Source organism: Bradyrhizobium sp. SUTN9-2, assembly GCF_003122645.1.
In the GTDB taxonomy this organism is placed as follows: Bacteria; Pseudomonadota; Alphaproteobacteria; order Rhizobiales; family Xanthobacteraceae; genus Bradyrhizobium; species Bradyrhizobium yuanmingense.
Genome location: NZ_LAXE01000001.1, coordinates 4,345,856 through 4,400,555 on the forward strand (window position 1 = coordinate 4,345,856; position 54,700 = coordinate 4,400,555).

The 54,700-nt window shown below is 64.8% G+C and carries 59 protein-coding genes; 35 read left to right on the forward strand and 24 right to left on the reverse strand.

Going from position 1 to position 54,700, the window contains the following annotated elements:
- The 9 genes from XF30_RS20215 to surE all read left to right on the forward strand — a co-directional run.
- Positions 1-546 (forward strand): glycoside hydrolase family 3 N-terminal domain-containing protein (locus XF30_RS20215; RefSeq protein ID WP_146207802.1); only part of this gene is annotated, 546 nt, incomplete at its 5' end.
- Positions 543-1,382 carry a segregation and condensation protein A gene (locus XF30_RS20220; RefSeq protein ID WP_036012765.1) on the forward strand — a complete coding sequence of 280 codons (840 nt, stop codon included), beginning with the start codon at positions 543-545 and terminating at the stop codon, positions 1,380-1,382. The genes XF30_RS20215 and XF30_RS20220, both read left to right, overlap by 4 nt.
- Before the next feature lie 21 nt (positions 1,383-1,403).
- A complete protein-coding gene (gene scpB, locus XF30_RS20225; RefSeq protein WP_036012763.1) occupies positions 1,404-2,159 on the forward strand; it encodes an SMC-Scp complex subunit ScpB in 756 nt (251 codons plus the stop codon).
- 165 nt (positions 2,160-2,324) lie between these two features.
- A complete protein-coding gene (locus tag XF30_RS20230; protein ID WP_036012762.1) occupies positions 2,325-2,558 on the forward strand; it encodes a twin-arginine translocase TatA/TatE family subunit in 234 nt (77 codons plus the stop codon).
- A gap of 90 nt (positions 2,559-2,648) precedes the next feature.
- Entirely contained in the window at positions 2,649-3,143 is a 495-nt protein-coding gene (gene tatB / locus XF30_RS20235; RefSeq protein WP_109143662.1) for a Sec-independent protein translocase protein TatB, read from the forward strand.
- Positions 3,140-3,952 carry a twin-arginine translocase subunit TatC gene (gene tatC, locus XF30_RS20240; RefSeq protein ID WP_036044242.1) on the forward strand — a complete coding sequence of 271 codons (813 nt, stop codon included), beginning with the start codon at positions 3,140-3,142 and terminating at the stop codon, positions 3,950-3,952. Before tatB ends, tatC begins: the two co-directional genes overlap by 4 nt.
- A gap of 218 nt (positions 3,953-4,170) precedes the next feature.
- Positions 4,171-5,502: a serine--tRNA ligase gene (serS, locus tag XF30_RS20245; RefSeq protein WP_036028231.1), complete on the forward strand. Its 1,332-nt coding sequence runs from the start codon at positions 4,171-4,173 to the stop codon at positions 5,500-5,502.
- Between the two features lie 119 nt (positions 5,503-5,621).
- A complete protein-coding gene (locus tag XF30_RS20250) occupies positions 5,622-5,984 on the forward strand; it encodes a hypothetical protein (protein ID WP_109143663.1) in 363 nt (120 codons plus the stop codon).
- A gap of 210 nt (positions 5,985-6,194) precedes the next feature.
- Positions 6,195-6,962, forward strand: coding sequence for a 5'/3'-nucleotidase SurE (gene surE, locus XF30_RS20255; protein ID WP_192893197.1), 768 nt, complete (start codon positions 6,195-6,197; stop codon positions 6,960-6,962).
- Positions 6,963-6,965: 3 nt separating this feature from the next.
- Here surE and XF30_RS20260 read toward each other — a convergent pair whose 3' ends face one another.
- On the reverse strand, positions 6,966-7,337 hold the full coding sequence (locus tag XF30_RS20260) for a response regulator (protein WP_036044248.1): 372 nt from the start codon (positions 7,335-7,337) through the stop codon (positions 6,966-6,968).
- A 229-nt stretch (positions 7,338-7,566) separates the two neighbouring features.
- Here XF30_RS20260 and XF30_RS20265 point away from each other — a divergent pair, with 229 nt between their 5' ends.
- Together XF30_RS20265 and XF30_RS20270 are read left to right on the forward strand one after the other, a co-directional pair.
- Positions 7,567-8,217, forward strand: a complete 651-nt coding sequence (locus XF30_RS20265) for a protein-L-isoaspartate(D-aspartate) O-methyltransferase (RefSeq protein WP_085969151.1) — start codon at positions 7,567-7,569, stop codon at positions 8,215-8,217.
- A 109-nt stretch (positions 8,218-8,326) separates the two neighbouring features.
- Complete coding sequence (locus tag XF30_RS20270; protein ID WP_109143665.1) at positions 8,327-9,712, forward strand: LysM peptidoglycan-binding domain-containing M23 family metallopeptidase; 1,386 nt, start codon at positions 8,327-8,329, stop codon at positions 9,710-9,712.
- Positions 9,713-9,888: 176 nt separating this feature from the next.
- Here XF30_RS20270 and XF30_RS20275 read toward each other — a convergent pair whose 3' ends face one another.
- Positions 9,889-10,869, reverse strand: a complete 981-nt coding sequence (locus XF30_RS20275) for an ATP-binding protein (RefSeq protein ID WP_036028226.1) — start codon at positions 10,867-10,869, stop codon at positions 9,889-9,891.
- Between the two features lie 182 nt (positions 10,870-11,051).
- On the opposite strand from XF30_RS20275, the gene yajC reads away from it, so the two are divergent.
- Genes yajC through XF30_RS20305 form a run of 6 tightly spaced genes read left to right on the forward strand, consistent with a single transcriptional unit; the run spans position 11,052 to position 16,687 of the window.
- Complete coding sequence (gene yajC / locus XF30_RS20280) at positions 11,052-11,420, forward strand: preprotein translocase subunit YajC (RefSeq protein ID WP_036012751.1); 369 nt, start codon at positions 11,052-11,054, stop codon at positions 11,418-11,420.
- Positions 11,421-11,467: 47 nt separating this feature from the next.
- Complete coding sequence (gene secD, locus XF30_RS20285; RefSeq protein ID WP_036012748.1) at positions 11,468-13,072, forward strand: protein translocase subunit SecD; 1,605 nt, start codon at positions 11,468-11,470, stop codon at positions 13,070-13,072.
- 10 nt (positions 13,073-13,082) lie between these two features.
- Positions 13,083-14,102 (forward strand): protein translocase subunit SecF, encoded by a 1,020-nt coding sequence (gene secF, locus XF30_RS20290; protein WP_036012746.1) that lies wholly within the window; start codon positions 13,083-13,085, stop codon positions 14,100-14,102.
- A 60-nt stretch (positions 14,103-14,162) separates the two neighbouring features.
- A complete protein-coding gene (locus XF30_RS20295) occupies positions 14,163-14,546 on the forward strand; it encodes an Mth938-like domain-containing protein (protein ID WP_028179505.1) in 384 nt (127 codons plus the stop codon).
- Entirely contained in the window at positions 14,543-15,400 is an 858-nt protein-coding gene (locus tag XF30_RS20300) for a phytoene/squalene synthase family protein (protein ID WP_036028216.1), read from the forward strand. Before XF30_RS20295 ends, XF30_RS20300 begins: the two co-directional genes overlap by 4 nt.
- 45 nt (positions 15,401-15,445) lie before the next feature.
- Positions 15,446-16,687 (forward strand): threonine ammonia-lyase, encoded by a 1,242-nt coding sequence (locus tag XF30_RS20305; protein ID WP_109143666.1) that lies wholly within the window; start codon positions 15,446-15,448, stop codon positions 16,685-16,687.
- A gap of 7 nt (positions 16,688-16,694) precedes the next feature.
- Here the strand turns inward: XF30_RS20305 and XF30_RS20310 are convergent, their stop codons facing one another.
- Positions 16,695-17,873, reverse strand: coding sequence for an aminotransferase class V-fold PLP-dependent enzyme (locus XF30_RS20310; protein WP_109143667.1), 1,179 nt, complete (start codon positions 17,871-17,873; stop codon positions 16,695-16,697).
- Between the two features lie 148 nt (positions 17,874-18,021).
- Between XF30_RS20310 and XF30_RS20315 the strand changes: the two genes are divergently transcribed.
- Positions 18,022-18,495 (forward strand): VOC family protein, encoded by a 474-nt coding sequence (locus XF30_RS20315; protein WP_008547150.1) that lies wholly within the window; start codon positions 18,022-18,024, stop codon positions 18,493-18,495.
- A 12-nt stretch (positions 18,496-18,507) separates the two neighbouring features.
- Here the strand turns inward: XF30_RS20315 and XF30_RS20320 are convergent, their stop codons facing one another.
- The 6 genes from XF30_RS20320 to XF30_RS20345 form a co-directional block, all read right to left on the reverse strand.
- On the reverse strand, positions 18,508-19,059 hold the full coding sequence (locus XF30_RS20320; protein WP_036028219.1) for a CAP domain-containing protein: 552 nt from the start codon (positions 19,057-19,059) through the stop codon (positions 18,508-18,510).
- A gap of 95 nt (positions 19,060-19,154) precedes the next feature.
- Positions 19,155-20,249, reverse strand: a complete 1,095-nt coding sequence (locus tag XF30_RS20325) for an AMP-binding enzyme (RefSeq protein ID WP_109145786.1) — start codon at positions 20,247-20,249, stop codon at positions 19,155-19,157.
- 7 nt (positions 20,250-20,256) lie between these two features.
- Positions 20,257-21,684: a methylenetetrahydrofolate--tRNA-(uracil(54)-C(5))-methyltransferase (FADH(2)-oxidizing) TrmFO gene (gene trmFO / locus XF30_RS20330; RefSeq protein WP_036028202.1), complete on the reverse strand. Its 1,428-nt coding sequence runs from the start codon at positions 21,682-21,684 to the stop codon at positions 20,257-20,259.
- 127 nt (positions 21,685-21,811) lie between these two features.
- A complete protein-coding gene (locus tag XF30_RS20335) occupies positions 21,812-21,964 on the reverse strand; it encodes a DUF1127 domain-containing protein (RefSeq protein ID WP_007590701.1) in 153 nt (50 codons plus the stop codon).
- Between the two features lie 474 nt (positions 21,965-22,438).
- The gene (locus tag XF30_RS20340) at positions 22,439-23,263 is read right to left on the reverse strand and encodes a lytic murein transglycosylase (protein WP_109143668.1); all 825 of its coding nucleotides are present in this window, start codon (positions 23,261-23,263) and stop codon (positions 22,439-22,441) included.
- A 120-nt stretch (positions 23,264-23,383) separates the two neighbouring features.
- Positions 23,384-24,292 (reverse strand): DUF2189 domain-containing protein, encoded by a 909-nt coding sequence (locus XF30_RS20345; RefSeq protein WP_192893198.1) that lies wholly within the window; start codon positions 24,290-24,292, stop codon positions 23,384-23,386.
- A 338-nt stretch (positions 24,293-24,630) separates the two neighbouring features.
- Here XF30_RS20345 and XF30_RS20350 point away from each other — a divergent pair, with 338 nt between their 5' ends.
- On the forward strand, positions 24,631-25,029 hold the full coding sequence (locus tag XF30_RS20350; protein WP_109143669.1) for a DUF3597 domain-containing protein: 399 nt from the start codon (positions 24,631-24,633) through the stop codon (positions 25,027-25,029).
- A gap of 54 nt (positions 25,030-25,083) precedes the next feature.
- Here XF30_RS20350 and XF30_RS20355 read toward each other — a convergent pair whose 3' ends face one another.
- The gene (locus XF30_RS20355; RefSeq protein ID WP_036044205.1) at positions 25,084-25,359 is read right to left on the reverse strand and encodes a GNAT family N-acetyltransferase; all 276 of its coding nucleotides are present in this window, start codon (positions 25,357-25,359) and stop codon (positions 25,084-25,086) included.
- A gap of 320 nt (positions 25,360-25,679) precedes the next feature.
- Here XF30_RS20355 and XF30_RS20360 point away from each other — a divergent pair, with 320 nt between their 5' ends.
- Positions 25,680-26,075: an SPW repeat protein gene (locus tag XF30_RS20360; protein ID WP_192893199.1), complete on the forward strand. Its 396-nt coding sequence runs from the start codon at positions 25,680-25,682 to the stop codon at positions 26,073-26,075.
- Between the two features lie 48 nt (positions 26,076-26,123).
- On the opposite strand, the gene XF30_RS20365 is transcribed toward XF30_RS20360, so the two are convergent.
- Complete coding sequence (locus XF30_RS20365; protein WP_036028195.1) at positions 26,124-26,399, reverse strand: GNAT family N-acetyltransferase; 276 nt, start codon at positions 26,397-26,399, stop codon at positions 26,124-26,126.
- Between the two features lie 83 nt (positions 26,400-26,482).
- Positions 26,483-26,842 (reverse strand): hypothetical protein, encoded by a 360-nt coding sequence (locus XF30_RS20370; RefSeq protein WP_109143671.1) that lies wholly within the window; start codon positions 26,840-26,842, stop codon positions 26,483-26,485.
- Positions 26,843-26,936: 94 nt separating this feature from the next.
- On the opposite strand from XF30_RS20370, the gene XF30_RS20375 reads away from it, so the two are divergent.
- From XF30_RS20375 to XF30_RS20410, 6 genes are all read left to right on the forward strand, one after another.
- Entirely contained in the window at positions 26,937-27,431 is a 495-nt protein-coding gene (locus XF30_RS20375; protein ID WP_109143672.1) for a hypothetical protein, read from the forward strand.
- A 105-nt stretch (positions 27,432-27,536) separates the two neighbouring features.
- Positions 27,537-29,138 (forward strand): acyl-CoA synthetase, encoded by a 1,602-nt coding sequence (locus tag XF30_RS20380; protein ID WP_109143673.1) that lies wholly within the window; start codon positions 27,537-27,539, stop codon positions 29,136-29,138.
- A 9-nt stretch (positions 29,139-29,147) separates the two neighbouring features.
- Entirely contained in the window at positions 29,148-30,008 is an 861-nt protein-coding gene (locus XF30_RS20385) for a PCC domain-containing protein (protein ID WP_109143674.1), read from the forward strand.
- Between the two features lie 96 nt (positions 30,009-30,104).
- Positions 30,105-30,872 (forward strand): AAA family ATPase, encoded by a 768-nt coding sequence (locus XF30_RS20390; protein ID WP_109143675.1) that lies wholly within the window; start codon positions 30,105-30,107, stop codon positions 30,870-30,872.
- 1,038 nt (positions 30,873-31,910) lie between these two features.
- Entirely contained in the window at positions 31,911-32,474 is a 564-nt protein-coding gene (locus XF30_RS20405) for an SRPBCC family protein (RefSeq protein ID WP_036044199.1), read from the forward strand.
- Between the two features lie 2 nt (positions 32,475-32,476).
- Positions 32,477-33,430, forward strand: coding sequence for a YVTN family beta-propeller repeat protein (locus XF30_RS20410; protein WP_109143677.1), 954 nt, complete (start codon positions 32,477-32,479; stop codon positions 33,428-33,430).
- A 62-nt stretch (positions 33,431-33,492) separates the two neighbouring features.
- On the opposite strand, the gene XF30_RS20415 is transcribed toward XF30_RS20410, so the two are convergent.
- The gene (locus XF30_RS20415) at positions 33,493-34,308 is read right to left on the reverse strand and encodes a DUF3313 domain-containing protein (RefSeq protein ID WP_306469099.1); all 816 of its coding nucleotides are present in this window, start codon (positions 34,306-34,308) and stop codon (positions 33,493-33,495) included.
- 29 nt (positions 34,309-34,337) lie between these two features.
- The gene (locus XF30_RS20420; RefSeq protein WP_109143678.1) at positions 34,338-35,456 is read right to left on the reverse strand and encodes an alpha/beta hydrolase family protein; all 1,119 of its coding nucleotides are present in this window, start codon (positions 35,454-35,456) and stop codon (positions 34,338-34,340) included.
- A gap of 93 nt (positions 35,457-35,549) precedes the next feature.
- Between XF30_RS20420 and XF30_RS20425 the strand changes: the two genes are divergently transcribed.
- Entirely contained in the window at positions 35,550-36,194 is a 645-nt protein-coding gene (locus tag XF30_RS20425) for a TetR/AcrR family transcriptional regulator (RefSeq protein ID WP_036028176.1), read from the forward strand.
- A 53-nt stretch (positions 36,195-36,247) separates the two neighbouring features.
- Here XF30_RS20425 and XF30_RS20430 read toward each other — a convergent pair whose 3' ends face one another.
- Both XF30_RS20430 and XF30_RS20435 read right to left on the reverse strand, forming a co-directional pair.
- A complete protein-coding gene (locus XF30_RS20430) occupies positions 36,248-36,895 on the reverse strand; it encodes an HAD-IA family hydrolase (RefSeq protein WP_109143679.1) in 648 nt (215 codons plus the stop codon).
- Positions 36,896-37,057: 162 nt separating this feature from the next.
- Positions 37,058-37,327 (reverse strand): hypothetical protein, encoded by a 270-nt coding sequence (locus tag XF30_RS20435; RefSeq protein ID WP_244608982.1) that lies wholly within the window; start codon positions 37,325-37,327, stop codon positions 37,058-37,060.
- Between the two features lie 127 nt (positions 37,328-37,454).
- Between XF30_RS20435 and XF30_RS20440 the strand changes: the two genes are divergently transcribed.
- Positions 37,455-37,991 (forward strand): RNA 2'-phosphotransferase, encoded by a 537-nt coding sequence (locus XF30_RS20440; protein WP_036028168.1) that lies wholly within the window; start codon positions 37,455-37,457, stop codon positions 37,989-37,991.
- Position 37,992: 1 nt separating this feature from the next.
- Here XF30_RS20440 and XF30_RS20445 read toward each other — a convergent pair whose 3' ends face one another.
- From XF30_RS20445 to XF30_RS20465, 5 genes are all read right to left on the reverse strand, one after another.
- Positions 37,993-38,562, reverse strand: coding sequence for a DinB family protein (locus XF30_RS20445; protein WP_036028166.1), 570 nt, complete (start codon positions 38,560-38,562; stop codon positions 37,993-37,995).
- A gap of 81 nt (positions 38,563-38,643) precedes the next feature.
- On the reverse strand, positions 38,644-41,625 hold the full coding sequence (uvrA, locus tag XF30_RS20450; protein WP_036028164.1) for an excinuclease ABC subunit UvrA: 2,982 nt from the start codon (positions 41,623-41,625) through the stop codon (positions 38,644-38,646).
- Between the two features lie 274 nt (positions 41,626-41,899).
- The gene (locus XF30_RS20455; RefSeq protein ID WP_036028173.1) at positions 41,900-42,655 is read right to left on the reverse strand and encodes an outer membrane protein; all 756 of its coding nucleotides are present in this window, start codon (positions 42,653-42,655) and stop codon (positions 41,900-41,902) included.
- A gap of 221 nt (positions 42,656-42,876) precedes the next feature.
- A complete protein-coding gene (locus XF30_RS20460) occupies positions 42,877-43,575 on the reverse strand; it encodes an outer membrane protein (RefSeq protein ID WP_109143681.1) in 699 nt (232 codons plus the stop codon).
- A gap of 239 nt (positions 43,576-43,814) precedes the next feature.
- On the reverse strand, positions 43,815-44,597 hold the full coding sequence (locus XF30_RS20465) for an outer membrane protein (protein ID WP_036028162.1): 783 nt from the start codon (positions 44,595-44,597) through the stop codon (positions 43,815-43,817).
- A 437-nt stretch (positions 44,598-45,034) separates the two neighbouring features.
- On the opposite strand from XF30_RS20465, the gene XF30_RS20470 reads away from it, so the two are divergent.
- Complete coding sequence (locus tag XF30_RS20470) at positions 45,035-45,529, forward strand: single-stranded DNA-binding protein (protein WP_025036423.1); 495 nt, start codon at positions 45,035-45,037, stop codon at positions 45,527-45,529.
- Positions 45,530-45,888: 359 nt separating this feature from the next.
- Positions 45,889-48,621, forward strand: a complete 2,733-nt coding sequence (gene gyrA, locus XF30_RS20475; protein ID WP_109143682.1) for a DNA gyrase subunit A — start codon at positions 45,889-45,891, stop codon at positions 48,619-48,621.
- A 179-nt stretch (positions 48,622-48,800) separates the two neighbouring features.
- On the opposite strand, the gene XF30_RS20480 is transcribed toward gyrA, so the two are convergent.
- Positions 48,801-49,058 carry a hypothetical protein gene (locus tag XF30_RS20480; RefSeq protein ID WP_036012649.1) on the reverse strand — a complete coding sequence of 86 codons (258 nt, stop codon included), beginning with the start codon at positions 49,056-49,058 and terminating at the stop codon, positions 48,801-48,803.
- Between the two features lie 267 nt (positions 49,059-49,325).
- On the opposite strand from XF30_RS20480, the gene coaD reads away from it, so the two are divergent.
- The 5 genes from coaD to queA all read left to right on the forward strand — a co-directional run bounded on the left by coaD (position 49,326) and on the right by queA (position 52,536).
- Positions 49,326-49,820, forward strand: coding sequence for a pantetheine-phosphate adenylyltransferase (gene coaD / locus XF30_RS20485; RefSeq protein ID WP_036012646.1), 495 nt, complete (start codon positions 49,326-49,328; stop codon positions 49,818-49,820).
- Positions 49,821-49,859: 39 nt separating this feature from the next.
- The gene (locus XF30_RS20490; RefSeq protein WP_036012644.1) at positions 49,860-50,423 is read left to right on the forward strand and encodes a peptidylprolyl isomerase; all 564 of its coding nucleotides are present in this window, start codon (positions 49,860-49,862) and stop codon (positions 50,421-50,423) included.
- 8 nt (positions 50,424-50,431) lie between these two features.
- The gene (locus XF30_RS20495) at positions 50,432-50,857 is read left to right on the forward strand and encodes a UCP034077 family protein (protein WP_036028153.1); all 426 of its coding nucleotides are present in this window, start codon (positions 50,432-50,434) and stop codon (positions 50,855-50,857) included.
- Positions 50,854-51,318, forward strand: a complete 465-nt coding sequence (locus XF30_RS20500; protein ID WP_018642141.1) for a peptidylprolyl isomerase — start codon at positions 50,854-50,856, stop codon at positions 51,316-51,318. Before XF30_RS20495 ends, XF30_RS20500 begins: the two co-directional genes overlap by 4 nt.
- A gap of 144 nt (positions 51,319-51,462) precedes the next feature.
- Positions 51,463-52,536, forward strand: coding sequence for a tRNA preQ1(34) S-adenosylmethionine ribosyltransferase-isomerase QueA (gene queA / locus XF30_RS20505; RefSeq protein ID WP_109143683.1), 1,074 nt, complete (start codon positions 51,463-51,465; stop codon positions 52,534-52,536).
- A gap of 121 nt (positions 52,537-52,657) precedes the next feature.
- On the opposite strand, the gene XF30_RS20510 is transcribed toward queA, so the two are convergent.
- Together XF30_RS20510 and XF30_RS20515 are read right to left on the reverse strand one after the other, a co-directional pair.
- The gene (locus XF30_RS20510; RefSeq protein ID WP_109143684.1) at positions 52,658-53,683 is read right to left on the reverse strand and encodes an aspartate-semialdehyde dehydrogenase; all 1,026 of its coding nucleotides are present in this window, start codon (positions 53,681-53,683) and stop codon (positions 52,658-52,660) included.
- A gap of 258 nt (positions 53,684-53,941) precedes the next feature.
- Positions 53,942-54,544 (reverse strand): PepSY domain-containing protein, encoded by a 603-nt coding sequence (locus tag XF30_RS20515; protein ID WP_192893429.1) that lies wholly within the window; start codon positions 54,542-54,544, stop codon positions 53,942-53,944.
- Positions 54,545-54,700: the final 156 nt, after the last annotated feature.

Consider the following 54,700-nt stretch of genomic DNA (forward strand, 5'->3'; position numbering starts at 1 on the left):
GAGCAGGGCGGCGTACTGCCGGTGCTCAAGCATATTCCCGGGCATGGCCGCGCCACCGCCGACACCCATTTCAAGCTGCCGACCGTCGACACGCCGCGGGACGAGCTGGAGCGGACCGATTTCGCCGCATTCAAGCCGCTGGCTGATCTGCCGATGGCCATGACTGCACATGTTGTGTTTAGCGCCTTCGACCCCGCCCATCCGGCGACGACATCTGCGACAATGATTGCTGACGTGATTCGCGGCGCAATCGGGTTCCAGGGTTTGTTAATGAGTGATGACGTGTCGATGAACGCGCTGTCGGGAAATATCGCCGAGCGGACTCGCGCGATCTTCGCGGCCGGCTGCGACGTGGCCCTGCATTGCAACGGCAACATCGAGGAGATGCGCGACGTCGCCGGCGAGACACCTGAACTGGCCGGTGGGGCGCTGGAGCGGGCGAACGCCGCGCTCGCCGCACGCAAGCCGCCGCAGCCGTTCGACCGCGTGGCCGCACGCGCCGAACTGGATGCATTGATCGCACGGGCAAACACGGCATCGGCATGACTGCAGAAATCCTATCGTTCGAAACCGGGCGGCCCGCAGAGCTCGCCGAGGGTGAGCCGGCGTTGGTGGTGGACGTCGAGGGCTATGAGGGCCCGCTCGATTTGTTGCTTGCGCTGGCGCGGCAGCAGAAGGTCGATCTCGCCAAGATTTCGATCCTCGCGCTCGCCGACCAGTACCTCCATTTCATCGAAGCCGCGCGAAAGATCCGGCTGGAGCTCGCCGCGGACTATCTGGTGATGGCCGCATGGCTTGCCTTCCTGAAGTCGCGCCTGCTGCTGCCGGAGCCGCCGAGCGCGGAAGGCCCGAGCGCCGAGCAGATGGCGACGGCGCTCGCCAACCGGCTGCGCCGCCTGGAAGCCATTCGCGAAGCCGCCAACCGGCTGATGAACAGGCCGCAATTGCAGCGCGACATCTTCGCGCGTGGCGAGCCCGAGCACATCGCCGAGATCAAGCACCCGAAATACACGGCCACGCTCTATGATTTGCTCACCGCCTATGCCGCGCAACGCCAGTCGCGCGTGCTGGCGAGCGTGCATCTGGCCAAGCGCACGGTGTGGTCGCTCGCCGAAGCACGCGCCACGCTGGAGCGGCTGGTCGGCAGCATCACCGAGCAGGACGATTGGGGTGTTCTCGACGACTTCCTGATCCGGCATGTCGCCGACCCGACGCAGCGCGCGACGGTGTTCGCCTCGAGCTTTGCCGCCGCGCTCGAACTGGTGCGCGAAGGTCAGCTCGAGCTGAATCAGAAGGAAGCGTTTGCGCCGATCTATTTCCGGAAGGGGCGCCCAAAACCGGTCCCGGACGCAGCTCCTGCGCCTGATGCGCCGGTCGCTTAAGTGCAAGAAGGAGAATCTGCCATGGCAAGCCTGGCTGAAGTGCGGGTAGAAGAGGCCGAGCCGATGGAGAACGAATCCCAGGCGCGTCCCGAGGAGTTGCGGCTGCTGGAGGCGCTGCTGTTCGCCTCGAATGAACCGCTGGACACCGCGACGCTGGCCAAGCGCATGCCCGAGGGCGTCGACGTCAAGGCTGCGCTCGAGCAGTTGCAGGCCGATTATGCCTCGCGCGGCGTCAATCTCGTTCGCGTCGCCAACAAATGGACGTTCCGCACCGCGGGCGATCTGGCCTGGCTGATGACGCGGGAGAGCACCGAGACCCGCCGCCTGTCGCGGGCCGCAATCGAGGTGCTCGCGATCATCGCCTATCACCAGCCGGTGACGCGGGCCGAGATCGAGGAGATCCGCGGCGTCGTCACGTCGAAGGGCACGCTCGACGTGCTGCTGGAGACCGGCTGGATCAAGCCGCGCGGCCGGCGCAAGACGCCGGGCCGGCCCTTGACCTTCGGAACCACCGAGGAGTTCCTGTCGCAATTCACCCTGGAACAGCTCGGCGACCTGCCGGGCCTGGAGGAGTTGAAGGGGACGGGCCTGTTGGATTCGCGCCTGCCCACCGGGTTCAGCGTGCCGACGCCGTCGGATGATCCGGCCCTGCGGGAGGACGAGGATCCGCTGGAACCGGGCGATGACCTCGATCTCGCCCTTGCGCCTGCGGTCGAGCCTGAGAGCCCGCCAGAAGGCGGCAATGAGGGTGGCAGCGAAGGCGGCGCCGAGGACTGACGTACCGGCGAATTACGGGCTCCTGCGACCAGTTAACACTAGCAAGATTGCGTAGCGCCGACAGCGAATTGGCGCTGCCTTGGTCCTTGTTTTTGAGGTCTGCCAAGCCTAGGTTTCGGTGAGATCGGCCGGGTCCCCGGCCATGCGCGTTTGGAGGGTTGCAGGATGGGTTCACTCAGCATTTGGCACTGGATCTTGGTGATCGCAGTGGTCCTGCTGCTGTTCGGCCGCGGCAAGATTTCGGATCTGATGGGCGACGTGGCTCAGGGCATCAAGGCGTTCAAGAAGGGCATGCAGGACGACGACAAGGCTGCCGAGAAGCCCGAGCCGGCGAAGTCGATCGAGCACAATGCTGCGCCGACCGCGACACGGTCCGACGTCGGCAGCAAGGCCGTCTGAGCCGGAAGAAGCACGCGAGACGCGGGTAGCGGCCCGATCCTGCGCGCAAGGGATTGGGCCGGCTCCGGCTTCGCGTGAACGGAAGACCTCATGTTCGACATCGGGTGGAGTGAACTGGTCCTCATCGGGGTCGTGGCCCTGATCGCCATCGGCCCGAAAGAGCTGCCGGGCGTGCTGCGCATGGTCGGGCAGTGGATGGGCAAGGCGCGCAAGATGGCGGCCGAATTCCAGGGCCAGTTCCAGGAGGCGATGCGTGAGGCCGAGATGGCCGACCTCAAGAAAAGCTTCGACGAGGTCAAGGAAGCCGCCACGGGTTTCAATCCGCTGAGCTCGCTCCAGAAGGACGTGAGCGACGCGCTTCGCATCGATGCGCTGGACAAGCCGGCCGAGACGCCGGCCGCTACTGCCGTCGATCCGCCCGTCACGCCCACGACACCGGAGACCCCGACGCCGTCGACCTTCATGGAAGCCGAAGCGCATGCGGCCGCGAACGAGCCGCTCGCGATTACCCGTGAGGTCGAACAGGCAAAGGTTGCGCAGGACACCGCGCCATCCGAAGCGATCAAGGACGCCAAAGCGTCATGACCGACGCCGATATCGAGGCCAGCAAAGCCCCGCTGATGGACCATTTGATCGAGCTGCGCTCGCGGCTGATCAAGGCGCTGCTCGGCTTTGGCCTGGCCTTCATCTTCTGCTTCTTCTTCGCCAAGCAGATCTACAACGTGCTTGTCTGGCCGTTCGTGTGGATTGCGGGGCCGGAGAACTCGAAATTCATCTACACGGCGCTGCTCGAATATTTCATCACCCAGCTCAAGCTGGCGCTGTTCGGCGCCGGCTTCATCTCGTTCCCGATCGTGGCGACGCAGATCTACAAGTTCGTCGCGCCCGGGCTCTACAAGCACGAGAAGCAGGCGTTCCTGCCGTATCTGGTCGCGACGCCGTTCTTCTTCGTCCTCGGCGCGGCGCTGGTCTATTTCGTCGTGCTGCCGATGCTGGTGCGCTTCTCGCTCGGCATGCAGCAGACCGGCGGCGACGAGACCGCGCAGATCCAGTTGCTGCCCAAGGTCGGCGAATATCTGTCGCTGATGATGTCGCTGATCTTCGCCTTCGGCATCGCCTTCCAGCTGCCGGTGATCCTGACGCTGCTCGGGCGGATCGGCATCGTCAGCTCGACGATGTTGCGCGAGAAGCGCCGCTATTTCATCGTCTTGGCCTTCGTGATCGCAGCCGTGCTGACGCCGCCCGACGTGCTCAGCCAGTGCTCCCTCGCGTTTCCGCTGATGGCGCTCTACGAGGGCTCGATCCTCGCGGTGGCGATGGTGGAGAGGAAAGCGGCCGCCGCACAGGCTGCCACCGGCACTGACGTGTCGACGCCGGCCAATCCGGCGGAGTAGGGCGACCAAGCCCACCGGTGCCATTCCCCGCCTTGTGCGCAATTGCGCACTGGAGCGGGGAATCCAGTACGCCGCGGCCCCTCGGGGAAACACTGACGTCTCTGGAATACTGGATCGCCCGCTTTCACGGGCGATGACAGAATGCTAGGGGAAAGCGCGCCAATGTAAGTTGTCGGCATAAACGTTGACTATTTACGCGCTGATCCAGGACCACAGCCATGCACGACATCAAAGCGATCCGCGACAATCCGCAAGCCTTCGACGCCGGCCTCGCACGGCGCGGTTTGAAGCCGATGTCGGTCTCGCTGCTCGCGATCGACGAGAAGCGGCGTGCGGCGATCCTCGCCTCCGAGCAGGCGCAGGCGCGGCGCAATGCAGCTTCGAAGGAAATCGGCGATGCCAAGAAGGCCAAGGACGAGCCGCGTGCGTCGAAGCTGATGGCCGAGGTCGCCGAGCTCAAGACCACGATGCCCGAGCTCGAAGCGGCGGCAAAAGCCGCTGACGATGAGCTGACCAAAGAGCTGGCCGCGATCCCGAACATTCCGTTCGAGGACGTGCCCGACGGTCTCGACGAGCACGGCAACGTGCAGCATCACGTGTTCGGCAACAAGCGCAACTATGGCTTTGCGCCGAAGCTGCATGACGATCTCGGCACCGCGCTCGGCTACATGGATTTCGAAGCGGCGGCAAAACTCTCCGGCGCGCGTTTCGTCGTGCTGAAAAAGGGGCTGGCGCGGCTCGAGCGTGCCATCGGCCAGTTCATGCTCGATCTGCACACCACCGAGCACGGCTACACCGAGATCAATCCGCCGCTCTTGGTGCGCAACGAGGTGATGTTCGGCACCGGGCAATTGCCGAAATTCGAGGACGATCAGTTCTGGGCGATCAAGGGCGAGCTGCTCGCCTCGCCGGACCATGAGCGGCTGAAGACCGAGCGCCTCGGTCTGATCCCCACCGCCGAAGTGTCGCTCACCAATCTCGCCCGCGAATCCATCCTCGATGAGAAGCAATTGCCGATGCGGCTGACCGCGCTGACGCCATGCTTCCGCGCCGAGGCGGGTGCGGCGGGGCGCGACACTCGCGGCATGATCCGCCAGCACCAGTTCACCAAGGTCGAACTGGTCTCGATCACGACGCCGGAAGTGAGCAAGGACGAGCTGGAGCGGATGCTGTCCTGCGCCGAACAGGTGCTGCAGAAGCTCGACCTGCATTACCGTGTGATGACGCTCTGCGCAGGAGATATGGGCTTCTCGGCGCAAAAAACCTATGACATCGAGGTCTGGATGCCCGGGCAGGGCGAGGGCGGGGCGTTCCGCGAGATCTCGAGCTGCTCGGTCTGCGGCGACTTCCAGGCACGGCGCATGGATGCGCGCTCGCGCGGGCCCGACGGCAAGCCGCGCTTCGTGCACACGCTGAACGGCTCCGGCACCGCAGTCGGCCGCGCGCTGATCGCCGTGATGGAAACCTATCAGCAGGAGGACGGCTCGATCGCGGTCCCGGACGTGCTCCAGCCCTATATGGGCGGGCTGAAGGTGATCGCGCGCGACTAAAGCGTTTTCCCGCGAAGTGGGCACCGGTTCGCGTCCGAAAACGCGGCATGACGAGAATCGCGTTGCGAAGATCGGGCGGCCGGCTATCCTGCCGGCCCGTCCACGCGAACCCTCCCTTCATGGCCTTGCACCGCGACATCTTCTGGGTCGGAAGACAATGGGCGGTGACGGGGGCCGGGATCCAGGCCATCGATCAGCGCCTGCGCGGCGTTCTCGACATCGGGATCGCGCGGCTCTGGGACGATGATCTCGTGCAGAGCCGGCGGGCCAAGCCCGGCGTCAATGCTGCGGATTTCGACAAGGCACTGAGCGTGGCACGCGAACGCTTTCCGCAGGAGCCGACGTCCGACCCGTTCGTGGCGCAGCTGAAGGCGCTCGGCGTCATCGAGACTTCCGTCGTGAACCCGGTCGTGCCGGCGATGCAATTGCGTGCAGAAGGCCGGCTTGCGCGCTTCCTGCCGCAATGGCGCGTTCGCCGCTAGAGCATGATCCGGAAAAGTGTGAAGCGGTTTTCCGAAAAGATCATGCTCAAACAATAACCTAAAGCGCGATGACGATTCATCCAAATCTCATCGCGCTTTAGCCGGACCAACCAAGGGAACCGGCCGCCGGACCGCAATCGTCCGGTTTGCCTGATCGGCGCTGGCCGGATAAGACGGCTCAGACCCGCTTTCAGGAATCGAACCTTCCGCATGCGCATTCTCTGCACCAATGACGACGGCATCCACGCTCCCGGCCTCAAGGTCGTGGAGGAGATTGCGCGCGCTTTGACCGATGATGTCTGGGTGGTGGCGCCCGAGCTCGACCAGTCCGGCGTGTCGCACTCGCTGTCGCTGAACGATCCCTTGCGTCTGCGCGAGGTCGGCCCACGGCACTTCGCCGTGCGCGGCACGCCGACCGACTGCGTCATCATGGGAGCGCGCCATATCCTAGGAGCCAAGCTGCCCGATGTCGTGCTGTCCGGCGTCAATAAGGGCCGCAACGTCGCCGAGGACGTGGTCTATTCCGGCACCATTGCCGGCGCATTGGAAGGCACCATCCTGGGGTTGCCGTCATTCGCATTGTCGCAGGAGTTCAGCGTCGAGACCCGCGAACGGCCGCCGTGGGACACGGCCCGCAAATTCGGGCCCGATATCCTGCGCAAGGTGATCGCCGCCGGCGTTCCGAAGGACACCGTCATCAACATCAACTTCCCATCCTGCGCGCCGGAGGATGTGCTTGGCATCCGCGTCACGCGGCAAGGCAAGCGCAATCTCGGCTTCCTCAGGATCGACGAGCGCCGGGACGGCCGCGGTAATCCTTATTTCTGGATCGGCTTCGAGCGGACCGCGATGCTCGACACGCCCGCCGACGGCACCGATCTCGCGGCGCTGCGCGAGCGCTACGTCTCGGTCACCCCGCTCAGGCTCGACCGTACCGACGAGGCGTTTTCGGAGCAGCTTGGCCTCACCCTGAAATAAAGGTTAGCTGCCGCGAAGCGCAGCCTCGATGGTCTTGCCGAGCGCGTCGAGCTGAAACGGCTTCTGGAGCGCCGGCCGGTCGCGATATTGCTCGGGCAGGCCGGAGGAGCCGTAGCCGGTGGCGAAGATGAACGGGCAGCCCTTGGCCATGATGACATCGGCGACCGGCGAGATGACCTTGCCGTTGACGTTGACGTCGAGAATGGCGAGATCGAACTCGGTGGATTGCGCAAGCCGCATGGCCTCATTGATGTCGCCCGCTTCGGCGGCAACCTTGTAGCCAAGCTCCTCCAGCATGTCTGCGACCATCATTCTGATCATGACCTCGTCCTCGACGAGGAAAACAGAGCGGCCCGAAAGCCCTGTCGCAGTCATGGTTGAGTCCTTGCCCATTCTCGTAAACGTTCGCAGATAACGATAGGCGACGCAATGCGCGTTTCGGCGAACGCAAACCTCGCAAATGGCTTAGCGCTTTGAAGGCCTTGTTGTGGTCAAATGCTGTGCCGAAAGGATATCATGAGTTCCTGAGCCGGAACAAGATTCTCGTCTCGGGTTCTTGCGGTGCAGTACGGCGATCCGCCAGACGAGACGAGCGATAGCAGCAATGACGTCCCACCAGCACCCGCCGGAAAAGATGATGTTTCAGCTCACGCTGAGGCGTCGGGGCATCAGCGATCAGGCCGTGCTGCGGACCATGGAAGAGGTGCCGCGCGAGCTTTTCGTCGACGAGGCCGATCGCGAGGGCGCCTATCGTGACAGCGCGCTGCCGATCGCCTGCGGGCAGACCATCAGCCAGCCCTTCGTCGTCGCCTACATGACCGAGCAGCTCCAGCTCCAGAAGCAGCACCGGGTGCTCGAAATCGGCACCGGCTCCGGCTACCAGGCCGCCGTGCTATCGCGGCTCGCCGGCCAGGTCCTGACCGTCGAGCGCTATCGTAAGCTCGCCGACACGGCACGCGCCCGGCTTGAGAAGCTCGATTGTCACAATGTCGAGGTGATGCTCGGTGACGGTCTCAATCTGCCTCCCAACATCGGCCCGTTCGATCGCATCATCGTCACCGCGGCGATGGAGCAGATACCGGAGAACCTGGTCGAGCGGCTTGAGGTCGGGGGCATCCTGATTGCCCCGGTCGGCCCGCATCAGGGCGTGCAGACGCTGACCCGCCTGGCCCGCAGCGAAACCGGAATCGAGCGCAAGGAACTCGTCGAGGTCCGCTTCGTGCCGGCACTGCCCGGGGTGGCGCGGGAGCTGTAGAATCCCGGATCGGCAGTGCCGCCAACATCTTATTGTGAGGGTTAAGCCGTTATTTACTCGCCGCGTGTTTACTTAAAACACCAGTTCTGTTGCGTACGAGTGAGTAACCATGTCCGCTGTCGCCGAGTTGCTTTACTCGCGCCGCGTGCCGCAGGTCGCGGTGCTGGCGCTGATCTCCTTCAGCTTTGCAGGGTGCAGCGCCGACATGTCGTCGCGGCTGTCCCAGACCAACTTCTCCAATCCTTTCGCCTCCGAGCAGACCGGTTCGGTGCAGCAGCCGCCGCCGCCGCAGCGTGAGTTGCCGCAATATGCGCGGCCGCAGACGCAGCCCGGTTACTACCAGTCGCAGGCTTTGCCTCCGCCCGCGGTATCTGCCCCGCAGTCCTATCCCGTTGCCTCCGGGGGCGGGGTGTCCGGCGGCGGACGCGGCGTCAGCTCATATGCGCCTCCGGCGCAACCGCATCTGGAGACCACGGCCACTGTCCCGCCGCGGTCGGTCGCGGCCGCCCAGCCGGCCGGCGGAACCAAGATCATCGTCGGGACCAGCGACACGCTCGACGTGCTCGCCAAGCGCTATCGCGTCACGCCGCAGGCGATCCTTGCCGCCAACGGCTACAAGGGTCCGCGGGCGCTCTCGCCCGGCCAGCAGTTGATCATTCCGTCTCCTGCGACCGCAGCTGCACCGGCGCCCGCGATGGCCCCGGTCGCGGCAGCGCCTGCGGCGAAGCCGGTTGCTGCCGTCGCGGTACCGCCGAGCACGCACTTCGTCAACCGTGGCGACACGCTCGCCAGCATCGCGCGCAAGAACCGCATCTCGGCGGCAGAGCTCGCCCGTGCCAACGGCATCGATCCGTCGGCAAAGCTGAAGCTCGGCACCAAGCTGACCGTGCCCGGCGCCAAGACCGCCGCCGTCGCGGCGCCGGTTGCTGCGGCTCCGGTCGCGGCTGCACCGGTGGCCGGAACGCTCCAGCCTGTTGCGGCAGCTCCGGCACCCGCGACCAAGATGGCCACTGCCGCCGCGCCCGTGCAGAGCGCGCGGCTGGCCCAGGCCACGAGCAATGTGGAAGAGAAGGCTGCCGAGACGCCGGCGAAGGCTGCGGAGGCCACCGGCGCGCTGCCGACCTTCCGCTGGCCCGTCCGCGGCAAGGTGGTCACGAGCTACGGTGCCAAGACCAATGGCAAGTCCAATGACGGCATCAATCTGGCGGTGCCCGAGGGGACGCCGGTCAAGGCGGCCGAAGATGGCGTCGTCGCCTATTCCGGCAACGAGCTGAAGGGTTACGGCAATCTGGTTCTGGTTCGGCACTCCAACGGCTACGTCACCGCATATGCCCATGCGAGTGAGCTGTTGGTGAAGCGCGGCGATACCATCAAGCGCGGCCAGGTCATTGCCAAGTCGGGTCAATCCGGGGAGGTGGCGTCGCCGCAGCTCCACTTCGAAATCCGCAAGGGATCGAGCCCGGTTGACCCGCTTCAATTCCTCAATGGGGCGTGAGGCTTACGTAGCTTCCGCGCGAACGGTGTCGTCGCCCGGCTCGACCGGGCGACCCAGTACGCCGCGGCCTCTCGATTGACAACAACCGTCTCTGGAATACTGCATCGCCCGCTCCAGTGCGCAAGTGCGCACAAGGCGGGCGATGACAGTTGAATTCGGGGTAACAGCTCGCGCTACTACGCCGTCAGCTTCACACCCAGCCGTCCCGCCAGCTCCTGCACGAACTGCCAGGCGACGCGGCCCGAGCGCGAGCCGCGCGTCGTCGACCATTCCAGCGCCTCGCGCTCGAGCGTCTCGTCGTCGACCCTGATCCCGAAATGGCTGCAATAGCCGCGCACCATGGCGAGATATTCGTCCTGGCTGCAGCGGTGGAAGCCGAGCCAGAGGCCGAAGCGATCCGACAGCGAGACCTTCTCCTCCACCGCTTCGCCCGGATTGATCGCGGTCGAGCGCTCGTTCTCGATCATCTCGCGCGCCAGCAGATGGCGCCGGTTGGAGGTGGCGTAGAGGATGACGTTCTCGGGCCGGCCCTCGATGCCGCCTTCGAGGACCGCCTTGAGCGACTTGTAGGAGGCATCATTGCCGTCGAAGGAGAGGTCGTCGCAGAACACGATGAAACGGAAGGAGGAGGCCCGCAGCTGCTCCATCAGGGCCGGCAGGCTCTCGATGTCCTCACGGTGGATCTCGATCAGCTTGAGCTTGTCGGCCGGTTTGCGCTCCGCGTTGATGCTGGCATGCGCCGCCTTCACCAGTGACGACTTGCCCATGCCGCGTGCGCCCCAGAGCAGGGCGTTGTTGGCGGGCAGGCCGTTGGCGAAGCGCTCGGTGTTCTCCATCAGGATGTCGCGCATCCGGTCGACGCCCTTGAGCAGGAACAGCTCGACTCGGCTCACGCGCGGCACCGCCGAGAGGCGTCCGTCGGGATGCCAGACATAGGCGTCCGCTCGCTTGAACGACTCGGCCTCGACCGCCGGCTTGCCCTGCGCGGAGAGGTGCGCCGCAATGGTCTCCAGGGCGCGGACGATGCGCTCCTGCGGGAGGTCCGGGCCTGCCTTGGTGACCGCCGCCGTGGGGCGTTTTGCCGCGAGGCGGGTGGGCTTGTTGGCAGGGGTGCGGGGGCCTTTGCCGGCCGGGCTTTTGCTATGGTTTTTGGGCATGTCCGAAGTTCCTGAGAACGCAGCCTTATCGGGCCTGACGGGCCGCCGCAAGGTGGCCCAAAAGGGCAGTCTGGCAGCGTTGCAATTGGGGCAATGGCCGCTATAGTCCGCGCGAATTTGACCGAACCGGTCGCCTTTGAGGGCCTGACCGGCTTTCCCCCGTTTTCACGAGGATCGTCCGAATGCTGATTACCCCTGCGTATGCCCAGGCCGCGGCCGCTGGCGACACCAACAGCATGTTGATGTCGCTACTGCCGTTCGCCCTGATCTTCGTGATCATGTACTTCCTGATTCTGCGCCCGCAGCAGAAGAAGGTCCGCGACCACGCCGAGCTCGTGAAGAATATCCGCCGCGGCGACACCATCGTGACCTCGGGAGGCCTCGTCGGCAAGGTCACCAAGGTGGTCGACGACGACCAGATCGAGTTCGAGATTTCCGACGGCGTGCGCGTGCGGCAGATGCGCCAGATGATCTCGGGCGTGCGCGCCAAGGGCGAGCCGGCCAAGGAAAGCGCAAAAGAGAGCGCCAAGGACGACACCGCGGCGAAGTGAGAGCTTCACCGCGAGTCTCAAGTCTCCTGATCTGACAGGTCCAGTCGATGTTGTATTTCACGCGGTGGAAGGCGCTGGGGATTATCCTGACGGCGCTGATCGTGTGCCTCTGCGCGGTCCCCAACTTCTTCCCCGAGGCGCAAGTCAAGAGCTGGCCCGCCTGGGCGCAGCGCCGCATCGTGCTCGGCCTCGACCTCCAGGGCGGCTCCTATCTGCTGCTCGAGGTCGACGCTGCCTATGTGAAGAAGGAGCGGCTCGACCAGGTCCGCGACGACGTTCGCCGGACCCTGCGCGACGCCAAGATCGGATTCACCGGCGGCGTCACCGTGCGCAACGATGCCGTCGAGGTCCGCATCACCAAGGAGACCGATGCGCAGCCGGCGCTTGCCAAGTTGCGCGAGCTGTCCCAGCCGCTGGGCGGCCTGATGGGATCCAGCGGTCAGCGCGACCTCGAGGTGACTGATGCCGGCGGCGGGGTGATCCGCCTGAGCGTCCCGCAGGCTGCGGTGCTCGATCGCCTGCGCAAGACCATCGAGCAGTCGATCCAGATCGTCGAACGCCGCGTCAACGAGCTCGGCACCGTCGAGCCCGTCATCCAGCGCCAGGGCAACGACCGCATCCTGGTGCAGGTCCCCGGTCTTCAGGACCCGACCCGCCTGAAGGAACTGCTGGGCAGGACCGCGAAGATGGAATTCCGCATGGTCGACACCTCCGTGCCGCCGGATCAGGCGCAAGCGGGCAGGGTGCCGCCGGAATCCGAACTGCTGATGAGCGCCTCGCCTCCGCCGACGCCCTACGTGGTCAAGAAGCAGGTGCTGGTCGCCGGCGGCGACCTGACCGATGCGCAGGCGACCTTTGACCAGCGCACGGGTGAGCCGGTCGTCAGCTTCAAGTTCAACACCTCGGGCGCGCGCAAATTCTCGCAGGCCACGCAGGAGAACGTGGGGCTGCCGTTCGCGATCGTCCTGGACAATAAGGTGATCTCGGCGCCCGTCATCCGCGAGCCCATTACCGGCGGCCAAGGCCAGATCTCCGGCAACTTCACCGTGCAATCGGCCAACGATCTGGCCATCCTGTTGCGCGCCGGCGCATTGCCGGCACCGCTCACGGTGGTCGAGGAGCGCACCGTGGGTCCAGGACTCGGCCAGGACTCGATCGAGAAGGGCCAGCTGGCGGCCTATGTCGGCTCGATCCTTGTCATCATCTTCATGCTGCTGACCTACCGGCTGTTCGGCGTGTTCGCCAACATAGCGGTGGCCATCAACGTCGCCATGATCTTCGGCTTATTGTCGCTGCTCAACGCCACGCTGACGCTGCCCGGCATCGCCGGCATCGTGCTCACCGTCGGCATCGCGGTCGACTCCAACGTGCTGATCTACGAACGCATCCGCGAGGAATTGCGCGGCGGCCGCAATGCGATCTCGGCGATCGACGCCGGATTCAAGCGGGCGCTCGCCACCATCCTCGATTCCAACATCACCACCTTCATTGCTGCCGCGGTGCTGTTCTACATCGGCACCGGTCCGGTGCGCGGCTTTGCCGTGACGCTCGGCATCGGCATCATCACCACGGTGTTCACCGCCTTCACCCTGACCCGGCTGATCGTCGCCTGGTGGGTGCGGTGGAAGCGGCCGCAGAGCGTGCCGATCTAGGAGCCTGATCGTGACTCACACCGTTCTCATCGGGCTCGGCGTCCTCATTGCCATCCTCACCGTGGTCTCGGCCCTCGGCCTGCTGCCGTCGCTGCGCATCGTCCCCGACGATACGCATTTCGACTTCACGCGCTTCCGTCGCATCAGCTTTCCGATCTCGGCGGCGCTGTCGATCGTCGCGATCGTGCTGTTCTTCACCCATGGCCTGAACCTCGGTATCGACTTCAAGGGCGGCACGCTGCTGGAGGTGAAGGCGAAGTCCGGCACCGCCGACATCGCGGCAATGCGTACCTCGCTCGACGGCCTGGGCCTCGGCGAGGTCCAGCTGCAGCAGTTCGGCGGTCCGGAGAACGTCCTGATCCGCGTTGCGGAGCAGCCGGGTGGCGACGCGGCCCAGCAGGCAGCCCTGCAGAAGCTTCGTGGCGCGCTTGGCGACAGTGTCGACATTCAGCGCACCGAGGTGCTGGGTCCGCGCGTCGCGGGCGAGCTCCTGGCCTACGGCATGCTCGGCCTGATGCTCGCGATCGTTGGGATCCTGATTTATCTCTGGTTCCGGTTCGAATGGCAGTTCGCGCTGGGCGCCATGATCGCCAACGTGCACGACATCGTGCTGACGATCGGCTTCATGTCGATCAGCCAGGTCGATTTCGACCTGACCAGCATCGCGGCGTTGCTGACCATTCTCGGCTATTCGCTCAACGATACCGTCGTCATCTACGACCGCATCCGGGAAATGCTGCGTCGCTACAAGAAGATGCCGATGCCCCAGCTGCTCAATGAATCCATCAACTCGACGCTGTCGCGCTCGATCATCACCCACGTCACGGTGACGCTCGCGCTGCTCGCGCTGCTCTTGTTCGGCGGCCATGCCATCCACAGCTTCACCGCGGTGATGATGTTCGGCGTGGTGCTGGTCGGCACCTACACCTCGATCTTCATTGCAGCACCGATCCTGATCTATCTCGGCGTCGGCGAGCACCGCGAAGACGCGCCCGATACGGCGACGCCGGCGAAGAAAAGCAAGGCATGATCCGAACCTCATGCCCTTGCAGGCGTTTGCGAGGGCAGTAAGCCCATTCGGACGAAGCTCATGGCCGGCGATCCCAACGCTCCGCATTTTCCGCGCTCGGCGCCGATCGATGCCTATGGCAAGGGCGGCTTCGCCTTTGCCGGCATGTCGCATCGGGGCTCGCTGCTCTGTCTGCCCGACGCGATCTGGGCTTGGGACGTGACCGACCCCGCGAAGATCGACCGCTACTCGCTGGATCGGGTGTTCACGGCGGCCAACAGCATCGACACGCTCCTGGTCGGCACTGGAACGGGGCTGTGGCTCCCGCCGCCGGAGCTGCGTCAGGCGCTCAAGGCGGTGAGGGTTGTGCTGGACACGATGCAGACCGGCCCGGCCGTGCGCACCTACAACATCATGATCGGCGAACGGCGGCGGGTTGCCGCCGCGCTGATCGCCGTGCCATGAGCAACCGGCCATCCGACTCCGCCGCGTTCTGCGCCGATCTCGTGCGCAGCCACGACTTTCCCCGCTACGCCGCGACCCTGTTCGCGCCGGCCGCCGAGCGCCGCGCGTTACTGGCGATCTATGCCTTCAACGTCGAGATCGTTCGCATCCGCGACCAGGTGAGCCAGCCTCTGCCCGGCGAGATCCGCCTGCAATGGTGGACCGACATGCTGTCGGGCCACGTCCATGGCAGCGCCGAAGGCAATCCGGTGGCGGCCGAGCTGCTTCGCGCGATTCGCGATTTCGACCTGCCGGTCGAGTCGCTGTCGCTGCTTGCCGAGGAGCATCAGTTCGATCTCTACAACGACCCGATGCCGACCATGGCCGCGCTGGAAGGTTACCTCGCGGCGACCTCATCGGCGCTGTTCGCCCTGGCAGCGCAAGTGTTGGGACCGCCTTCGGAGGCGGCCGAGCATGTCGCCCGCCATGCCGGGCTGGCGCAGGGTATCGTGCAGGTCATAGCCAATTTGCCGCGCGATGCCGCGCACCGGCAATTGTTCGTGCCGCAGCAGGTGCTGGAGAAGCACGATTGCAGCATGGAAGATGTCTTCGCCGGCAAGGAAACACCCAATCTCCATGCGGTGCTTGAGCAACTGGCGGGTGAAGCCCGGCAGCATATGACCGCGGCTTCATCGCTGCTGGCGCAGCTGGCGCCGCCGTTGCGGCCGGCGTTTCTGCCGCTGCGCCAGGCGCAGGCCGATCTTGAGCGCCTGTCGCGCCCGGGACGCAATCCGTTTAGGTTGCAGCCGACCTCGCGGTTGCGCACGCTCTGGACGCTGTGGCGCGCCTCGCGATCGCGTGAATTTACCAAATAGACGCCGGCTTATCGCCTGGCCCGCCCAAATGCTCTATGCTGTCCTATGGCTGACATGTCCCAAAGCTCGTTCGATCTCAGCGGCCTTCCGGTCGCCCCTGAAGACATTCGCGCCGCCGCCAAGACCGTCCAAGGCGCCGTTGTCGAGACGCCCTGTAGCCACAGCCGGACGCTGAGCAGCATCTGCGGCTGCGACATCTGGCTCAAATTCGAGAACCTGCAGTTCACCTCCTCGTTCAAGGAGCGCGGCGCGCTCAACCGGCTTACCGCGCTGACGGCGGAGGAGCGCGCGCGGGGCGTGATCGCGATGTCCGCGGGCAACCACGCGCAAGGCGTTGCCTACCATGCCAAGCGGCTCGGCATTCCCGCCACCATCGTGATGCCGATCGGCACGCCCATGGTGAAGATCGAGAACACCCGGCATCACGGCGCCGAGGTGGTGGTCACGGGCGCGACGCTGGAGGAGGCGGCCGCCTTTGCGCGCAGCCACGGTGAAGCGCAGGGCATGGTCTTCGTCCATCCTTACGACGATCCGCTCGTCATCGCCGGGCAGGGCACGATCGGGCTGGAAATGCTGAAGGCGGTCCCGGAGCTCGACACGCTGGTCGTCCCGATCGGCGGCGGCGGTTTGATCAGCGGGATTGCCATTGCCGCGAAGTCGATCAAGCCGTCGCTCAGGATACTGGGCGTCGAGGCCTGGCTCTATCCCTCGATGTACAACGCCATTCACGACGGCAATCTGCCGGCGCGCGGCGATACGCTCGCCGAGGGCATCGCGGTGAAATCACCGGGCAAGATCACCACCGAAATCGTTCGGCGCCTCGTCGACGATATTGCGCTCGTCAACGAAGCCGAGCTCGAGCGTGCAGTCGCGACCCTGATCTCGATCGAGAAGACCGTCGTCGAGGGCGCCGGCGCCGCCGGCCTCGCCGCGCTGATGTCCGATCCGTCCCGCTTTGCCGGCGAGAAGGTCGGCCTCGTGCTGAGCGGAGGCAATATCGACACGCGGCTGATCGCCTCCGTGCTCACCCGTGAGCTCGCGCGCGAGGGGCGGCTGACGCAATTGTCGCTCGATATCCCCGACAGGCCGGGGCAGCTCGCCGCGGTAGCGGCACTGCTGGCCGAAGCGGGTGCGAATATCATCGAGGTCTCACACCAGCGGACCTTCTCCGACCTGCCGGCCAAGGCGACGCTGCTGCAGCTTGTCATCGAGACCCGCGATGCCGCCCATCTCAACGAGGTGATGGCCAGGCTCAGCGCATCCGGACTGAGCGCGCGCTGCACCTGAGCACGCGCTAACGTGACGCCAAATCCGCGACGTGGTCGATCAGCCGGTCGATCTCGGCTTGGGTGTTGTAGTAGTGGGGGGAAGCTCGGACGAGCGGCGGCAGCTCGCGGTTCTCGGCATCGATGCGGGTACTCGACGGGTCTGAAGCGCCGATTGTGATGCCCGCCGCCGCGGCGCTGCTGACAATGGCCTCCGCTTCATATCCATCCAAAGTGAAGCTGACGATGGCGCCAGGCTTGCGGCCAAGGTCGTGAATAGTGATGCCGCGAATGGAAGCGAGGCCGCTGCGAAGGCGGCCCGCGAGCAGCCGGCAGCGCTCCTCGATGGCATCCATGCCGATGTCGAGCGCATAATCGACGGCAGCGCCGAGCCCAAGCCGGGCGGCGCAATTATTCTCCCATGTCTCGAAGCGGCGGGCATCGTCGCGGAGCCGATATTCATCGCGCGAGACCCAGGGCGCTGCAAAATGGTCGATCATCGGTGGCTCGAGCTGCTGCAGGAGCGCCCCGCGCACATAGAGAAAGCCGGTACCACGCGGTCCCCGCAGGAATTTGCGTCCCGTGGCCGACAGCATGTCGCAGCCGATGGCCTCGACGTCGACCTCCATCTGGCCGACCGCCTGGCAGGCATCGAGCAGATAGGGGATGCCGTGTGCTCGCGCAATTCTGCCGATGGCCGCTGCGGGATTGGTCAGCCCGCCATTGGTCGGAACCCAGGTGATGGCGATCAGCTTCACGCGTTCGTCGATCATACGTTCGAGTGCGCCGACATCGAACTCGCCCGTCGCATCGCTCGGCACCACATCGATGACCGCGCCTGTGCGTTTGGCGGCCTGAAGAAACGCAACATAGTTGGCGGCGTACTCCGCTTCGGCCGTCAGGATCCGGTCGCCCTCTCGAAATGAAAGCGAATAGAACGCCATCTGCCAGGCAACCGTCGCGTTCTCCACCAGGGCGATTTCATCCGGCGATGCGTTCAGGAGCCGGGCCACTGAGCCGTAAACGGCTTCGAGCCGATCTGACGCGCGATCGGCTGCGGCATAGCCGCCGATCTCGCTCTCGAGATCGATATGTCCCTTCATCGCCGCGACGACGGGCGCGGGCATGAGAGCCGCACCGGCATTGTGGAGATACGCGAGCCGGGAGGCAGCAGGCGTGTCGGCACGAATCTGGTTGATGTCGATCACGTCAGAGCCTCCATCTTCAGGTTCCTCGTAGACACAATGACGCACGCGAACAAGCTCGGGCAAACGACTGTTCCAGCTGGAGCATGCAGATCGGAATGCCTATGCTGATCGGAAGCGCAATCTGGCACGGAATCACAGGGAATACCCAATGGCAAAGAACACGATCTGCCTCTGGTACGACAAGGATGCTGAAGCCGCGGCCCGCTTCTATGCCGAGACGTTTCCCGACAGCGCGGTGAGTGCGGTCCATCGCGCGCCCAGCGACTATCCGTCCGGCAAGGCAGGCGATGTCCTGACCGTCGAGTTCACGGTAGCCGGCGTTGCCTGTCTCGGTCTCAATGGCGGACCCGTCTTCAAGCACAACGAGGCCTTCTCGTTCCAGATCGCCACCGACGATCAGGCGGAGACCGATCGCTACTGGAACGCCATCGTCGGCAATGGCGGGCAGGAGAGTGCGTGCGGCTGGTGCAAGGATAGATGGGGAGTCTCCTGGCAGATCACGCCGCGGGTGCTGACCGAGGCGCTGGCCGCCGGTGGCACGGAGGCCAAGCGCGCCTTCGATGCGATGATGGGGATGACGAAGATCGACGTCGCCGCGATCGAAGCCGCGCGCCGCGGCTGAGACGGTCGCGCCTCAGATGCAGAGGCCGAGCAGCTTGACATGACAGTTGCCGGACTTCGGCTTGCTCGCGGGCGGTACCTCGCGCTTCACCGCGACGACGGGCTCCTTGTCCTTTTTCTTGCCTTTGCCCTTCTCGTAGTCGCCGGCGATGACCATGGCCCAATAGGTGCGCTTGCCACTCGCATTCTTGGCGCTGGCAATGCCGACGCGGGAGGCATTGTGCAGCAACAGGTTCTTGCGGTGCCCGGAGGAGTCGATCCACTGGCCCAGCGTCTTGTCGAAACTGTCGTAGCCGTAGGCGATGTTCTCTGCGGCACGGCCCGCGCCGGCCGGTGCGACGCGGCGATTGAATGGGCCGAGTGTGTCGTGGCTGAGGTCGTCCTTCGCCGCCATCGCGCGGGCCTGATCCATGGCGATGCGATCGAGGGTGGCGTCGCGCACGACGCGGGCCTCACCATGCTTGAGACGGAAGCTGGAGATCAGCTCCGCCGGTGAGTCGGCCAGCGCAGGCGCCCCTGCCAGCAGCACAAGGCCGGCGATCGTTCCGCCAACCATACGATGCATCATCGTCCCCCGAGCGCCCATGATCTCTGCCAACCCTTCCTGATCCAAGCGCTTCTCGATCGCCATTGTGGAGGCTTCAAGGCGCAGATTCCGCGCTAGCTCGTCGGGAGCTTCGCCTCGAAATTGAAGCGGTCGCGCAGGTTCTTGCGCTGCTCCAGGATATCCTTGAGGAAGGCGCGATCCTGCTCGTTCTTCATCATCGGCTCGATCAGGTCGAGCTGGTTCATGGCGACCAGTTGCAGGACCTCGATGCGTGGCTTGCCGCTGGCGTTGCGTGGCAGGGCGTGCACGACCTGGATGTGCTCGGGCGGCTTTGGTCCCTTGGAGGCGGCAAGCTCGCTGCGGAGCTGGCCCTCGAGCGCGGCCTGATCGGCTTCGACGAAGGCGTAAAGCCCGACACCGGAGCGACGGTCGGCAAAGGCGACGATGGCGGCGTCGCGCACGGCGGGATTCCGGCGGATCAGCTCGGCCAGCACCGGCGCGTCGTTGACGAGCCGACGGCCGCCGCCCTCGCGATCGGTGAAGTTGAACAGGCCGCGGGTGATGGCGCGATAGACCTTCTTGCCGGTGGCGAGCCATAGGCTCGCGGCGAACGACTTCCTCGCCAGGATCTTTCGCTCTCGCGGCGTCAGCGCCTCGGGCGCGTAGGAGCGCTTGTGCTTGAGCAGATGCCGGAGGTCCTCATAGGCGAGGATGCGATAGAGCCGGCCGCGGCGCTTGAAGCACGCGGCGAGCTGGAAGTCGGTGACATAGGCGCGGCCGTCGCGGCCGACCAGCCAGTTCTGCTCCTTGGCGAGATCGTTGTGGCAGATGCCGGCGCGGCGCAGCCGACGCAGTGCGGCCTTGGCGGAGCGGAAATAGGCGACATCGCCATGGGGCTTTGCCAGGTGCAGCGCGACGCCGTCGACGAAGCCGCGCACCAGAGCGCGGCGCCCGGCCCAGAGCAGCTCGGGGCCGACGTCGAGGCCTTTGGCCCGCACCAGGGCCTGCTTCTCGCGGGCGAACAGGTGGCGTGCCAGCAGAAACGACCACCATGGCACCTCGTCGAGCCGGCGCAGCACCGCGTCGATCTCGCCGCTTTCGCTGCGGAAACGGCCGCGCTCGACGGTCGAGAACACGTCGCGCTTGAGCATCACGCCTTCGGTCCAGCGCGCCGACAGCTCTGCCGCGTCGTCTTTGGGCAAGCTCATTGCAAACTCACGCGGCGGCGGCAATGCGCAGGTGATCGGCGATCCAGCGATCGAGATCGGCGAGCGCCCGTGCGCTCAGCGCCTGCTTCTTGGCCACCGTCTTCTCGTTGCCGCGCAGCCGCGTGCCGTCGGGCTTCTTCGTTGGCACGCTCGTGAGCGGTGGAAACAGGCCGAAATTGATGTTCATCGGCTGGAACGAGCGCGTGCCCGGCTCGATGGTCTCGATATGGCCGCCGGTGATGTGACCGAGCAGCGATCCCAGTGCGGTCGTAGCCGGCGGGCTGACAAGCGTCTCGCCGCGCGCTTCCGCGGCTGCATAGAGACCCGCGATCAAGCCGACGCTGGCGGATTCCACATAGCCTTCGCAGCCCGTCATCTGGCCGGCGAAGCGCAGCCGCGTCTGTGCGCGCAGCCGCAGCTGGCCGTCGAGCAGCTTCGGCGAGTTCAGGAAGGTGTTGCGATGCAGGCCGCCGAGGCGGGCGAATTCGGCGTTCTCCAACCCCGGAATGGTGCGGAAGATGCGCTGCTGCTCGCCATACTTCAGCTTGGTCTGGAAGCCGACGATGTTGTAGAGCGTGCCGAGCTTGTTGTCCTGGCGCAGTTGCACGATCGCGTACGGTTTCGTGGTGGGATCGTGCGGGTTGGTGAGACCGACCGGCTTCATGGGACCATGGCGCAGCGTCTCGGGGCCACGTTCAGCCATCACCTCGATCGGCAGGCAGCCGTCGAAATAGGGCGTGTTGGTCTCCCATTCCTTGAACTCGGTCTTCTCGCCGGCGATCAGCGCGGCGACGAAGCCCTCATACTGCTCCTTGGTCATGGGGCAGTTGATGTAGTCGGCACCGTTGCCGCCGGGGCCGACCTTGTCGTAGCGCGATTGGAACCAGGCCACCGACATGTCGATGGATTCGCGGTGCACGATCGGCGCGATGGCGTCGAAGAAGGCGAGGGCGTTCTCGTCGGTCAGCTCGCGGATGGCGTCGGCCAGCGGCGCGGAGGTGAGGGGGCCGGTGGCGACGATGACGTTGCTCCACGCGGCCGGCGGCAGGCCCGCGATCTCGCCGCGCGCGATCTCGATCAGGGGATGATCGTTCAGCGCCTTGGTGACGGCCGCCGAGAAGCCGTCGCGATCGACCGCGAGTGCGCCGCCGGCGGGCACCTGGTTGGCGTCGGCCGCGCGCATGATCAGCGAGCCGAGGCGGCGCATCTCCGCATGCAGCAGGCCGACGGCGTTGTTGGCGGCGTCATCCGAGCGGAACGAGTTGGAGCAGACGAGCTCGGCAAGTCCGTCGGTGCGGTGCGCGTCGGTCATGCGGGTCGGCCGCATCTCGTGCAGCACCACGGGCACGCCGGACTTCGCAATCTGCCAGGCAGCTTCCGAACCGGCGAGGCCGGCACCGATCACGTGGACGAGGTTGGATTGGGGTCCTGTCATGGGGCGGACAGGTAGCGCTTTTCGGCGGAGAGTGGAATCGCCGAGATCGAGTTTTCTGCCACCAGATGCGACAACGCCCGCACGAGGCGGGCGCTATCGGTCCGTTCTAGTGAAGGGCTGAAGGATATCAGCCCTGATACTGACCGGCGGCAACGCGCGGGATGTCCGAGCGATCGAGGCCGATATCGGCCAATTCGCGATCGCTGAGCTGGGACAGCTCGGCAACATTGCGCTGATAGTCCCGGAAGGCCTGGATCATGCGGATGAGCGAGAGCAGCATTGGTAGTCTCCTGTAGTTCGATTCAGCCTTTGCTTGAGGCCTCATCGTTGAAATGAATATAGGTGAGAGTGGTGCAGTGCGAAAGTTCCGATGTTGCGATGCAGCTAAGCGCTATGTGCATGGCGTACGTAACGGATGATTAACCGGAAGGCGCTCCCGCCCAGAGCTTGGCCAAGGTCGTCCGGTGTCCGCGATAAGTACCCGTGAAATAACGGGTTTATGTCAAAGATTGATCTAGGTCATCGCGGAAATAGGTTGCCTATAAGCGGCCAGCAAGTTCAACCCAGCAGCTTATCGACTCAAGTCATGCCCGCCTGATTCGCATAGCACGCGACGCTATTGTATGAATATAGATTCACTTTAAGATCCATTGAATACCGAAAATGCGCCCATGAGCGATGCGCTGGCACCGCTACAGGCTAGGCCCGCTTGCCGGGGTTCGGCAGCGGCGATTCGGCGCGGTTCGGCTGAGATCTAAGGGGCGCGTGCGAGCTGTGCGGCAAAATAGGCCACGGTCTTGGAGTAGACCTCGCTCTTGTTCCACTGCTTGAGCACCTCAAAGTTCGGGCTGCCCGGCTGCCAGTCCTTGCCCTTCTGCCAGCCATAGCCGACCAGATAATTGGCCGTGGAGGCGAGCACGTCGGGCACGTTATGCAGGAGATCGCGCTTGCCATTGCCGTCGAAGTCGATGGCATATTTCATCCAGGACGACGGCATGAACTGGGTCTGGCCGAGCTCCCCGGCCCAGGCGCCCTTCATGTCGGCGGGCGCAAGATCGCCGCGCTGGACGATGCGCAGCGCATCCAGCAGCTCGGCGCGAAACTGCTCGGAGCGACGGCAATCGTAAGCGAGCGTTGCAAGCGCGCGGATCGTTGCGAACTTGCCGGTGTTGACGCCGAAATCGGTCTCCAGGCCCCAGATCGCGACCAGGACCTCGCCGGGCACGCCATAGGCCTGCTCGATGCGCGACAGCACCGAGCCGTATTGCTTCATCCTGTTGGAGCCGCGCTCCAAGCGCGGCGGCACCATGCGGCCGGAGAACTCCTCGAAGCTCTGGGCGAAGACCTTTTGCGAGCGATCGCGGTTGAGCACGTTCTGATCGAGCGTGACGCCTGCAAGCGCGGCAGCGATGGTCTGCTGCGAGATGCCCTTCGCCGCAGCGTCGGTTTTGAAATCAGCCAGCCAGGCATCGAAATTGCCCGAGCCACAGGCAACCGCGGCGGGCGCTGGCTGGACTGAGAGAAGGGACGCGGAGACGGCCAAGGCTGCGAGCGCAAGACGAGAAATCGTCGGAGTCATCAGATGAAATGGATTTCCGTGAATTGACCTGACCGGCGGCATAATCTCGGCTGTAACCGCGGCCAAAGCAAGGCGTGCAGCCCTGTCCGAACCGGGGCAGGGCCACACGTCACGAGATTGTCAGACGTCCGTCCGATTCCGCCACGGGAACAGGTTGGCCGGGAAGTCGGCGGCCGGCTTGCGCGGCCGATGCGGCGGAGGCGGGACCGGACGTGCGCCCGGATCGGACGCGATCACCTTGCGGTAAAGGTGCCACGTGGCGTGCCCGAGCAGCGGGACCACAACGGCGAGGCCGAGGAAGGCCGGGAGCGTGCCGAGCGCGAGCAGCACCGCCACGATCAGGCCCCAGGCTGCCATCGGCACCGGGTTTTTCGCGACAACGCGCAGCGAGGTGCTCATCGCCTCGAACGCGCCGGCATGACAATCGAGCATCAAGGGGAATGACACGACGCTGAGGCACAGTGCGGCGAGCGCGAACAGAAATCCGGTGCCGCAGCCAACCACGATCAGCCACCAGCCTTGCTGCGTCGTCAGCACGCGCATCATGAAGTCCGAGAATCCGGTGACGCCCTCGTAGCCGAACGCCGCGATATAGATCGCCTGCGCGGTCGCCACCCAGGTGACGAACAGGGCGAGCAGCAACGTACCGAGGCCGAGCATCGCGCCGAACGACGGCGATCGCAGCACCTCCATGGCATCCCAGGCGCTGGCCGGTTCATAGCGCTCGCGCCGGCTGGAAAGCTCGTAGAGCCCGAGCGCAGCGAAGGGCCCGATCAGCGCGAAGCCCGCGGCGAGCGGAAACAGCAGCGGCAGCACCGAATAGCCCATCACCACACGGGCGAGCACGAGGCCGAGCACCGGGTAGATCACGCAGAGGATGATGGCGTGGCTCGGAACGGCCTTGAAATCCTCCCAGCCGCGCCTGAGCGCGTCGTGCAGATCGGACAATTGTATGGTTCGGATCACCGGTCCAGCCTCATCCGTGGGCTGGGCCATCGTGGGGACATTGCCCTGGTAGAGTGTGGCCATGGTCGCTAGCTCCCTTGCCAAGCGGCTGCATCCGGCGCCGGCAAACGGCGCAAGCGGCCGCCCATTCTCTTGAAATCCCACGATCCCGACCAGACGCGAATTCCGGATGGATCGCGAGCTGAACGGCAAGCATACTCCCAAGTCCGAGTCCTGTCCCTCACGCTTGGGTGAAATTTCGATGCCGCGACGCAATCAATGCGGCGTCATTCTGTCGTCATTTCGCCGCAGATAAGCTGATGCTGCTGTCCGTTCGCGCAACTTCGCGGGCGCGGCGCACCAACTTCGTCTATAAGTGCCACGCAAGGCCCTTCCAACGGATTCCTTTTCGGGGAGCAGACATGAGCATTTTCGGGAAAATCATCAGCGCGATCTTCGGCGGCCAGCCGGCCTCCGCTGCGCCGGCCGGTGGCGCCGCTTCGCCGGGCGCCCCCGCAGGGTCGGCAAGTCCTTCGGCGCCGGCCGTCGCACCCATGGCTGCGGTCGACGTGGCGGCGATCGTCGACAAGGCGGCCGCCGCGCACAAGGGCGAGAAGCTGGAATGGCGTACCTCCATCGTCGACCTCATGAAGGCGCTCGACATCGATTCCAGCCTCGCTGCGCGCAAGGATCTCGCCAAGGAGCTGGGCTACAGCGGCGACATGAACGACTCGGCGAGCATGAACGTCTGGCTGCACAAGCAGGTGATGTCCAAGCTCGCCGCTAATGGCGGCAAGCTGCCGCCGGAGATCAAGCACTGACCGGACCTGGGGTAGTGCCGCAGGGGCCCGCGATCGCCGCGGGCCCTTTTGCATTCAGGCGACCAGATCCGCATCCTCCGGATGCCGATCGAGATAGTCGACGACGAAGCCGCAGCCGGCGATCACCTTCTTGCCGTCGCGCCGGATCAGGTCGAGCGCGCCCTTGACCAGCTCGGAGCCGATGCCGCGCCCGCGCAACGCGCGCGGCGTCTCGGTGTGGGTGATGATTACGGCCGACGGCGTCAGCCGGTAATTGGCGAAGGCGATGTCGTCGCCGACATCGAGCTCGAAGCGGCTCCTGTCCTTGTTGTCGCGTACCGAAGCCGCCATGCGGGGTCCCTCCGAACTGCAGGTGCCTCCTGATCTAGGAGGCTGACACGGCCCTTGCCAAGGTGGGACCAGGGGAGATTGGCGCAGATGAGATATCTGCAAATGCGCGCCGCCCTGACCGCACTGCGGTATGGCCATGGCGCCCGGCGAGCATGGTCCCGCGGCTCCGCAAATAATTCCGATACCGCTCTTGTAAGCCGGAGTTCGGTTCCCACGTCCTTGAAAGGACATACGCCCGAATGCGGCCGGCAGGGTCGCTAGACATTCGGCGTGTCATGATCGCCAGCCGCAGACGTATGCCTCTTCTGCAGGAGGGTACGATGTCGGACTCTGGTTTCTTTAGTACTCATCGAACATGGGAAGACTGGTGTGGGATGCTGCTGGGTGCGGTGATCGTGGCCTCGCCGTGGTTCCCGATCCAGGATCAGGCGATCTCCGGTCACCAGACGGCCATCCTGAACACGGTCGCGATCGGTCTCGTCGTATTTGGCATCAGCCAGCTCGAATATGTCGCCTTGCAGCGCTGGCAGGAGGTGATGACGATCCTGGCCGGACTGTGGCTCATCGCCTCGCCATACGTGATCGGCTATTCCGGTGAGGGATTTCTCCGCATCTATCACACGACCCTCGGTGCGGTGGTGGTGCTGCTCGGCATTCTCCAGCTATGGCAGGACTGGGATATGAATGACCAGGACTTGCTCAAGCACGGACAATAGACCGTAAGTACGGCAGGCCCGCCGGCCACGAGCGGCGGGCCTGTGCACTCACCGTGTCACGAGATCCGCATAGTCCGGGTGCTTGTCGATCCACGCCTTCACGAACGGGCATTGCGGGATCAGCTTCAATCCGTCGGCGCGGACCTGGTCGAGCGCGCCTTGCACCAGCTTCGAGCCAATGCCCTTGCCGCCAAGCTCCTTCGGCACGTCGGTGTGCTCGAAGGTGATGACACCGCCGTCGAGCCGGTAGTGCTCGGTCGCAAGATGACCCTCCACGTCGAGCTCATAGCGGTGATGGGCCTTGTTGTTGATGACGTCGCTCATATCATTGCCTTGCAGCTGCCGGCCTCGCGCACGAGATCGTAACGCGCGGTCCGGCCGGGGTTTCCAATCCGAAGCTGTTCCGTTCAATCGGTCGCTTTGGCGAGCCTGGAATCTTCGGCCTGTGGCTGCGGGCGGAGGCAGCCCTGGCAGATGACCAGGGAGCGGCTGACCCTGGCGTCCTGTTCGGCCTCGATGCCATCCTGCGCCTGCCACCGTTCCTTCGAATGGGGCTGAGCGTCGGCTTGCAACCTGTTGCGCTCGGAGCGGCTGGAGGTTCGTGTCGGCTGCGAGGCGGCGCGGGGCCGGTTGGGATCCTCGCCGGCGCCATCCCAGGCATAACGCGCAGGCTTGACGGCGAGATCGGATGCCAGATGCGCTTGCGGAGTCGCGGCACATCCGGCGAGCGCCAGTGACAACAGAAGGAGGGCAGGCGCTTTGACCATGATGCGGCACTCTGTACGCGAGAACTGAGCGAGGTTGCGTCGATCATGTTTAAGATTTCCTGAACGATATCGTTTGTGGTTGCGACCAACACCAATGCGATATCTGATCCTCCTGCTCAGCTTGCTCGTGACCGGCGCGCGTGCCGACGACGCAAAGCCGTTCAATCCGGCCGATTATCCGCCCGGCGTGCAGAAGGCTGTGCGCTACGCCAACGAGGAATGCGAGAGCCAGCAAGGCGGCGAGGTGACCTTCGCGCATGATACGGTGCGCAGGATCGACCTGACCGGCGATGGCCGCGAGGACTACATCGTCGATTTCCAGGACACCAAATGCGGCGATCGCGAGACGACCTATTGCGGAACCGGCGGTTGCGTCATGAAGATCCTGGTGACGCTGCCGGATGGCAGCGTGCGCGAGGTGTTCGACGGCTACGTGCTCCGCTATAAGATCATGGCCCCGCCAGTGAAGCGCGGCGCCGCGCGCACCATCCGCTTCGATCTGCATGGCAGTTTCTGCGGCGGCTTTGGTCCGCAAGCCTGCTGGAAGACCAAGGCCATCACGGCGACGCCTTTTGCGTTCCAGCAGTAGGCCAAGTCCGCGGCACCCGGCCTTGCAGGGCCGCTGGCGATGGCGATAAATGGGCTGCAATGAACGGACGGCTTGCGTGCCGCCCGTCGTCGAAGAGGAAGCCCGATGCAGCCCCTGCGCATGTCCCGCCGCGTCATGAATCTCGCCTATATGCTGACCCAGAATGCGCGGCGGCATGGCGCGCGTCCCGGCTTCGTCTGGGGGGACAAGTCCTGGACCTGGCGCGAGATCGATGCGCAGGTCTCCGCCCTGGCCGCGGCGCTCGCCGCGCGGGGCATAGCCAAGGGCGACCGCATCCTCGTCCATTCCAAGAATGGCGATGAGATGTTTGTCTCGATGTTCGCCGCGTTTCGGCTCGGCGCGGTCTGGGTGCCCACCAATTTCCGTCTGATGCCGGATGAGGTCAGCTATCTCGCGCAGGCCTCCGGCGCCAAGGCGTTCCTGTGCCATGTCGATTTCCCCGAGCACGCCGCGGCGGTGAAGGACGGTGCGCTGGAGTTCACCTGGAGCGTCGACGGCAAGGCCGCGTTCGGCGAGCGCTCGGTGGCCGATGCGATCGCCTCGCACGCGGGCGCCGTTGTGGAGAATGTCGCCGTCGAGCATGACGATCCCTGCTGGTTCTTCTTCACCTCCGGCACCACTGGACGCTCCAAGGCGGCCGTGCTCACCCACGGCCAGATGGGATTCGTCGTTACCAATCATCTCGCCGATCTGACGCCCGGCACGACCGAGCAGGATGCCTCGCTGGTGGTGGCACCGTTGTCGCACGGTGCCGGCGTGCACCAATTGATGCAGACCGCGCGCGGCGCGCGCACCGTGCTGCTGCCGACCGAGAAATTCGACATCAACGAGGCGTTCCGCCTGATCGAGGCGCATCGCGTCAGCAATCTCTTCACCGTGCCGACCATCCTGAAGATGATGGTCGAGCATCCCGCCGCCGGCAAATACGACCATTCCTCGCTGCGCCACGTCATCTATGCGGGCGCGCCGATGTATCGCGAGGACCAGAAGGCGGCGTTGAAGAAGCTCGGCAAGGTGATCGTGCAGTATTTTGGCCTCGGTGAGGTCACCGGCAACATCACCGTGCTGCCGGCGGCGCTGCACGACCCGGAGGACGGCCCGCACGCCAGGATCGGCACCTGCGGCTTCGAGCGCACCGGCATGCAGGTGTCGATTCAGGACGATGAGGGCCGCGAGCTCAAGGCTAACCAGAGCGGTGAGATCTGCGTGATCGGGCCTGCCGTGTTCGCCGGCTATTACGACAACCCCGAAGCCAATGCGAAGGCGTTCCGCAATGGCTGGTTCCGCACCGGCGACCTCGGCCACATGGACGAGGAGGGTTTTGTGTACATCACAGGACGTGCGTCGGACATGTACATCTCCGGCGGCTCCAATATCTATCCGCGCGAGATCGAGGAGAAGATCCTGACCCATCCCGGGATCGGCGAGGTCGCCGTGCTCGGCGTGCCCGACGCGACCTGGGGCGAGGTCGGTGTCGCCGTCTGCGTTGTCCGAGAAGGCGCGAAGGCGGTGACCGAAGCGGAGATGGCGGCGTTCTTGTCGCCGAAAGTGCCGCGCTACAAGATGCCGAAGCGCTTCTTCTTCTGGGACGCGCTGCCGAAATCGGGCTACGGCAAGGTGCCGAAGCGCATGGTGCGCGACGAGCTCGAGGCGCGCGGGCTGCTCGACCTCGACAAGGCGAGCTGAGCGCACCAGATGCGGAGCATCAAGCAGCCGGGCGCGCCGCTTCCCGAACGCATTCAATGGGTGGAGGCGAGGGGACGCGCTTTCTCGTTCACACTTCAGGCCGGTCTGCCGCTGCTGGAGGCCGCGCGGCGCGGCTTTGCCGCGGAGGGCTTCGCCGGCGGCGTGCTGAATTTTCGCCATGGCGCGCTCGGGCCGTTCGCCTATGTCATGCCGGCGCTGTCGAAGACCGGTGAGAATGCGGCGTTCTACAGCGATACGTTCCGGCCCGCCGGCGTGACGCGTTTGAGGCTCGGCAGCATGACGCTCGGCACGCGCGACGCTGCGCCGTTCTTTCATTGCCACGGACTGTGGACGGAGGCTGACGGCAAGACGAGCGGCGGCCACATGATGCCGGACGAGACCGTCGTCGCCGAGCCGTTCGAGGTCGAGGCCTTCGGTCTCGACGGTGCGATGTTCACGGCCGAGCATGATGCGGAGACCAACTTCAAGCTGTTCGGACCGGTCGCGGCTGCAAGCACCGGCGTGCGCACGACGAGCCGCGCCTTCGCGCTCCGCCTGCGCCCGAACCAGGATTTTGCCGGCGCACTCGAAGCGTTCTGCCGCACGAACGGCATCGCCCGCGCGAAGATCCATGGCGGCGTCGGATCGACCATCGGCGCGCGCTTCAGCCATGGCGGCGTGACCGAGCCGTTTGCGACGGAGCTGGCGATTACGGCAGGGACAATCGCGCCCGGCGCCTCCGGCGCGCTGGAAGCTGCGCTCGATGTCGCCCTGATCGACTACACCGGCGGCGTTGCGGAGGGGCGTCTGATCCGTGGCGACAATCCGGTACTGATGACGATGGAGCTGGTGCTGGAGGCAGGGGACTAGCTCGTCAGCCGTAAGGGAGTGGGTGCAAGATAGCGCTTTTGCAATCCGGATGTTCCTGTCATGTTCCGTTGCGGATGCGAGTAGCGGCAGGACGTCATGGCACGAAGAGGCAATCGAACGATCAACCTTCCAGCGCCGTATCTGAAGCGGGTATGGCTCGACCCGTCGCAGGTTCGCGACCGCGAAGCCTATCCGTTTTGCTTGCCCGTCTTCCCTGATGATTTCGAGCTTAGCTTCGACAGCCCCATCACGATCATCGTTGGAGAGAACGGTACCGGGAAGTCGACCATCCTCGAAGGCATCGCAGCGCTCGCCGGCTATGACGATGCCGGTGGCGGCAAGGGCTACAAGCCGGTCGATCATTCCGAAGCGCGCGAGGAGATGGGCGGCCAACTCTCCAAGGCGCTGCGCGCAAGCTGGCTGCCGAAGATCACCAACGGCTGGTTCTTTCGTGCGGAGAGCTTTTTCTCGGTCGCGCGATATCTGGACAAGGCTGCGCGCGACGCCGGCCAGGTCGGTCCCGATTTCTTGTCGCACTCCCATGGCGAAGGTTTTCTGCGCTTCTTCGAGGAGCGTTGCCAGCGCCAGGGCATCTTCATCTTCGACGAGCCGGAATCGGCGCTGTCGCCGGCGCGCCAGATCGAATTCCTCAAGCTACTGCGGCGCATGGAAGACTCCCGCATCTGCCAGGTCATCATGGCAACGCATTCGCCGATGCTCATGGCCTATCCCAACGCGCGGCTGCTGCGGCTCGGCAAATACGGCCTGGAGCCTGTCACGGTGGAGCAGACCGACCATTACCGGTTGATGCGTGAGTTTTGTGTCGATCCGCGCGGGTTCGTGGAGGCGACGCTGGGGGAGTAGGCGAGGGGATCCCCTAACAGTAGCTCTCTCTGTCGTCGTTGCGAGCGCAGCGAAGCAATCCAGAATCTTTCCGCGGCAGCAGTCTGGATTGCTTCGCTGCGCTCGCAATGACGGAGTGTGGAGCAGCAGTGCGCCAACTCCCGTGTCCCGGTCAAGCTGCAACGCGTGAGCATTGCGGCGCAGAGCCGGGACTCAGAAAGCCGCAGCATCGCGGATGCATGGGCTCCGGTTCTGCAGCGCATCACCATAGCGTCGAAGACGCGCGTGAACGCGCTTATGGTGCTGCGCAGCGTCTGTGACACGAGACCGTTATCAATTCGCTGGCGCGGCTTCACATCCTCGCGGCAGAGTCCGCCCGAGCTTTGCTGCATTCGCCACCCTCGAGAGTGCCGAGGGCGCAGGGAAGGCCGGGCGCCGGCTGGCACCCGCGGTCCACTGTGCGAAGCGTGTGCTTGAAAAAGCTGCACAGCGGCATACAGGTGAAGCCAAACATCCGGCCTTCCCTGCGCAGTGGGTTGACGGCTTATGTCGTGCTCTCCCCGGGGAGCGATGCACTATTGCCCCCGTCGCCTTGCGGATGACTGACGGTGCGGGCCCGGTCGGCCCGCAACGTCACCGCAAGCCTTGGCGCACAGACCCCGGGCGCCAGGACCACACGATTTTGCCGTACGCAGACTGCGCCCGTCGTGTGCGCGCCTCGCCTGCTCACGGAGTGATCCGCCCTGCAAACCGCTTGCGCGCGACGCTGCCTGCGTCCACCACCTCCCATCCCGCGTTCGTGACGATCGCGATGCGCCCCTCGGCCCGGGTTGGGGTGACCGCAACATGCGATAATTCCGAATTCGCGTAAAGCGAATTATTTCGGCTTGGCCAGGTTGACCCCGGTCTGGTGTTTTGCCCGTCGACCAACCCAATCAATGGTGTGCATTGGCTTTGCCACCGCCGTGCCACGAACGGGTCTCCCCATGGCCCAAAAATGCGCTAGCATGACCTCAGCGCGTGTTCCAAGTCGCGCAGATTGAGAAACGAGGAAACGAGATGAGGATGAGAAGCGGACCGGCGATCGCCGGGGTGGCGGCGCTGGCGGTGGCGGGGATGGCTCTGATGACCGCCTTCGAGCCGGTCTGGGCCCATGGGCCGACGCGGCAGAAGGTGCGGGAATCCATCGAGATCAACGCGGCCCCCGCCAAGGTGTGGGCGGTGATCGGCAATTTCCAGGACATGAGCTGGCTTCAGCCGGTCACCAAGACCGAAGGCGAGAAGGGCAACGAGATCGGCGCCACGCGCAAGCTGACCCTGACGGGCGGCGGGACGGTCGAGGAGGAGCTCTACAAATACGAGCCCGACATGCAGAGCTATTCGTACCGGATCACCAAGGTCGACGTGAAGGTGCTGCCTGTGACCAATTATTCCTCGACCCTGACGGTCTCGCCCGCGCCTGATGGCAAGGCCAAGCTGGAATGGGCCGGCGCGTTCTATCGCGGCTATCCCAACAACGACCCGCCGCCGGAGCTGAGCGACGAGGCCGCGATCAAGGCCGTGAGCGGGCTGTACAAGGCCGGGCTCGAGGCGCTCAAGAAGAAGATCGAGAGCGGCAGCTGATCGTGCGAGCGCTGGTTCTGGCGGCGCTCGCCGCCAGCCTTTGTTACGCCGGCTTTGGAAGCGCGCGCGCCGACGAGGCGTTCGTCACCAACCAGCTCAGCGAAGATCTGATGGTGGTGGATCTCGCTGGCGCGCGCGGCGTTGCGACCATCCCAATCGGCGGCAAGCCGGCCGGCGTCGCCGTCAGCGCCGACGGGCGCTTTGCCTATGTCACGAGCCCGGATGCCAAGGCGGTGACGGTGGTCGACGCTGCCACGCGGCAGGTCGCCGGCCGCGTCGAGGTCGGCGGCGGGCCGCTCGGCATTGCCGTGGCGCCCGATGGCAAGACGGTCTATGTCGCCGATTGGTACGCGGCCGCGGTGCGGGTGATCGATACGGCCTCGCGCAGCGTTGTCGCGAGCATCGCGGTCGGCGCCTCGCCGTCGGGTCTTGCGGTGACGCCCGACGGCAAGCTGCTGCTCTCGGCGGACCGCGACGACGACAGCGTCTCGGTGGTGGAAACGGCAACGCGCCAACGCAAGGCCGTGATCAAGGTCGGCACCCGCCCGTTCGGCGTCACCATCGATGCCGAGGGCAAGCGCGCCTACACCGCCAATGTCGGCTCCGACGATGTCTCCGTGATCGATATCGCGGAAGGCCGCGAGATCGGCCGCGTGCCGGTCGGCATGCGCCCATATGCGGTGGCGCTGACGCTAGGCCGAGGCTTCGTCACCGACCAATATGGCGGCACCGTCAGCGTGTTCGACCTGGCGAGCCTCAAGCCGGTCAAGCGCATCCATGTCGGCGACTATCCCGAAGGCATTGCGGCGACTGCCGACGGCAAGCGCGTCATTGTCGCCTGCTGGGAAAGCAACACGCTAAGCATCATCGATGCGGCCGAGCTCAAGGTGATCGGCGAGATCAAGACCGGCGACGGCCCAAGGGCGTTCGGGGCGTTCCTGCGCAGGACGGAGTAGTTCGTCACAACCCGAGGCCGTTGCTCCGGCCGGCCGAATTCAAGCGGCCATTCCGCCAGAGCTCAATTGACGTTCTGCGCTTCCAAGATCGTGTTCTCCGGCGCGCCTCGGTCGGTCCAGTCCGGCGGCAGCCCGATTCTTTCTCCGGCCAGGCCTGCCAATCCTGGCGCCCGGCCGAATGTTTCGCAGATCGCTTCCTTGGGCGCACCACCGAGAGAGGCGCTCAATCTGTCGACGGAAGGCGGCGTGGGGACCTTCCCGAACGGGCTCTCCGCGGCAACGAGAAACCTCCCGAAATCGCTTCCGAAAGCCTCGGCCAGGTCATAGGCGTCGCCATCGCTCGATACACGCGGAGCGCTGGTGAAGGAGTTCGCTCCGCGCGCCCAGATCATGGCCGCCTGTTGGTTGCCGCTGCGGTCACGGGCCTCGGCCTCGACGGACAGGCTTCCCAGTCCGATCGGAAGGCGCGGCACCGGAATGGGCACGCCGGGAGCGACGATGGACGGCACGACGCTCGCGACCTTGGAGACGCCGGCTGCCGCCGCATCGGTCGGCGCAATCTGTGTGATGACGGCGCGAACATTCAAGTCCGCAGCCTCCGTGGGAGCTACGATCCGGAAGCGCTCGCTGAGCGCAAGACACATCGCTCTGTTGATTGCGTTCTTGATAAGCCTGCGCTGCTGCGGCGTGAACGGCTGGCTGGCTGCGGTCGCCGTGAACGCGGTCGGCTCGATGCGAGCGGTCTTCGCGGCGAGAACATCAGCCTTGCTGATCCGGAGCTGCGACTTGGTCAAGAGACCATCGGACGGCGTGAGATCGTCGTAGGAGGCCAGCGACCCCGCTCGTTCCAGCGGAGCCGCCGCGCAACCGGCGGCCATCGAGCTCAAGACCGCAACTGCGAGCCACCTCATGGCGAGGGAACGAGACCGGTCGCCACTCCCTGGGCCACGCGCCGGGACTGCGCGACGGGCAGGGGAGAAGGTGCGGCGCCCGGCGCCGAGGCGAGCATGGGCTGCCAGGTCACGTTCCAGCGCGCCAGCGTGGCACCGTTGCCATCGAAAACCAGGTCGAGAAAGGCCAGGGTGAGCTCGGCCGTCGCGAGCTTCACCTTCGGGTTGAGCGCCGGACCACCGGTAAACGAGCGATCGGTGAAGATGCTGTGCGAGCCGCCTTCGAACACGGCAAGCAGCTTGCGCGGTGTGGCAATGGCGTTGAAGACCTCCAGCCGGTCGGCAGCGGGTGAGTAATATCCGGGGATCTGGATGACGTCCTTCGTCGCCGTCACGTGCAGGGTTGGAACGGTGATCCTGCTCAACACCGAGGCAAGATCGGGTTCGCCATAGAATGGAGGGGCCGAAATGACGATGGCGGCGGCAAAGCGCGGGTCGCGCGCCTCGACCCACTTGCCGTCGCGCATCACGCGGGCGCCAACCGCAACAAGCGCCGTGTTCGCCCCATAGGAATGCCCCGCCGCCATGATGCGCCGGCGGTCTACGTGGGCACCATGGGGACTCGACAGCATGCGATCCAGGGCAAAGCGCAGATCCAGGGCTCGCGCCAGCGCCTCGCTCTCGTGAGTGGCACGCTGCAGGCGGTCCACGACGGCGAGGGGATTGCCCGGCCAGAGCGAGGAATCGCTGCCGGCATGCTGAACATGCAGGCTGGCGACGCCGCGGGCCGACCAATATCGCCCCAGATAGCTGTAGCCCCGGCGAGAGCCGCCGAGCCCATGGGAGAACACGATGAGCGGCACGCGCGATCCCGGCGCAACATCCGCCGGCCAGTGCAGGCGCGCCGGAACGGGCCGCGAACGCGCCGGATCGACCCAGTCGAAGTCGACGACCGCGGGGGGCGCGGACTGCGCCCGGGCTGGAGGCGCGGCGAGCGTGGCCGTGACGGCGACCGCCAGCAGCGCGGCACCGAACCGCCGTCGGGTCAGGCTTGTCGCTCCGCTCGCACCGTCCGCGCCATTCGCGTGCGCGGATCGCACATGCTGAGAGGAAGTGTCGCTCAACCCGTTCACCATGAAGGCACCTTGTATGAAGTCGCACCGAGTGTAATCGACGTATTGCACTTAGTGTAATTTTGCAAACTGGTCGATTTCATGGCAAAACAGGTCATGAAAAGTTCATCCCGGAAGGAGGAAGGCCTGCGCGAGCGGAAGCGGCGCGAAACGCTGCATCGTATCGCCGAGCAGGGCCTTAAACTGTTTCTGACCAGGGGCTATGATGCCACCACGCTCGACGCGATCGCGGAGGCGGCGGGGATCTCGCGGCGGACGTTCTTCTACTACTTCAAGTCCAAGGAAGAGATCCTCCTGGCGTGGCAGGATGGTGGTTTCAGCGAGACCTTGCGTGCCGCCGTGCTCGAGCAAACGACCAAGCAGTCGCCGCTCGATGCCGCAAGGAACGGCCTGCTGGAGCTGACAGCCCGCTTCCCGGTCGATTACAAGCAAACAAAAGTGATCGAGCGCCTGATGTCCGCGAACGAGTCGCTTCGCATCCGGCAGCAGGCGAAATACGTCGAGAAGGAAGCTGCCGTGTTCGCGGCGCTGTCCCAGATGTGGCCGCAGCCGCATCGGCAGGCTGCGCTGCGCGTGGTCGCCATGATGTCGGTCGGAGCCTTGCGGCTTGCGATGGACAGTTGGAATCGCGACCAGGGCAAGCGGCCCTTGGCCGTCTACGTGAAAGAGGCTTTTGCGTGCCTGAACCGGGAGATCGGAGCGGGAGCCTCGCGCAAGGCTGCCGGTCGATCCGGCGAGTGAGTGAGGGCCGGCCCGGGCTCTCGATGGAAAAGCAATACGGCCGCGCGGTGGTGTTAAGCCCGCATCGGAGCTGTGACGCCGATCAGCGCCGGCGCGATGTCACGGATGTGCTCGAACACATGGTCGGGCCGAAGCGCCGTTAGCGCCGCCGGTGCCGCATAGCCCCAGCACACCGCGCCGCAGGCGATCCCGACCGCCCGCGCCGCGTCGATGTCGCGGACCTCGTCGCCGATCGAGATCACCCTGCTAGGCGCGACGCCGGCGCGGCGGATGACCCGGCGGAATTTCGCGGCCTTGCCGAACAGCGACGCTGCGCAGTCGAAATGCGAGAACAGCGCTGCGGCGTCCCCGAGCTTCTCGCGCGCATTGGCCTCGCTGTCGGACGTCACCAGCGCCAGCTGCACGCCGTTCTCGGCCAGCGTTCGCAGCATCGTCTCGACGTCTGCGAACAGCGAAATCTCGGAAGCCGACTCCGCCTTCAGACGCCGCGCATGCCGCGCGATCGCCGGCAGCTTCCACATGGGCACTTCGAGCTTGGCGAGGATCTCGCGCGACGAGGCGTGGCGCAGCTCCTCGACATCCTCGTCCTTTACGCGGCGAAAGCCGAAGCGGTCCGCGACGTCGTTGATGGTGCGCAGGAACCACGGGAAGCTGTCGGCGAGGGTACCGTCGAGATCGAATATGGCGAGGGAATAGGGCATGAGGCCGGATTTTGAGCTCGCTGACAAGCGTGAGGTCGCCTGCTAATATTCGTGGAGTTCGAGGACAGCCATGCGACACGAGCGGATCGAAATCAACCCTGCGATCGGCCGTTACGTCGTGGTCGACGGGGTTCGATTCCGATCTCGACCCCTGTAGCTCCCTCACCGCAACTTACGAACATCGACATTGATGTCGAGATCGATCTTCGCCACGCAGGTCTGGGTGCTCTTATGCGAGCCGCCTTCATGCCAGCGGCCATCCCGCGCCCGGGCACCACTGACATTGGCCAGCTTCAGGCAGCGCCATTGCGGCAGCGATCCGCTGCTTTCGCCTGCAAACTGCCAAGCCAGCACGGCTTCGTCACCGGACTTGTCGGTGCCGATGATATGCGGACAGAGCTCGCGACGGCGACCCTCGTAGACGCAAGTCACCTGTTGCTCGGCGAGGATCGCGTTCCGAAATAGCGTATAGGTTCGACTGGCTCATTGCTCCCTCCAGATCGATCATCTGGCCTTGCCAACTACTTGAGTGTAGTGATGCGGGACTGGAAGGGTAACCATGCCGATCAATGACACCCAGCTCAGCAAATTTCTGAGCCTGGTCCTGCGCCACCAGCCGGAAACGATCGGGTTGGTGCTGGATTCGCACGGGTGGGCCAGCATCGACGACCTGATCGCCAAGGCAAATGCCGCCGGCACAAAGTTTGGCCGCGATGATCTGCTGCGCGTCGTCGCAGAGAGCGACAAGAAGCGTTTCTCGCTGTCCCCTGGAACTGATCGCATTCGCGCCGCGCAAGGACATTCCGTCTCGGTTGAACTTGGCTTGGCGCCGCAGGAGCCGCCGTCGATCCTGTATCATGGCACGGCGACACGGTTTGTCGAGGCGATCCTGTCCGAGGGCCTGAAGCCGCAGGCGCGCCAGCAGGTGCATCTGTCCTCCGACGAGGCAACTGCGCAGCGTGTCGGTCAGCGCCACGGCAAGCCGCACATCTTCAAGGTCGATGCCGGCAGCATGCATGCCAAGGGATTCAAGTTTTTTCGCGCAGAGAACGGTGTGTGGCTGACCGACCATGTGCCGCCGGAGTTCCTGGCGTAGCTTACGTCCTGGATTTCCAAACGGTCTCCTCGGTCCAGCCGAGTTCGGCGAATTCGGCGGCTCGCAGCGGCGCTTCGCCTTCCGCGAAGAACTCGTCGAGCTGCGGGGGCGCGACATCCGTTTCGCACAGCATGGCATGCGCCTGTCCGCGATGATGAATTTGATGCTGGAAGAGATGCATGAGCAGCCGGTCGCAGCGCTCGGTTTGAACGCTCGTATCGCGGTTGATCCGGACGAAGGCGTCGAGCCGTTCAGTTGTCAGCGCATCGCAGATCGCAATCAGGCGGTTGTCCATTGCGGCCTGGGCAGCTTTGAGCTCGGCTAACGAGGGGTACGGCACCTCGTTCTTCCAGGCTGCCGGTCCGAGCCAGCCCCCTTCAAGCGCATCGATGTAGAAGAAGTCGATGATGTAGATGTGGTTCAGCGTACGCTGCAGGCTTGGAAAGAAGCCGGTGCGGTGGGCTTCGAATTCAGACTGGGATAGCGCAGCGCAGGCGGCGAGCAGGCGATGGTTCGCCCAAGCGTTGTTGTGGGCGAAGGCGCGGTAGGTTTGGACGAGTCCAGCGGACATGTCGGTTCTTTCCCGATCGAATAGTGGCGGATTACGCTCCGCTAATCCGCCCTCAGCCCCGTGGCTTCGATGCAGCGCAATCTACTCCGCCGCCTCGCTCGCGGTTCGCCTCCGCTTCGGCTTCCGCGCCTTCTCCAGCACGGGAGCCAAAAATTTGCCCGTATAGCTTCGCGGCGCCTTCGCAATGTCTTCCGGAGGTCCCCACGCCACGATCTCGCCGCCGCCGTCGCCGCCTTCGGGGCCGAGATCGATGACCCAGTCGGCGGTCTTGATGACTTCGAGATTGTGCTCAATGACGACGACCGTGTTGCCCTGCGCGACCAGCTCGTGCAGGACCTCCAGGAGCTTCTTGACGTCGTGGAAGTGCAGGCCGGTGGTGGGCTCGTCCAGGATGTAGAGCGTGCGGCCGGTCGCGCGCTTTGACAATTCTTTTGCCAGCTTGACGCGCTGGGCTTCGCCGCCCGAGAGCGTCGTCGCTTGCTGGCCGACATGGATGTAGTCGAGGCCGACGCGGTGCAATGTCTGAAAAGTCTCGCGCACGCGCGGCACCGCCTTGAAGAACTCGGCAGCTTCCTCGACAGTCATGTCGAGCACGTCGGCGATGCTCTTGCCCTTGAACAGCACCTCCAGCGTCTCGCGGTTGTAGCGCTTGCCCTTGCAGACGTCGCAGGTGACGTAGACGTCGGGCAGGAAGTGCATCTCGATCTTGATGACGCCGTCGCCCTGGCAGGCCTCGCAGCGGCCGCCCTTGACGTTGAAGGAGAAGCGGCCGGGCTCGTAGCCACGTGCTTTCGCTTCCGGCAGGCCGGCGAACCATTCGCGGATCGGCGTGAACGCGCCGGTATAGGTCGCCGGATTCGAACGCGGCGTACGGCCGATCGGTGACTGGTCGATGTCGATGATCTTGTCGATGTGCTCGAGGCCCTCGATGCGGTCGTGCGGGGCGGCGCCCTCGCTGGCGTTGTTCAGCTTGCGGGCGATGGCGCGGTAGAGCGTATCGATCAGCAGCGTCGACTTGCCGCCGCCGGAGACGCCGGTGACGCAGGTAAACAGGCCGAGCGGAATTTCCGCCGTGACGTTCTTGAGGTTATTGCCTCGCGCATTCACCACCTTGATGGTGCGGCGGTGATTCGGCGGACGCCGCTCCGGCACCTCGACCTCGAGCTCGCCGGTGAGGTACTTGCCGGTCAGCGATTTCGGGTTGCGCATGATCTCGGCGGGCGTGCCTTCGGCGACGATGTTGCCGCCATGCATGCCGGCGCCGGGGCCGATGTCGAGCACGTAGTCGGCGAGACGAATGGCGTCCTCGTCATGCTCGACCACGACCACGGTGTTGCCGAGGTCGCGCAGCCGCTTCAGCGTATCGAGCAGGCGGGCGTTGTCGCGCTGGTGCAGGCCGATCGAAGGCTCGTCCAGCACGTAGAGCACGCCTGTGAGCCCCGAGCCGATCTGCGAGGCGAGGCGGATGCGCTGGCTCTCGCCGCCGGACAGCGTGCCGGAGGAGCGGGACAGCGTCAGATAATTGAGGCCGACGTCGAGCAGGAAGGTGAGGCGCTCGCGGATCTCCTTCAGGATGCGGCCCGCGATCTCGTTCTGCTGCGCGTTCAGCGCCTCCGGCACGGTCTCGAACCATGCGCCGGCGCCCTTCACGGACAGCTCCGAGATTTCGCCGATATGCTTGCCGCCGACCTTGACGCAGAGCGCCTCGGGCTTGAGCCGAAAGCCCTTGCAGCCCTCACAGGGGACGTCGTGGAAATATTTCGCCAGCTCCTCGCGCGCCCACTCGCTCTCGGTCTCACGGTAGCGGCGGTTGATGTTGGTGATGACGCCTTCGAACGGCTTCTTGGTGTCGTAGGAGCGCACCCCGTCCTCGTAGGAGAACTTGATCTCGTCCTCGCCCGAGCCGTAGAGAATCGCGTTTTGCGTCTTCTTCGGCAGATCCTTCCACTTGGTGTCGAGCGTGAACTTGTAGTGCTTGCCGAGCGCGGTCAGCGTCTGCACGTAATAGGGCGACGACGACTTGGCCCAGGGCGCGATCGCGCCCTTGCGCAGCGTCAGATCCTTCTCAGGGATGACGAGGTCTTCGTCGACATGCTGCTCGACGCCGAGGCCGCCGCAGGCGGGGCAGGCGCCGTAGGGATTGTTGAAGGAGAACAGGCGCGGCTCGATCTCGGGGATGGTGAAGCCGGAGACCGGGCAGGCGAACTTTTCCGAGAACAGGATGCGCTCGGGCCCGCTCTTGTCGTGGATTTTCGCGGTCTTCTTCTTTTCCTCCGCAGGCGCAGCCGCCGCGGGCGCATCGGCGAACTCGACGACGGCAAGGCCTTCGGCGAGCTTTAGCGCGGTCTCAAAGCTCTCGGCGAGGCGCTGGCCGATATCGGCACGCACCACGATGCGATCGACCACCACGTCGATATCGTGCGGGAATTTCTTGTCGAGGCTAGGAGCTTCCGCCAGCTCATGGAAGGTGCCGTCGATCTTGACGCGCTGAAAGCCCTTCTTGAGCCATTCGGCGAGCTCCTTCCTGTACTCGCCCTTGCGGCCGCGCACGACGGGGGCGAGCAGATAGAGGCGGGTGCCCTCGGGCAACGCCAGCACGCGGTCGACCATCTGCGAGACGGTCTGGCTCTCGATCGGCAGGCCCGTGGCCGGCGAATAGGGCACGCCGACGCGGGCCCAGAGCAGGCGCATGTAGTCGTAGATCTCGGTGACGGTGCCGACGGTCGAGCGCGGGTTCTTCGACGTCGTCTTCTGCTCGATCGAGATCGCCGGCGACAGGCCGTCGATCTGGTCGACGTCGGGCTTCTGCATCATCTCCAGGAACTGGCGGGCATAGGCCGACAGCGATTCGACGTAGCGGCGCTGGCCCTCGGCATAGATGGTGTCGAAGGCGAGCGAGGATTTGCCGGAGCCGGATAGCCCGGTGAACACCACCAGCTTGTCGCGGGGAATCTCGACGTCGATATTCTTGAGGTTGTGCTCGCGCGCGCCGCGGATCGTAATTGCGCGCAGGCTGGAGCCCGCGTTCTGTTGTTGGCGCTTCGCCTTGATCACTTCATCCATCCGAGTTGCCCTCAAGGAAGCCCAAAGGTGCGCGATCGCGCCAACAAAAAAGGCGCGCTGCGCCCGGAACCGGGATCGGCGCCGATGGGTATGGCAGCGAACGTAGGAAGAACGGCGGCGGATTTCCAGTGGGACTTGCGAATCGTCAACGGATTGTTGGCGTGCTGGCGGGATCTGGCAGCAGGAACGCGCGGAACCGCTCGCGGAGCACCCAGCCAAAACAAAAAGGCCGGCGCGAGGCCGGCCTTTCGTGACGATGTGACGTCGATCGTGATCAGTACTTCGCGACCACCGGGCCACCGAAGGTGTAGTTGAGTCGAACGGTAGCCATGTCCACGTCCTGCTTGATGCTGTCGGTGCGAGTGGTCACGCCGAGGAAGGTGAAGGTCTCGTTGTGCCTGCCCATGAACAGGTGGTTGTATTCGACAGCGACCGACCAGTTCGGGGCGAAGCCGAATTCTATGCCGGTGCCGACGGTACCGCCCCAGCGCGTTTCGTTCGCGGTGTCGAGCGTGACGCCGCCAAAACTACCAGTGTACTTGTTGTGAGTGACGGCAGCGCCGCCCTTCACGTACCAAAGCACGTTGTTCCAGGCATAACCGACCTGGCCAGTGAAGAGGCCAATGGCGTCGATCCTGGTCTCGTTCACCAGCGGCGCGAGCGCGGCAGGCGAGCTGATGTTCGAACCCTTCAGGTCAGCCCAGTCGCCCTGGGCTTCGAGACCGAATACCCAGTTGGCGGACTGCCAGCGATAACCGATCTGGCCGCCGACGAGTGCGCCGGTCGCATTGTGACAACCTTCGGCCACCGCCGGAGCGACCACGAAGGGGCCGACACTGGTGAGATCCCAACAGTTGCGGCTCCAGCCACCGCCGGCGTTGGCGCCGAGGTAGAAACCGCTCCAGTTGTACACCGCGATCGGTGCCACCGGAGCCTTGGTGTAGGGGCGGGCCGCCAAATCGGCGGCCGAGGCCGGTGCCAACGCGCTGAGTGCGAACAAGCTGGCCGAAGCCAGCAAAAGCTTCTTCATATCCATTCCCCACTTCCATTTCTCATTCCGGTCTTCCGGAAAGCGGAAGAGCAGCGGACTTATGACCCAAGCAACGTCATTGCTTTACACCATTGAAGCCAAAGGTTGTGTCACCTAGAGGTCACATCCCTCCGAAAACGCGAGCGAACGGGCGGCCGCAACAAACAAAAAAGCCGGCGCGAGGCCGGCCTTTCGTGACGATGATGCGTCAGAGACGAAGCTCAGTACTTGGCGACGACCGGGCCGCCGAAGTGGTAGTTCACGCCGACCTGCACGGTGTGGAGGTCGAGAGTGCCGGTGTTGACCGGGAAGACGCCCGAGAAGTAGGTCTCGCCGCCCAGGCTGCGATAGAGGTACTCGCCCTTGACCGACCAGTTCGGAGCAAACATCGCCTCGACGCCCGCGCCGACCGTCCAGCCCGAATGGAACTGGCTCTCCGAGAGGCTCAGAACAGGGGGCGCGCTGACGCTGATCTTGTTGTTGATCCAGGCGTAACCACCCGTGGCGTACAGCAGGACGCTCGGGGAAGCGAGCCAGCCGATGCGACCACGCACGGTGCCGAGCGCGTCGATACGCGAACTGACCGTCGTGGGAACGAGGGCGCCACCAAAATCAACAAGACCGGTCGCCGAGGCGTTTACGTCAGCCCACGCGCCATCAGCTTCGATGCCGAACACGACGTTGGAGGTCTGCCAGTTGTAGCCAACGGTGCCGCCGACGAAACCGCCCTGCATGCGCGGATCATCGGAGCTGTTTTCCCAGGCGCCGCCGCCGACGATACCGAGATAGAAGCCGGTCCAGTTGTAGACCGAGGCCACAGGCGCGGGGGCCTTGGTGTAGGGGCGGGCTGCCAGATCAGCAGCCGAAGCGGGGGCCGCAATGGCGAATACACAGGCCGAAGCCAACAAAACCTTCTTCATTTTCAACTTAATCCCAGTCCCAGTTTCTGTTGTTGCGTTCCGTGGCGGAAGGGCAGCGGACTCAAACGGCCCAACTGACGCCGTCTTTACACCACCAAAGCCGCAAGTTGTGTCTCCGAAAAGCCACAACAGTCCAAAAGGTGATGGTTACTGACTTATTTACGTCCAGGCATGTGCCGAAAAAAAGAAGGGCCGGCGCAGGGCCGGCCCTTCCATTTGCTCGCGAAATGAGAGGGATATCAGTACCTCGCGACCAGCGGGCCGCCGAAGCGATAGTTCAAGCGGACCAGACCCATGTCGACGTCCTGACTGATGCGATCGCTCCCGAAGGCAACGCCCGCAGGCGTCGTGAAGGCGATCGTGCGGTCGCCGAGGAAGATGTGGTTGTACTCGACGCCGAGCGTCCAGTTCGGAGCAAATCCGAATTCCAAGCCGGCGCCAACGGTGCCGCCCCAGCGGGTCTCGCGAGCCGACGCCAGCAGCGTGCCGGCGCCAGGCGTGCCAGGAGCGGCATAGACGTCGTACTTGTCCCCGACTACGGCGGCGCCGCCCTTCACATAGAGCAGCACGTTGTTCCAGGCATAACCGACCTGGCCCGTGATCAGGCCAAAAGCATCGATGTGAGAGCGGTTACGATCACCGGTGACCAAAGCGCTTCCAGGGAAGAGGAGGCTGACGTTGTCCCCCGAGAAGTCAGCCCAGTTGCCCTGGCCCTCGAGGCCGAACACCCAATTGGCCGACTGCCAGCGGTAGCCGATCTGACCACCGACCGTGCCGCCGGTCGCATCGTGACAGCCTTCAGCCACCAGAACGCCCGTGACCGGGGTCACGAAGTCCCAGCACTTGCGGCTCGTGCCGCCGCCGCCGTTGACGCCGATGTAGAAGCCGCTCCAGTCGTAAACCGCGGCGACCGCCGGGGCCGGAGCCTTGGTGTAGGGACGCGCAGCCATATCCGCCGCGCTTGCCGGAGCCGACAGCCCCAATGCCATTGCACTGATTACGCCGAAAAGAATCTTATTCATTGCAGTCTCCCCAAGTTTCGTCCGCTTCATGAAAGTCCCTGAAGCGGCTGATCAGACGCGACACCCATATGAATCAATTCCAAGGCAAAGGTAGCCTAAGGAAAGGGCAGAGTCCGTCTCCGGAAAGCCACACTCGCCAGACTATTGACAGGTTCCATCTTGATGAATGTTAAGAGTTTTTTCCTATTCAAGGGAACTCGAAAAGGTTCCATTCGGGGCTGACGTTTTTCGCGGGACGCGGGAAAATGTCTGCCCGCCCATGATGAAGAACAAATCTGGAACAAACGTGCGCGCGATGCTATATGTGGGGATAACCTTGGGGGTGGCAGGCTGATCGGTGTCCGCAAGCGTATAGGGTCGCCCTAGCGGGCGCAGAGGAACGCGGGCAGCGGATTCGCCCTTTTGAGATTCAGTGGCATTCGGAGTGGAGAGCGGCGATGGCGGGAAGCGTCAACAAGGTCATTCTGGTTGGAAATCTCGGCAAGGATCCCGAAATCCGCCGCACCCAGGACGGGCGGCCGATCGCGAATTTGAGCATCGCGACCTCGGAGACCTGGCGCGACAAGAACACCGGCGAGCGCAAGGAGAAGACCGAATGGCATCGCGTCGTGATCTTCTCTGAGCCGCTTTGCAAGATCGTCGAACAGTATCTGAAGAAGGGCGCAAAGGTTTACATCGAAGGCGCGCTCCAGACCCGCAAGTACACCGACCAGAGCGGCGTCGAGAAATACTCGACCGAGGTCGTGCTGCAGGGCTTCAACTCAACGCTGACGATGCTGGACGGCCGCGGTGGCGGCGGCGGAGGTGGCAGCTTCGGCGACGAGCCGGGCGGCGACTTCGGCTCCTCCGGACCCGTCAGCAGCGCGCCGCGCCGTCCCGTTGCCGCCGGCGGCGGCCGCAACAGCGACATGGACGACGATATCCCGTTCTGAGAGGGCGGGATTACTCGACGGAGATGCGGCGGCAACCTCGGCGCCGCTTGCGCCTCCCCGTCAGGAGACATTCCTAATTGACTGAACGGGCTCGGATTTTCCGGGCCCGCTTCATGTGTGGGGTGAGATTCGTATCAAGCCGGGCAAAACGGGCTGACCGGAGGCCCCTTGACGCGTGTTCAGGCCGGCGTTGCGGGCGTTCATGAAGGGCCGATTCCGGGGGCGTGCAGGGCGCTGTTCCGAAGCCGTAAGTTATTGGAAGAATAAGCGGAAAAAGGACTTTCCGAGGGCGGTCAGGGTGGTTATCCGACCCCGGATGCGCTATATGATTCCCAGACAAACCCTCACCGGATTTCCCCTTGGCTGACGACGATAACAAGCCCGGCGACCAGCCGGCGCACCCCTCGGACATTCGCCCCGTTTCGATCTACGAGGAGATGAAGAAGTCCTACCTCGATTACGCCATGAGCGTGATCGTGGCGCGTGCGCTGCCCGATGCCCGCGACGGGTTGAAGCCGGTCCATCGCCGCATCCTGTTCGCGATGAACAATCGCGGCGATACCCCGGATAAGAAGCACAAGAAGTCCGCCGGTGCCGTCGGCGAGGTCATGGGTAAGTACCACCCGCATGGCGACCAGGCGATCTACGACGCCTTGGTGCGCATGGCGCAGGACTTCTCGATGCGCGCGCCCTTGATAGACGGGCAGGGCAATTTCGGCTCGGTCGACGGCGATCCCCCGGCGGCGATGCGCTACACCGAGTCGCGCCTGACCAAGATCGCGCTGAAGCTGCTCGAGGACATCGACGACGATACGGTCGACTTCCAGGACAATTACGACGGCTCCGAAAGGGAGCCGGTGGTGCTGCCCGCCCGGTTCCCGAACCTCCTGGTCAACGGCGCCGGTGGCATCGCGGTCGGCATGGCCACCAACATCCCGCCGCACAATCTCGGCGAGGTGATCGACGCCTGCGTCGCGCTGATCGACAATCCGGCGCTGACGATCGACGAGCTCAACGCCATCATCCCGGGGCCTGATTTCCCGACCGGCGGCATCATTCTCGGACGCCAGGGCATCCGCAGCGCCTATCATCTCGGCCGCGGCTCCATCGTGATGCGCGGCAAGGTCACCTTCGAGACGCTCCGGAAAGAACGCGAGGCGATCGTCATCACCGAGATCCCGTATCAGGTGAACAAGGCGACGATGGTCGAGCGCATCGCCGAGCTCTACAAGGAAAAGAAGATCGAAGGCATCTCCGACCTGCGCGACGAGTCCGACCGCGACGGCTACCGCGTCGTCGTCGAGCTCAAGCGCGATGCCGTGCCCGACGTGGTACTGAACCAGCTCTACAAGTTCACGCCGCTGCAAACGAGCTTCGGCGTCAACGCCGTCGCGCTCGATTCCGGCCGTCCGCAGACCATGAACCTGAAGGACATGCTGACGATCTTCGTCGGCTTCCGCGAGCAGGTCGTGACCCGCCGGACCAAATACAAGCTGCGCAAGGCGCGCGAGCGCGCGCACGAGCAGGTCGGCCTCGCCATCGCGGTCGCCAATATCGACGAGATCATCAAGGTGATCCGGCACTCGCCGACGCCGGCCGCCGCCCGCGAGACCCTGATGACCCGCGACTGGGCCGCGCGCGACGTCGAGGACATCATCACGCTGATCGACGATCCCCGTCACCGCATCAACGAAGACGGGACGATCCGCCTCTCGCTGGAGCAGGCGAGGGCGATCCTGGAGCTGCGCCTGGCACGCCTCACCGCGCTCGGCCGCGACGAGATCGGCGAGGAGCTGTCCAAGCTCGCCGGCGAGATCAGCGATTATCTCGACATCCTGCGCTCGCGCGGGCGCATCCTCGACATCATCAAGACCGAGCTTGCCGAGGTGAAGACCGAGTTCGCCACGCCCCGCCGCACCGTGATCATGGAGCAGGAGGGCGAGGTCGAGGACGAGGACCTGATCCAGCGCGAGGACATGGTTGTCACGGTCTCGCACGCCGGCTACGTCAAGCGCGTGCCGCTGTCGGCCTACCGGGCGCAGCGCCGCGGCGGCAAGGGCCGCTCCGGCATGCAGACCCGCGACGAGGATTTCGTCAGCCGGCTCTTCGTCGCCTCGACCCATACTCCGGTGCTGTTCTTCTCCTCGCGCGGCCAGGTCTACAAGGAAAAGGTCTGGCGGCTGCCGATGGCCGCGCCGAACGCGCGCGGCAAGGCCATGATCAACATCCTGCCGCTGGAGCAGGGCGAGCGCATCACCACCATCATGCCGCTGCCGGAGGATGAATCGACCTGGGGCCAGCTCGACGTGATGTTCGCGACCACGGGCGGCAACGTCCGGCGCAACAAGCTGTCCGACTTCGTCGACGTCCGCCGCTCCGGCATCATCGCCATGAAGCTCGACGACAACGAGGCGATCGTCGACGTGCAGATCTGCACCGAGCGCGACGACGTGCTGCTGACCGCTGCCGGCGGCCAGTGCATCCGCTTCCCCGTCACCGATGTGCGCGTATTCACCGGGCGCACCTCGATGGGCGTGCGCGGTATTGCGCTCGGCGAAGGCGACAAGGTGATTTCGCTGGCGATCCTGCGCCACGTCGACACCACCTCGGACGAGCGCTCGGCCTATTTGAAGATGCGCCGCGCGGTCGCGGGCGAAGCCGCCGCAGACGAGGCGCCGGCCGATGCCGAGGCCGAGGAGACCTCGGGCAGCTTCCAGCTCCCGCAGGAGCGCTATGTCGAGATGTCGGCGCAGGAGCAGGTTGTGCTGACCGTCTCCGTCAACGGCTACGGCAAGCGGACCTCGTCCTACGAGTACCGCACCACCGGCCGCGGCGGCAAAGGCATCGTCGCCATGAGCGTCAACCACCGCAACGGCAATCTCGTCGCCTCGTTCCCCGTGGAGGAGGCGGATCAAATCATGCTGGTCACCGACAAGGGCCAGCTGATCCGCTGCCCGGTCGAAGGCATCCGCATCGCCGGCCGCTCGACGCAAGGCGTGATCGTGTTCGACACCGCCGAGGACGAGCACGTGGTGTCAGTCGAGCACATCACGGAAGAGGCCGAGAACGGGAATGGAGCGAACGGGGAATAGAGGCTGGCGAATCGGGACTCATCCACCCGCCGTTCCTCGCAGCCGATAGTGCCCCCTGAACGAGATCGCGCCCGTCGGGCCATTCCGACGGGCGCGAGCGTCGCGTAGTCTGCGACGAGACGTCACAAATGTTCCTGGGGTCTTGAGGGACCCGCCCGACGCGAACCTGACAGATCCGATTACGGCGTGCGGTTGGCGGTCACGAGGCGGGCCTCGCGGACGTTGGCCTTGGTGCCGGCGCTACGCAGGCAGGACGCTTCGAAGTTCGGCCAGGCCTGCTGCGAGCAGTCACGGCCGATGCTGCGGATGTCGAGCCGGTCGCTCTTGGCCAGCGGCTGCGGCACGCTGGCTTCGACCTTCGGAGCAAAGCCGGGCAGGAGGGTGAGGGCCGCGGCAACACACGCAGACAGAGCGATCGCTGAAATGGTCTTGATCATGACAGTCCCCTGTGATGCGGCCGCCTACGCCCAGTACGCGGCCCGTCATTCGTTGGCCGGATTAGTAACCATGGCCAGTTTCCGGACGTCTTCGCCGATGTGGGAAATGGTTTCGTTCGCGCTCCGTTTTGTTTCGTGGCCGCCCGAGGACGAAACAAACCGGCTGCCGCTGACGCCCAACGGGACATTTTCGGAGGGGCTGGTCCGGAAACGGGCTAGGAACCTGCCCGGCTTGCCGGTCCGGGCGGGGCGCGGTAGGACGGGGCCATGCCGCGCATCGCCTTCTACCCAGGTTCCTTCGACCCCATCACCAACGGCCATCTGGACGTGGTCCGGCACAGCGTTTCCTTGTGCGACAGGCTCGTGGTCGCGATCGGGGTGCATCCCGGCAAGAAGCCGCTGTTCTCGACCGAGGAGCGCCTCAAGATGCTCGAGGAGGTCTGCGGTCCGATTGCGGCGCAGGCCGGCTGCGTGCTGGAGGCGACGACGTTCGACGATCTGTCGGTGACCGCGGCGCGCAAGCACGGCGCGACCATCATGATCCGGGGCCTGCGCGACGGCACCGACCTCGATTACGAGATGCAGCTCGCCGGCATGAACGAGGCCATGGCGCCGGAGGTGCATACGGTCTTCCTGCCGGCCTCTCCCATGGTCCGCCCGATCACCGCCACTTTGGTGCGCCAGATCGCCGGCATGGGCGGGGACGTCTCGGCCTTCGTCCCGCCGCAGGTCGCGGCACAGCTCAAGGCCAAATTCGCCTGAAAACGGCGCGCTTCCTCTTCTCTCTGATCCGGAGTTGTCATGATCCGAATTCTCGCAGTTCTTGCCGCGCTTCTGTTCGCGGCGCCGGCGGTGGCGCAGCAATTGCCGGCAAATCTCGACAAGGCCAACGCCATCGTCATCGACAGCACCAAGGGCCGCATCGTCATCAAGCTCAGGACCGACATCGCGCCCCAGCATGCCGAACGCATCAAGCAGCTGGCGCGCGAAGGCTTCTACAACAACGTGCCGTTCCACCGCGTCATGGACGGCTTCATGGCGCAGACCGGCGACGGCCAGAACGGCAACGGCACCGGCGGCTCGAAATACCCGAACCTGAAGCAGGAATTCTCCAAGGTGCATTTTGCCCGCGGCATCGTCGGCATGGCCCGGCGCGGCGACAGCGTCGACAGCGCCAACTCGCAGTTCTTCATCATGTTCGCCGACGGCGGCAGCCTCGACGGCCAGTACACCGTGATCGGCGAGGTGGTGCAGGGCATGGACGTCGTCGACAAGCTGAAGAAGGCGCCCCCCGGCTCGCCCGGCGGCTCCGTCACCGATCCCGACAAGATGGTGAAGGTGCAGGTCGCCTCAGACATCAAATAGGCGCGGCCATGGCGCGCCGCGGTGGCAGGCTCCTGCTGGTTGCCGCGGTGCTGTTGCTCGCCACCTCCCGTGCGGCCGTGGAGGCCGCCCAGGTCGACACGATCCAGGACATCTTCCGGCACCTGCGCACCTGCTGGAGACCGCCGTCGCCGGCGAGGGCCCGCCCACTCGACATCACCGTCCTGGTGAGCTTTAACCGGGCCGGAAACATTCTGGGCCATCCGAGGATTACCTATGAATCCGCGGAGGCCTCTGACAACGACCGGCTGCAATACCGGATCGCGGTGATGGAGGCGTTGCAACGCTGCACGCCGGTGCCATTTACCGATGCAATGGCCGGCGCCGCCGCGGGACGTCCATTCGCGATCCAGTTCCGCAGCCGCAAGACGTCACCCGACAAGACTTCACCCCCAACGCAAGAGAGACGAGCATGAGCGTCACCGAAAACACCCTGATCCTCGAGACCACGCAGGGCCCCGTCACCATCGAGATGCGCCCCGACCTCGCGCCCGGCCATGTCGCGCGTATCAAGGAACTGGTCCGTGAGGGCTTCTACGACGGCATCGTGTTTCACCGCGTGATCGAGGGCTTCATGGCGCAGACCGGCTGCCCGCACGGCACCGGCACCGGCGGCTCCGGCAAGAAGCTGAAGGCCGAGTTCAACAAGGAGCCGCATGTGCGCGGCACCGCCTCGATGGCCCGCGCCGCCAATCCCGATTCCGGCGACAGCCAGTTCTTCATCTGCTTCGACGACGCCCGCTTCCTCGACAACCAGTACACGGTGTGGGGCAAGGTCACCGAGGGCATGGAGAACGTCGACAAGATCAAGCGCGGCGAGCCGGTGCAGAACCCCGACAAGATCGTCAAGGCGCGGATGGCCGCGGACAAGGAATAGTCACTCGATCCTCATCCTGAGGAGCGCGGAACGCGCGTCTCGAAGGATGAAGGCCCCACTGCTGCAACCCGGCCTTCATGGTTCGAGACGGCGCTAAGCGCCTCCTCACCATGAGGGTCTGGCTGTGTCGCGCCAAGCCTGCTCATGCGCACCGATCTCTTCGATTTCGATCTGCCGCCCGAGCGCATCGCGCTGCGCCCGGCGAGCCCGCGCGATTCCGCGAGGATGCTGGTCGTCGAGAATGGCGCGCTGCGCGATCAGATCATTTCCGACCTGCCGCAATGGCTGAGGCCCGGCGACCAGCTCGTCGTCAACGACACCAAGGTGATTGCGGCGCAATTGAAGGGCCGCCGCATCGGCCGCGACACCGAGCCGAAGATCGAGGCGACGCTGATCAAGCGCCTCGACGGCTCGCGCTGGCAGGCGCTGGTGAAGCCGGCCAAGAAGCTCGCCCCCGGCGACCGCATCCGCTTCGGCAACGACGGCAAGGTCTGCATGCTCGGCCATCTCGACGCCGAGGTCGAGGCCAAGGGCACCGAGGGCGAGGTGACGCTGTCGTTCTCGTTCCACGGCCCGGCGCTGGACCAGGCCATCGCCGATCTCGGCAGCCCGCCGCTGCCGCCCTACATCGCCTCCAAGCGCACGCCAGACGATCAGGACCTCGCTGATTACCAGACCATGTTCGCGGCGAATGAAGGCGCAGTTGCAGCGCCGACCGCGGGGCTGCATTTCACGCCCGCGCTGGAGCAGGCGCTGCGCGACCGCGGCGTCGGCCTCAACCGCGTGACGCTGCATGTCGGGGCAGGGACGTTCCTGCCGGTGAAGGTCGACGACACCGAAGCCCACAAGATGCACGCCGAGTGGGGCACGATCTCGGCCGCAACGGCGGAGCGGCTCAACGCCGCGCGGAAGACCGGCGGCCGTATCGTTGCCGTCGGCACAACGTCATTGCGGCTGCTCGAAAGCGCAGCGCGCGAGGACGGCACGATCCAGCCATTCGCCGCCGAGACGTCGATCTTCATCACGCCCGGCTATCGCTTCCGCGCAGTCGATATTCTGATGACGAATTTCCACCTTCCGAAGTCGACGCTGTTCATGCTGGTGTCGGCCTTCTCCGGGCTCGCGACGATGAAGCAGGCCTATGCGCACGCGATCGCGAGCGGATACCGGTTCTATTCGTATGGCGATGCGTGTTTGCTGTTTCGAGCGGTCCCGTAGGGTGGATTAGCCGTCAGGCGTAATCCACCGCTTCTGTTTCCGCGGATATGAAAGAGGTGGGTTACGCCCAGCGGCCGCGCTTCGCGCATCCGCTAGGCTAACCCACCCTACGCACCTCCCGTTACGCCATCACCTTCTGCGGCAACAGCTCGGCGATCTGCACGGCGTTCAGCGCCGCGCCCTTGAGCAGCTGATCGGCTGCCACGAACATCGAGATCGAATGGCCTGAGGGGTCGCTGAGATCCTTGCGGATGCGGCCGACCAGAACGTCGTCCTGGCCCGAGGCGTCGATCGGCATCGGGAAGTAGTTCTTGGCGCGGTCGTCGACCACCTTGACGCCGGGCGCGCGCGCCATGATGGCACGGACCTGGTCCTCGCTGATCGGCTTCTCGCATTCGAAGGTGATGGCTTCGCAATGGGCGCGCAGCACCGGCACGCGCACGCAGGTGACGCCGACGGCGATGCTGTCGTCCTCGAAGATCTTGCGGGTCTCCTTGATGACCTTGGTCTCTTCGTCGTTGTAGCCGGTCTCGGGGTCGATGGCGGTGTTGTGGTTGAACAGGTTGAAGGCGTAGGGGTGTGGCATCACCTTCGGCGTATAGACCTGCCCGTTGAGGTTGGCGCGGGTGGATTCGACGAGCTCCTCCATCGCGGCGGCGCCGGCGCCGCTGGCCGCCTGATAGGTCGAGATGATCACGCGCTTGATGCGGTTCTTCTGGTGGATCGGCCACAGCGGCACCAGCGCGGTGATCGCGGCGCAGTTCGGGTTGGCGATGATGCCCTTGTGGTCGCGGATGCGGCTCGCGTTGATCTCGGGGATCACCAGCGGCACGTTTGGGTCCATGCGGAAGGCCGAGGAATTGTCGACCACGACGGCGCCGGCCTTCACCGCGATCGGTGCATACTTCCTGGAGATGCTGCCGCCGGCGGAGAACAGCGCGATGTCGACGCCGTCGAAGGAGCGCTCGGTCAACTCCTCGATGGCCACGCTCTGCCCGCGGAACGACACCGTCTTGCCGGCCGAGCGGGCGCTCGCCAGTGCCTTGAGCTTGCCGACGCGAAAGCCGCGCTTGTCCATGGTGGCGATGAATTCGGCGCCCACCGCACCGGTGACGCCGACAATCGCGACGACGGGATCGTTACTCACTTTGTCCTCCGTTGCATTGAAAATTTAGACAACAAAAAAGCCCCGGACCATCGAGGGCGGGGCTTGCCGTAGAGCTGATGCGTTTAAGTCGACGACCTACGCGCGCACGCCTCCCCGGGCCCCTTCGGCCGTGGTGGTTTTGGTCGTGCGTTTGGTGGTCGTGAACATGGCGGCGACTTATGCGGGAGAGTCTTGCGGCCGTCAATGGCTTTTCGGCCCGGCCGATGCCGGGGGCAGCCTGCCGCTATTTGGCACCCGCTATTTCCCCTTGGCGCCAGGCGGCTCCAGGGTGACCTCCTTGAGGTCGTCGCCGCTGACGACGACGATCGAGAAGTTCAGCCGGCCACGCTCGCGGACCAGCCCGCCGCTGATGGCCTTGCCTGCGGCGGCGCGCTCGGCGACGCGTACGGCATCGGAGAGGCGGTGCCTGATCGCACCCAGCGCTGCGAGGTTGCTGCGGTCCTCGCGGTCGAGCTCGGTGAGGGGTAGGGCCGCTTCCCCGCCGACCAGTTCGCCGGTCGAAGCATTGATGGTGTGGCGCCAGATCCGGTCGTTGTGCAGTGTCTTCACCCGGTAGACCGGCACGCCCGAGCCGCCATCGAAGCTCACATCGGCGGTGGTGGCGCCGGCATGGCGGGCTTCGGCAATCGCCATGGCCTGGCTGATCGTGATCGAGGAGCTGCGGAACCGCTCTATTTCGCGGCTGACTGCCTGGCGGTCCGCTTCGGCATCACCATCTGTGTCGCTGTGAAGCGCGGTCGGCGTGCTCGCGGTCACGACAGCCTGTGCCGGCGCGGCGATAAGCAGTGCGGGCAATGCGATCGCAAGCAGGTGCGAGGTCCATCGTTTGGCAGTCGTCATGCTCGAAACCCTCGGCCAGCGAGTGTGCCGGATGATCGTAAAGAATTCGCGGCCGGCCTTGGGCATCGGCCGGCCGCGGAGCGCCGCGGCAGGCTGTACCCGCCGCGGCGATCGAAGCGGGTCCGGACCTCTTTGGGGCTGGTGAAAAAAGCGGCC

What these genes read in the sequence shown, in the direction of transcription:
- XF30_RS20220 (WP_036012765.1), top strand. Translation starts at nt 543, where the DNA reads ATGACTGCAGAAATCCTATCGTTCGAAACCGGGCGGCCCGCAGAGCTC.
- scpB (WP_036012763.1), top strand. Translation starts at nt 1,404, where the DNA reads ATGGCAAGCCTGGCTGAAGTGCGGGTAGAAGAGGCCGAGCCGATGGAG.
- XF30_RS20230 (WP_036012762.1), top strand. Translation starts at nt 2,325, where the DNA reads ATGGGTTCACTCAGCATTTGGCACTGGATCTTGGTGATCGCAGTGGTC.
- tatB (WP_109143662.1), top strand. Translation starts at nt 2,649, where the DNA reads ATGTTCGACATCGGGTGGAGTGAACTGGTCCTCATCGGGGTCGTGGCC.
- tatC (WP_036044242.1), top strand. Translation starts at nt 3,140, where the DNA reads ATGACCGACGCCGATATCGAGGCCAGCAAAGCCCCGCTGATGGACCAT.
- serS (WP_036028231.1), top strand. Translation starts at nt 4,171, where the DNA reads ATGCACGACATCAAAGCGATCCGCGACAATCCGCAAGCCTTCGACGCC.
- XF30_RS20250 (WP_109143663.1), top strand. Translation starts at nt 5,622, where the DNA reads ATGGCCTTGCACCGCGACATCTTCTGGGTCGGAAGACAATGGGCGGTG.
- surE (WP_192893197.1), top strand. Translation starts at nt 6,195, where the DNA reads ATGCGCATTCTCTGCACCAATGACGACGGCATCCACGCTCCCGGCCTC.
- XF30_RS20260 (WP_036044248.1), bottom strand. Translation starts at nt 7,337, where the DNA reads ATGACTGCGACAGGGCTTTCGGGCCGCTCTGTTTTCCTCGTCGAGGAC.
- XF30_RS20265 (WP_085969151.1), top strand. Translation starts at nt 7,567, where the DNA reads ATGACGTCCCACCAGCACCCGCCGGAAAAGATGATGTTTCAGCTCACG.
- XF30_RS20270 (WP_109143665.1), top strand. Translation starts at nt 8,327, where the DNA reads ATGTCCGCTGTCGCCGAGTTGCTTTACTCGCGCCGCGTGCCGCAGGTC.
- XF30_RS20275 (WP_036028226.1), bottom strand. Translation starts at nt 10,869, where the DNA reads ATGCCCAAAAACCATAGCAAAAGCCCGGCCGGCAAAGGCCCCCGCACC.
- yajC (WP_036012751.1), top strand. Translation starts at nt 11,052, where the DNA reads ATGCTGATTACCCCTGCGTATGCCCAGGCCGCGGCCGCTGGCGACACC.
- secD (WP_036012748.1), top strand. Translation starts at nt 11,468, where the DNA reads ATGTTGTATTTCACGCGGTGGAAGGCGCTGGGGATTATCCTGACGGCG.
- XF30_RS20295 (WP_028179505.1), top strand. Translation starts at nt 14,163, where the DNA reads ATGGCCGGCGATCCCAACGCTCCGCATTTTCCGCGCTCGGCGCCGATC.
- XF30_RS20300 (WP_036028216.1), top strand. Translation starts at nt 14,543, where the DNA reads ATGAGCAACCGGCCATCCGACTCCGCCGCGTTCTGCGCCGATCTCGTG.
- XF30_RS20305 (WP_109143666.1), top strand. Translation starts at nt 15,446, where the DNA reads ATGGCTGACATGTCCCAAAGCTCGTTCGATCTCAGCGGCCTTCCGGTC.
- XF30_RS20315 (WP_008547150.1), top strand. Translation starts at nt 18,022, where the DNA reads ATGGCAAAGAACACGATCTGCCTCTGGTACGACAAGGATGCTGAAGCC.
- XF30_RS20320 (WP_036028219.1), bottom strand. Translation starts at nt 19,059, where the DNA reads ATGCATCGTATGGTTGGCGGAACGATCGCCGGCCTTGTGCTGCTGGCA.
- XF30_RS20325 (WP_109145786.1), bottom strand. Translation starts at nt 20,249, where the DNA reads ATGAGCTTGCCCAAAGACGACGCGGCAGAGCTGTCGGCGCGCTGGACC.
- trmFO (WP_036028202.1), bottom strand. Translation starts at nt 21,684, where the DNA reads ATGACAGGACCCCAATCCAACCTCGTCCACGTGATCGGTGCCGGCCTC.
- XF30_RS20335 (WP_007590701.1), bottom strand. Translation starts at nt 21,964, where the DNA reads ATGCTGCTCTCGCTCATCCGCATGATCCAGGCCTTCCGGGACTATCAG.
- XF30_RS20340 (WP_109143668.1), bottom strand. Translation starts at nt 23,263, where the DNA reads ATGACTCCGACGATTTCTCGTCTTGCGCTCGCAGCCTTGGCCGTCTCC.
- XF30_RS20345 (WP_192893198.1), bottom strand. Translation starts at nt 24,292, where the DNA reads ATGGCCACACTCTACCAGGGCAATGTCCCCACGATGGCCCAGCCCACG.
- XF30_RS20350 (WP_109143669.1), top strand. Translation starts at nt 24,631, where the DNA reads ATGAGCATTTTCGGGAAAATCATCAGCGCGATCTTCGGCGGCCAGCCG.
- XF30_RS20355 (WP_036044205.1), bottom strand. Translation starts at nt 25,359, where the DNA reads ATGGCGGCTTCGGTACGCGACAACAAGGACAGGAGCCGCTTCGAGCTC.
- XF30_RS20360 (WP_192893199.1), top strand. Translation starts at nt 25,680, where the DNA reads ATGTCGGACTCTGGTTTCTTTAGTACTCATCGAACATGGGAAGACTGG.
- XF30_RS20365 (WP_036028195.1), bottom strand. Translation starts at nt 26,399, where the DNA reads ATGAGCGACGTCATCAACAACAAGGCCCATCACCGCTATGAGCTCGAC.
- XF30_RS20370 (WP_109143671.1), bottom strand. Translation starts at nt 26,842, where the DNA reads ATGGTCAAAGCGCCTGCCCTCCTTCTGTTGTCACTGGCGCTCGCCGGA.
- XF30_RS20375 (WP_109143672.1), top strand. Translation starts at nt 26,937, where the DNA reads ATGCGATATCTGATCCTCCTGCTCAGCTTGCTCGTGACCGGCGCGCGT.
- XF30_RS20380 (WP_109143673.1), top strand. Translation starts at nt 27,537, where the DNA reads ATGCAGCCCCTGCGCATGTCCCGCCGCGTCATGAATCTCGCCTATATG.
- XF30_RS20385 (WP_109143674.1), top strand. Translation starts at nt 29,148, where the DNA reads ATGCGGAGCATCAAGCAGCCGGGCGCGCCGCTTCCCGAACGCATTCAA.
- XF30_RS20390 (WP_109143675.1), top strand. Translation starts at nt 30,105, where the DNA reads ATGGCACGAAGAGGCAATCGAACGATCAACCTTCCAGCGCCGTATCTG.
- XF30_RS20405 (WP_036044199.1), top strand. Translation starts at nt 31,911, where the DNA reads ATGAGGATGAGAAGCGGACCGGCGATCGCCGGGGTGGCGGCGCTGGCG.
- XF30_RS20415 (WP_306469099.1), bottom strand. Translation starts at nt 34,308, where the DNA reads ATGGCCGCCGGTTGCGCGGCGGCTCCGCTGGAACGAGCGGGGTCGCTG.
- XF30_RS20420 (WP_109143678.1), bottom strand. Translation starts at nt 35,456, where the DNA reads ATGGTGAACGGGTTGAGCGACACTTCCTCTCAGCATGTGCGATCCGCG.
- XF30_RS20425 (WP_036028176.1), top strand. Translation starts at nt 35,550, where the DNA reads ATGAAAAGTTCATCCCGGAAGGAGGAAGGCCTGCGCGAGCGGAAGCGG.
- XF30_RS20430 (WP_109143679.1), bottom strand. Translation starts at nt 36,895, where the DNA reads ATGCCCTATTCCCTCGCCATATTCGATCTCGACGGTACCCTCGCCGAC.
- XF30_RS20440 (WP_036028168.1), top strand. Translation starts at nt 37,455, where the DNA reads ATGCCGATCAATGACACCCAGCTCAGCAAATTTCTGAGCCTGGTCCTG.
- XF30_RS20445 (WP_036028166.1), bottom strand. Translation starts at nt 38,562, where the DNA reads ATGTCCGCTGGACTCGTCCAAACCTACCGCGCCTTCGCCCACAACAAC.
- uvrA (WP_036028164.1), bottom strand. Translation starts at nt 41,625, where the DNA reads ATGGATGAAGTGATCAAGGCGAAGCGCCAACAACAGAACGCGGGCTCC.
- XF30_RS20455 (WP_036028173.1), bottom strand. Translation starts at nt 42,655, where the DNA reads ATGAAGAAGCTTTTGCTGGCTTCGGCCAGCTTGTTCGCACTCAGCGCG.
- XF30_RS20460 (WP_109143681.1), bottom strand. Translation starts at nt 43,575, where the DNA reads ATGAAGAAGGTTTTGTTGGCTTCGGCCTGTGTATTCGCCATTGCGGCC.
- XF30_RS20465 (WP_036028162.1), bottom strand. Translation starts at nt 44,597, where the DNA reads ATGAATAAGATTCTTTTCGGCGTAATCAGTGCAATGGCATTGGGGCTG.
- XF30_RS20470 (WP_025036423.1), top strand. Translation starts at nt 45,035, where the DNA reads ATGGCGGGAAGCGTCAACAAGGTCATTCTGGTTGGAAATCTCGGCAAG.
- XF30_RS20480 (WP_036012649.1), bottom strand. Translation starts at nt 49,058, where the DNA reads ATGATCAAGACCATTTCAGCGATCGCTCTGTCTGCGTGTGTTGCCGCG.
- coaD (WP_036012646.1), top strand. Translation starts at nt 49,326, where the DNA reads ATGCCGCGCATCGCCTTCTACCCAGGTTCCTTCGACCCCATCACCAAC.
- XF30_RS20490 (WP_036012644.1), top strand. Translation starts at nt 49,860, where the DNA reads ATGATCCGAATTCTCGCAGTTCTTGCCGCGCTTCTGTTCGCGGCGCCG.
- XF30_RS20495 (WP_036028153.1), top strand. Translation starts at nt 50,432, where the DNA reads ATGGCGCGCCGCGGTGGCAGGCTCCTGCTGGTTGCCGCGGTGCTGTTG.
- XF30_RS20500 (WP_018642141.1), top strand. Translation starts at nt 50,854, where the DNA reads ATGAGCGTCACCGAAAACACCCTGATCCTCGAGACCACGCAGGGCCCC.
- queA (WP_109143683.1), top strand. Translation starts at nt 51,463, where the DNA reads ATGCGCACCGATCTCTTCGATTTCGATCTGCCGCCCGAGCGCATCGCG.
- XF30_RS20515 (WP_192893429.1), bottom strand. Translation starts at nt 54,544, where the DNA reads ATGACGACTGCCAAACGATGGACCTCGCACCTGCTTGCGATCGCATTG.